The sequence below is a fragment of the Candidatus Rokuibacteriota bacterium genome (assembly GCA_016188005.1).
In the GTDB taxonomy this organism is placed as follows: Bacteria; Methylomirabilota; Methylomirabilia; order Rokubacteriales; family CSP1-6; genus UBA12499.
Map to the genome: position 1 here is coordinate 1 of JACPIQ010000112.1, position 47,332 is coordinate 47,332.

Here is a 47,332-nt window from a genome sequence, read left to right on the forward strand (position 1 = left end):
ATGACCACCTCCTGGCGAGGAAGTAACCACGGCCCAGCTTGGCCGCCGGGCCCCGGGTGGCGGAAAGGTTTTGAGAAACCCCTGGGGGAAAGGTTCTGAGAATCAGCCTGCTACGTGGGGGAATGCTTCTGGGAAATCACAGTATCCGCGGGCATCTGGATCAGTCGCGGCCAAGTTCGGTCCAGCCGTCACGCTTGAGCGCCTCGGCGCAGGCGGTAGCGGCGTCGTGCGAGCCGAACGGTGGGCGCTGACAGACCTGAACTTGGCCGGTCTTGGGGTTCTTCATCACGACCGTCGTGGTCACGCAGGCTGCGAGAGCAGCAACACACGCGAGCAGGAGGAACCCAGTTCGCGGTGACATAGCGGTCCTCCTCCTTCCCGCTTCCCGCCCGTGATGACGCTGGCCGCGATCGCCGCCCGCGAAGCACTGCAACTCCGGAAGCGACGAGGGGACTACGAGCGGGCCCGGGCTCGACTTCTCCGCGTTACAGGCGCTTCCACCCCGCGCCCTCGAGCTTGCGGGCGCAGTCCTCGTTGGCTGAATGCGCATTCAACGGCGGGTCCACCCACACCCCACACTGGAAGACGGAGCCGGTCTTCGGATCCTGCATCAGGATTACGGCTTTTGAGGCACAACCGACCAGGAGCGACAGCACGAAGAGTCCGAGCAGAACCGTTCGCATCATCGCCTCCGTCTGTCGTGGGAGAGGTGGGCCCCCAACGGCAGTCCAAGTCTAGTCCAAGTGCGGGGGCTCAGTCGAGGTCATTCGGGACTACTCTTGATGAGGAAGCCGCGAGTGCCAGAGACACGAACACCCGCGAGAATCGCGGGCATTCATGATCTTGGTCAATCAGGTGTGATCTAGCGTGACACGGGAAGGGGCGATTTCGAGTCGGACGCCTTCAACCGGGCTCGGCCACCCCTCCGGACCAACTCGATGTCGTCCGGCGTCATCTTCTTCGCGCTTGGAAGAACTCGCGCAGCAGTCCCCCGCATTCCTCGCTTCTCACGGCCCCCGTCACCGCCACTTCGTGATTCATCCGGCCGTCGTCCAGCAGCCGGTACAGGCTTCGCACGGCGCCCGCCTTGGGGTCGGGCGCGCCGTAGACCACGCGCCCGAGCCGCGCCAGGAGCGCCGCCCCGCAGCACATGGGGCATGGCTCCACCGTCGCATAGAGCGTCGCGCCGGGGAGCCGGTAATTCCCCAGCGCGCGGCCGGCCGCCCTGAGCGCCAGCAACTCGGCATGGGCCGTGGGGTCGCTCGTGGCGATGGGCCGGTTCCGTCCGCGGCCGATGACCCGACCGTCCAGCACCACCACGGCGCCCACCGGGACCTCCCTGGCGGCGCCGGCCTGCCGCGCCTCCTCCAGCGCCAGGCCCATGAAGCGCCCATCCTCCGCAGCGGGGCCGGGAGGCTCGGGCCCCGGGTGCCTCATCGACCACCTGCTGAGAGCGGGGGCGCCGCTGTCGCGACTCCCCCGCCCTCGACCTGGTGCGCCCAAGAGGAATCGAACCTCTGACCTTCGGATTCGTAGTCCGACGCTCTATCCATCTGAGCTATGGGCGCGTGGCGGAGAGGCCGGGATTCGAACCCGGGACAGAGGTTTTGCCCCTGTAACCGCTTAGCAGGCGGCTGCCTTCGGCCGACTCGGCCACCTCTCCAAACACTGAAGCCTACCGAGTATAAAGGATTTCAGCCGGCGCGACTACCGGGAGCCTGCCTGGGCCCCCTCCCAGTGGACCATGGGCAGGCCGGCGACGGGGGAACGGAAGCTGGGGATGCACCTCCCGCGCAGGCTGCCGAGATACACCGTCCGGAGATCGGGCCCCCCGAAAGTCACGCTGGCGAACCAGGGCGCCAGCGTGCCTCCGCAGGCCAGCATGTGCTCGGGCGTGACAGCGTCCCGCTGGAAGGCCTCCTCCAGCGCCCGGCTGGCCTCGGGCTTGCCGTCGTCCAGCAGGATGCGCAGGTCCCCCTCGGGCGTGAGGGCGAAGATCTGGTCGGCCATGACGAGCGTGCCCCAGAGATTGCCGTGGGCGTCGAAGGCGATGCCGTCGGGAAAGCCGGCGGTTCCGAGCTTGCTCGGGCCGAAGACCTCGCGGTGGCTGAGGCTGCCGTCGGGGTGCACGCGCATGCGCGAGATGCATGGCCCGCAGGTCTCGACGATGAACATCCACTCCTCGCGGGCGTCCAGGCGGATCTCGTTGGTGAAGCGGAAGCCGTCGGCCACGATGCGCAGGCCGCGATCGTCCACGAGGGCGATGTAGCCGTCGGCGATCTTCGGGCTCACCGCCTGCATCCAGTTCTTGATGCGTGTGGAGACGGTCAGCCAGATGCGGTCTCTGGAGTCCCGCAGCACGAAGTTCACCTTGCCGATGGGCTGGCCGTCGATCTCGTCGTAGAGGACCCGTGTGGCCCCGTCGCGTGTCATGACCTCCAGGCAGTCGGTGCCGAAATTCGAGATCAGGAGGTCGCCGTTGCGTGCGAAGGCCAGGCCGTTGGGAAGCGTGCCCTTCGTGAACCGGTCGGCCTCGCTCGTGGCCTGGGCGAAGCCCCGCGCATAGGACTGCGTGATGATGCGCTGGCTGCCGTCGGGGGCGATCCGCACCACGCCCCCGCGGGCATCGGCGGCCCAGAGCGTGCCGTCGCGCTCGGCGAGGATGCACTCCGGCCGCTGCAGATCCTGACCCACGGAGCGGATCTCGCTGCGGTCCACCGTGAAGCCGTCGAGCGGGTTGGCTGTCATGTCCTCTGGCTCCTCTGCGGGCGATGGGGAGTGGCGGAGGGGGAGGGATTCGAACCCCCGGCCCCTTGCGGGGCTCCGGTTTTCAAGACCGGCGCCTTCAACCGGACTCGGCCACCCCTCCGCGATCCGAGCCTACGCGCCGGCGGCGATCCTGTCGAGGCCTCCCATGTAGGGACGGAGCGCCTCGGGGATGGTCACGGAGCCATCCGCCTCCTGGTAGTTCTCGAAGACGGCGATGAGCGTGCGTCCCACGGCGAGCCCCGAGCCATTGAGGGTGTGACAGTACTCCACCTTGCCGCCGCCGGCCGGGCGGTACCTGAGCTCCAGCCGCCGGGCCTGGAAGGCCTCGCAGTTCGAGCAGGAGGAGATCTCCCGGTAGCGGGCCTGGCCGGGCAGCCACACCTCGAGGTCGTAGGTCTTCGCCGACTGGAACCCCATGTCCCCCGTGCAGAGCGCCACGACGCGGTAGGGCAGCTCGAGCCGCTGGAGCACCGTCTCGGCCGCGCGCACCAGGGACTCGAGCTCATCGTAGGACTGCGCGGGCGTGGTCACCTTGACCAGCTCCACCTTGTCGAACTGGTGGTGGCGGATCATCCCCCTGGTGTCCTGGCCGTAGGTGCCCGCCTCCCGCCGGTAGCAGGGCGTGAAGGCGCAGTAGCGCTTCGGCAGCGCGCTCTCGGCGAGGATCTCGCCGCCGTGCAGCGCCGTCACCGACACCTCCGCGGTGGGGATCAGGTAGAGGGGGCGACCGGCCTCCGGCTCGAGCGCCTTGAAGAGCTGCTCCTCGAACTTGGGCAGGAGCCCCACCCCCGTCATCGTCTCGGCGTTGACGAGATGCGGGACCCAGACCTCGGTGAAGCCGTGCTCGCGCGTGTGGAGATCCAGCATGAGCTGCGCCAGCGCCCGCGACAGCAGTGCCGCGGCGCCCCAGAGGACCACGAAGCGCGACTTGGCGATCTTGCTCGCGCGGTCGAAGTCCAGCAGGCCGAGGGCCTCGCCCAGCTCGAAGTGCTGCCGCGGCTCGAACGAGAAGTGCCGCGGCGTGCCCCAGCGGCGCACCTCCACGTTGTCCTCGGCCGTGGCGCCCACCGGCACGCTCGCGTGCGGGAGGTTCGGCAGCTCCAGCGCCAGGGCGTGGAGCCGCGCGTCGGCCTCCTTCACTCGCGCGTCCAGGGCGCGGATGCGCTCGCTCACCTCGCGCATCCGGGCCAGCTCCGCCTCGGGAGTCTCTCCGCGCCGCTTGGCCTGTCCGATGGCCTCGGAGGCGCGGTTGCGCTGGGCCTTGAGCTCCTCGGCCTCGTGGAGCAGGGCGCGCCGATCGGCGTCGGCGGCCAGGACCTCGCGCAGCGAGACGCCGCCGCCGCGAGCCGCGAGGGCGCGCTCCACCATCTCGGTCTGCTCGCGCACCAGCCTCACATCGAGCACCCGTCACCTCGAAAAAAAGAGGCCGCTCGCTCGCGGCCCCGCTGTGCCCCCCGCGGGGGGCGGCCCCACCCGTGGGGCGCGGGCTAGGGCGCCGGCGCCTGCTCGGCTTCCACGCGCGCCAGGCTCCCCACCTGGTCGTCCGGGTCGAGATCGATGATCCGCACCCCCATGGTGTTCCGCCCCTGGGAGGTGACATCCGCGGCGTGGATCCGGATCATCTTGCCCTTGGTCGTCACCAGGAGGAGGTCGTCGCCGTCGCGGACCTGAAGCATGCCCACCACGTGGCCGTTCCGCCCGGCCGTCTTGATGTCGATGATCCCCTTGCCGGCACGCCCCTGAAGGCGGTACTCGTCGAGCGGCGTCCGCTTGCCGTAGCCGCGCTCGGTGACGGTGAGGACGGTCATGCCCTCCTGGACCACCTCCGCGGCGATCACCTGGTCTCCGTCCTCCACGTCGATGCCCCGGACCCCGGCGGCGGTCCGTCCCATGGGCCGCACCTCCTCCTCGGAGAAGCGGATGATCACCCCGCTCTTCGTGGAGAGGAGCGCCTCTCGCTGGCCGTCGGTCCGCCGCGCGGCCATCACCTCGTCGCCATCCTCGAGCGTGATGGCCACGATGCCGCCGGCCCGCGGGTGCGAGAAGGCGGAGAGCTCCGTCTTCTTGACCTTGCCCTGCTTGGTCGCCAGCAGGACATAGCCGCCCGACTCGAAATCACGCACCGGCACGCACGTGGCGACGGTCTCGCCCTCGGCGAGGGCGAGCACGTTGCTCATGGCCCGGCCCTTGGCCTGGCGGCTCCCCTCGGGGATCTCGTGGACCTTCAGCCAGTGGACCTTGCCCTTGTTCGTGAAGAAGAGGAGGTAGGAGTGCGTCGAGGCCACGAACAGGTCCGCGACGATGTCCTCCTCCTTGGTCTCCATGCCGGTCACGCCCTTGCCGCCCCGCTTCTGGCTCCGGTAGGCCTCCACGTGGGTGCGCTTGATGTACCCGGAGCGCGTGATCGTGACGACCATGTCCTCGTCGGCCAGGAGGTCCTCGATGGTGAGGTCCGCGGTCTCGGCCAGGATCTCCGTGCGACGGGCATCCCCGAACTCCTCCTTGAGGGCCAGGAGCTCGGTCTTGATGATGTCCATCAGCCGCCGGTCAGAGGCGAGGATCCCCCGGAGGTCGGCGATGAGCGTCAGCGTCTGCTCGTGCTCCTCCACGATCTTGTGCCGCTCGAGCCGGGTCAGCCGCTGCAGCTGCATCTGCAGGATGTGGCGCGCCTGGATCTCCGAGAGGTCCAGCCGCCGCATCAGCGTGTCGCGGGCGGCGTCGGGGCTCTCGGCGGCGCGGATGATCGCGATGACGAGGTCGATGCCGTCGAGCGCCTTGCGCAGCCCCTCGAGGATATGCGCCCGCTCCTCCGCCCGCGCCAGGTCGTACCGGGTCCGCCGCGTCACCACCTCCCGGCGGAAGGCGACGAACTCCTGGAGCATCTGCTTGAGGGTCACGACCTGGGGCCGCCGCCCCACCAGCGCCAGCATGATGACGCCGAAGGTGGACTGCATCTGCGTGTGCTTGTAGAGCTGGTTGATCACGATCTGGGGGATCTCGCCCCGCCCGAGCTCGAGCACGATCCGGATGCCCTCGCGGTTCGATTCGTCCCGCCGCTCGGAGATGCCCTCGATCTTCTTGTCCCGGATGAGCTCGCCGATCTTCTCGATGAGCGAGGCCTTGTTGACCTGGTAGGGGAGCTCCGTGACGATGATCGCCTCGCGCCCGCCTCGCAGCTTCTCCGCGTGGGCCTTCGCCCGGAGGGTGATGATGCCGCGCCCCGTCGTGTAGGCCTCGAGGATGCCCGCGCGGCCGTAGATGTAGCCGGCCGTCGGGAAGTCGGGCCCGGGGATGGCCTGCATCAGCCGCTCGATCGGGACCTCCGGGTCGTCCACGAGCAGGACGAGGCCGTCCACGATCTCGGCGAGGTTGTGGGGCGGGATGTTGGTCGCCATTCCCACCGCGATGCCCGAGGAGCCGTTGACGAGCAGGTTCGGCACCTTCGTCGGCAGCACGGTCGGCTCCTGCAGGGACTCGTCGAAGTTCGGCGTGAAGTCCACCGTCTCCTTCTCGATGTCCGCCAGGAGTTCGTGCGCGATCCGGGCCAGGCGGGCCTCGGTGTAGCGCATGGCGGCCGGCGGGTCGCCGTCGATGGAGCCGAAGTTCCCCTGCCCGTCCACGAGCGGGTACCGGAGCGAGAACTCCTGCACCATCCGCACCAGGGCCTCGTAGACGGGCGCGTCGCCGTGCGGGTGGTACTTGCCGAGCACTTCCCCGACGACGCGCGCGGACTTCTTGTAGGCGCGGTTCCAGGTGAGCCCCAGCTCGGACATGGCGAAGAGCACGCGGCGGTGGACGGGCTTGAGCCCGTCGCGGATGTCGGGCAGCGCCCGCCCGACGATCACGGACATCGCGTAATCGAGGTACGACCGCCGCATCTCCTCTTCGATGGGGACCGGCGTCTGGCGCTCCGGGCTCATGGGGGGCGGGGGCCTAGATGTCGAGGTTGACCACGTACAGCGCGTTCTTCTCGATGAACTCCCGCCGGGGCTCCACGGCGTCCCCCATGAGCACCGTGAACATCTCGTCCGCGCCCACGGCGTCCTCCATGGTGACCTTGAGCAGCGTCCGTGTCTCCGGGTTCATGGTCGTCTCCCAGAGCTGCTCGGGGTTCATCTCGCCGAGCCCCTTGTAGCGCTGCAGCGTGGTGCCCTCCTTGGCGAGGTCCATCACGACGCGCACCAGTTCCTCCAGCGACCGGGTGGCCACCTCCCGCCCGCTCGCACCGTCCACCACCGAGCAGGGCCCCCGGTGCACCGGCGCGATCGTCTCGAAGCACTCGAAGAGCTGCGTGTAGTCGGGCGACTTGAGTAGCTCAGGACTGAAGGCCGTCGGCTGCGGGCCGGCCAGTTGGAGCACCGCGCCGTCGCCGTTCTCGCCGGACTCCACGCGCGCCTCCCAGCCCGGGAGCTCCTGCGCCACCCCCTGGACCGCCGCCGCGATCTCGGCATCCCCCACCCCGCGCTTGGTCGCCTTGAACTTCCTCCGCAAGAGCCCGTCCAGAATCGCCGCCGGGATCCCGCGCCGGCAGTACTTCCCGAAGAGCGCCCGGAACTCCAGCACCCGCCGGAGCGTCTCGAGGAGCGCCTCGTCCCGGAGCGGCGCCGCCTTCCCGGGCACCTTCACGCTGGACTTCTCCACCCAGTGCGCGAGCAGGAACTCCTCCATCTCGCGCTCGCTCATCAGGTACTTCTCCGCTCGCCCCTTCTTGACCTTGAAGAGCGGCGGCTGGGCGATGAAGAGATGCCCGGCCTCGATGACGGGCACCATGTGCCGGAAGAAGAACGTGAGGAGGAGCGTGCGGATGTGGGCCCCATCCACGTCGGCATCCGTCATCAGGATCACCTTGTGGTAGCGGAGCCGGGCCACGTCGAACTCCTCCGGGCCGATGCCGGTCCCCAGCGCCGAGATCAGCAGCCGGATCTCCTGGTGCGAAAGCACCTTGTCGTACCGCGCCTTCTCGGCGTTGATGATCTTGCCTCGCAGCGGCAGCACTGCTTGCGTCTTCCGGTCGCGCCCCTGCTTGGCCGACCCGCCCGCCGAGTCCCCCTCCACGAGGAACAATTCCCGGAACTGGGGCTCGCGCTCCGAGCAGTCCGCCAGCTTCGCCGACAGCCCCTCGTCGTCGCGCCCCCCGCGGCGCGTCAGCTCGCGCGCCTTCCGGGCCGCCTCCCGCGCCTGCGCCGCGCGCACGCACTTGTCGACGATCTTCCGCGCGATCGTCGGCTCTTCCTCGAAGGCCTCACCCAGCTTGTCGTTGACGATCTGCTGGACCAGGCCCTTGACGTCCGTGTTGCCGAGCTTCGCCTTGGTCTGCCCCTCGAACTGCGGCTCCGGGATCCGCACCGACACCACCGCGGTGAGGCCCTCCCGGACGTCGTCCCCTGTGACCGCGCCCTTGAAGCCCTTGAGATACCCGTTGGCCTGGGCATAGCTCGAGATGGTCCCGGTGAGCGCCGCCCGGAACCCCGTGAGGTGCGTGCCGCCCTCGCGCGTGTTGATGTTGTTGGCGAAGGAGAAGACGTTCTCCTGGTACCCGTCGTTGTACTGGACCGCGACCTCCACCTCGATGCCGTCCTTCTTGCCCTCGAAGAAGAGCACCTTCGGGTGGATGGGCGTCTTGTTCTGGTTCAGGTGCTTGATGAACTCGATGATGCCGCCCCGGTACAGGAACGTGTGGCTGCGCTCGTCACGCTCGTCCTCGATGACGATCTTGAGCCCCTTGTTCAGGAACGCGAGCTCCCGCAGGCGGTTGGACAGTGTGTCGAAGGAGAAGGCCGTCTCCTCGAAGATCTTCGCGTCCGGCTTGAAGCGGATGATCGTCCCGTGCTTCTGCGTCTTCTCCCCCGGGGCCAGCTCCCCCTGGGGCACACCGTACTCGTAGCGCTGTGTCCACACGCGCCCGGTGCGCCGGATCTCCATCTCGAGCCACTCGCTGAGCGCGTTGACCACGGAGACACCGACGCCGTGAAGGCCGCCGGAGACCTTGTAGGCCGAATGCTCGAACTTCCCGCCTGCGTGCAGCACGGTCAGCACGACCTCGGCGGCGGACTTCCCGCTCTCCTGGTGCAGGTCCACCGGGATGCCGCGCCCGTTGTCCCCCACCGAGCAGGATCCGTCTCCGTGCAGGATGACCTTGATGCTGTCGCAATAGCCCCCGAGCGCCTCGTCCACCGAGTTGTCCACGACCTCGTAGACGAGGTGGTGGAGCCCGTAGGCGCTCGTGTCGCCGATGTACATGGCCGGGCGCTTGCGAACGGCCTCGAGCCCCTCGAGGACCTTGATGTCTCTGGCCGTGTAGGTCTCGGGCGTCATGCCGCTCCCTGCTCCAGCTGCAGGCTCTGATCCTCGACGTGCCCGCCCCTGACGGCCCACCGGACACTCTGGCGCGCCGGCAGGCTTCGCTCGACGGTCGTCAGGAAGACCTGCCCTGCTTCCTCCACGTGCCGCAGCACGTTCCCCTGCACCGCGGGATCCAGCTCCGAGAGCGCGTCGTCCAGGAGCAGCACCGGACGGCTCCCCACGGCGCGCTCGACGGGCGCGGCCTCGGCCAGCCGCAGCGCCAGCGCCATGACCCGCTGCTGCCCGCGCGACCCGAAGCTCCGCACGTCGCGTCCGTCCATCTCGATGCCCAGGTCGTCGCGGTGGGGTCCGACGAGGGACTGCCCCCGGCGCACTTCATCCCGCCGCCGCGCCCGGAGCGCCTCCACGAAGCCTGCCGCGGAGATGCCGGCATCCAGCGAGCCCTGATACTCGAGTCGCACCGCCCCGCTCCCGGCCAGCGCGGGATAGAGCCGAGCCACCTCGACCGCCAGCTCCGCCCCCGCCCGCCGCCGGCGATCCATCAAGTCCACTCCCTCGCTGGCCAGCTGCTGATCCCAGGGCTCGATCCGCGCATCGATCTCCCCCGCCGCGAGCCCCGACTGCAGGAGGTGGTTCCGCCGTGCGAGAATCTTCCGGTACCGTGTGAGCCCAGGCAGATGTGCCGGGAAGATCTTCCCGGCGAACCCGTCGAGAAAATTCCGTCGCGCCTGAGGTCCCCCCCCGACGACACCCACGTCCTGCCAGCTGAAGGGAATCGCCCGGACCCACGCGCAGCCCTCCCCCAGGACTGCCCAGCCGCCGTCCTGGCGCCGGCCGACACTCCGCCGCAACTCCCGCGTGACGTCCCCGCGGCACACCTGCCCGGCCAGCGTGGCGCCTTCGCTGCCCCACCGCGGCAGATCCCCCGGCTTGCCCGCACGGAACGATCGACCAACGAGGAGGAGAGCGAGGGCTTCGAGGAGGTTCGTCTTACCCTGCGCGTTGGGTCCGGTCACTACGTTGAGGGCTGCTGCCGGCGAGTAGGAAAGGGTGCGGTAATTACGGAAATCTGACAGATGAATCCATTCGATGTGCACCCGCGGCCTACTCCTCCCTCGCTCCTAGATTCGCATAGGCATTATAACACAGAGCGCCCCCTCCTCCTCGAAGCTCTTGATCACGCCGGGGCTCAGCGCGTCGTTCAATTCCAGCACCACCTGCTCCGCCGCCTGGGCACCGAGGGCGTCCAGGACATAGCGCGAGTTGAAGCCGATGGTGACCTCCTCTCCCGCGTACTCAACCTCCAGACTCTCCTCGGCCTCGCCGAAGTCCGGGTGATACGCGGAGAGCTTGAGGGCCCCGGGGCCGAGGGCGAACTTCACCGGCCGCGTCCGCTCCTCGGAGATCACCGACACCCGACGGAGCGCCGCCGCCAGCGCCCCGCGGGAGATCGTGATCCGCTTCGGATGTGCCTTCGGCACGACCTGCTCGTAGTTGGGGAACGTCCCCTCGATGAGCCGCGCGATCAGGAGGAAGTTCGGCATCTGCAGCACGAACTGGTTCTGGCTGATGGCGAGCTGGACCTCCTCCCCCGACCCCACGATGCGGGCGATCTCCTGGACGGCCTTGCGCGGCACGATGCCAGACACGGGTGGGGGGCTGTCCACGAGGGGCCGCACGGCCAGCGCCAGCCGGTGCCCGTCGGTCGCCACCAGCCGGAGATCCTTGCCCTGGACGGTGAAGAGGATCCCGTTCAGCGCGTAGCGGCTCTCGTCGTGGGAGATCGCGAAGCTCGTCTGCGTGAGCATGTCACGGAGCACCTTTCCGTCCAGGCTGATCCTCGAGGCCACCTCCGCAGGAGCGACGGCCGGGAAGTCCTCGGGGGTCAAGCCCACGAGCCTGTAGGCGGCCCCGCCGCAGCGCAGTGCCACCCAGGCATTCTCCTGGACCCGGATACCGAGTGCCGCCGGGGGAAGCTCCTTGACGATCTCCACGAGCTTCCGCGCCGACATCGTGATCCCCCCGGGCTGCACAACCTTGGCCGGGACGGACACCCGCGCACCGACCTCCAGGTCGGTCGCCGTCAATCGCACTGTTTCGGCCTCGGCCTCGATCAGCACATTGGCCAGGATGGGAAGTGTCTGGCGGGGTTCCACAATATTGTGGACCATCTGCAGGCCCCGGAGGAACGCATCACGATCCACATGGACTTCCATAAGATCTCCCTGGATTTAGAGAGAAGAGAAAGAAAGTATCGTCGTCGTCGGAGTCGTCGGGGGTGTGAATGACGTGGATTGCGGGCAAGCGCACGGAAAAAGAGGGGTGATCGGGCGGCAGTGTCGGTGCACGGAGCCGTGGATAGCGCGGGGGACGGTGTGGATCACAGGGAGATCCCCTGTGTGAGGGTGTCGATGGTCTTCCTGAATTTCGGGTCATCCTGGAGCAATAGTTGGATCTTCTCGACGGCGTGCAGGACCGTGGTGTGGTCCTTGCCGCCGAAGGAGCGGCCGATCTCCGCAAGGGAGGCATGCGTGAGCTGGCGGGTGAGGTACATGGCGATCTGCCGGGGGAAGGCGATGTTGCGCGTGCGGTTCTGGGCGCGGAGGTCGGAGAGCTTGATGCCGAAGAAGTCCGCCACCTTGCGCTGGATGTGATCCACGGAGATGACGCGCTCGTCCTCACCCCAGAGATCGGCCAGAACCTCCTGTGCCAGGTCGATGGACATCTCGCGCCCGCTCAGGGCGCAGAAGGCGACCATGCGCGTGAGCGAGCCCTCGATCTCGCGGATGTTGGCCTTGATGCGGCTGGCGATGAGATAGGCGACGTCGTCGGGCAGACGAACCCGCTCGACCTCGGCCTTCTTCTTGAGGATCGCGACGCGGGTCTCGAAGTCCGGGGGCTGGATGTCGGCGATGAGGCCCCACTCGAAGCGCGAGCGGAGCCGCTCCTCGATCTCGGGGATCTCCTTGGGGGCGGCATCGGAGGAGAGCACGATCTGCTTGCGGGCCTCGTAGAGGTCGTTGAAGGTGTGGAAGAACTCCTCCTGCGTGCGTTCCTTGCCGGAGATGAACTGGACATCATCGATGAGCAGGAGGTCGATGTTCCGGTACTTGCCGCGGAACTCGGCGGTGCGATCGTAACGGATGGCATTGATGAGCTCGTTGGTGAAGCGCTCGGAGGAGAGGTAGAGCACCTGCATCTGGGGATAGGCGCGGGCGACCTGATGGCCGACGGCGTGCAGCAGATGGGTCTTGCCGAGCCCCACCCCGCCGTAGACGAAGAGTGGGTTGTAGGCCTTTGACGGCAGGTCGGCGACGGCCTGGCAGGCGGCCTGGGCGAACTGGTTAGAGTTGCCTACAACGAAGGACCCGAAGGTGTAGCGGGCGGAGAGGCCGGAGACGGGAGCGTCTGTGGCGGGGGCTGTCCCGGGCGCGGCCAATGACTCGGCGCGCGGGGGCTCGCGGTCGACCTCGAAGGCGACTCGCGGGGCGCCCCCGAGGACCTCGCGCGCGGCGGATTGCAAGGCGTCGGCATACCGCTGGGCGAGCCAGTCGCGGGCGAACTTGCTCGGGGCCGCGACCCGGAGCTGATCGCCGTGGACCGCGACGAGCCGGCACGGGCGCACCCACGTCTCGAGAGTGGTCGCGGGAATGCGGCTTTCCAGGGCCACGAGGAGCCGGCCCCACAGGGAGTCAAGCATGGGGAACCTCCGCGGGCGCGAGAGCCCGCCGACTTACACACAAGGTTATCCACCGGCGTGGATAACTCAAATGGCCTTGTCCGGCGAGGAGATGCTGAGCAGATGCACGGCCAACCCGGTCACGGCGTCCCATCGGTTCGATCGTTAGATAGCCGCCACCATCCCGGCGAGCTAACAGGCCCGCGGCCGTCCGCCACGCCGGCCGGACCCCGCGGGACGGGATGAGGCAGCGAAAGGTACCACAGGCAGAAAAGGGGCCGCAAGGGGGTACGGCGGCTTGACTTGCCGAGAGCCGGCGAGTAGGGTGTGGAGGTTGTACCACTGAAAGGAATTCGCATGAAGAGGACGTTTCAGCCGAATCGCCGCCGTCGGAAGAAGACGCACGGATTTCGGGCGCGCATGAAGACAAAGGGGGGCCGGAGGGTGTTGAAGGCCCGCCGCGCGAAGGGGCGGAAGCGCCTGACGGTGTAGCGGAGGCGAGATGACGGGAGCCAGACGGCCCCGCGCGCTTCCCGCCAGCGAGCGCCTTCGGCGAGCGACGGAGTTTCAGGCCGTTTTCAAGCAGGGAAAGCGAGTCGAGCGGGCGGGATTCGTCGCGCTCTGGCATGCCACGCCCGGGGCGCGCAGGGCTGGCTTCACCGTGACTCGCCGGGTGCGCGGGGCGGTGCACCGCAACCGGGTGCGCCGGCGGCTGCGCGAGGGGTACCGCCTTCAGGAAGGAGCCCTGCCGCAAGGACTGTCGGTGATCTTCGTGGGGCGCGAGGGCGCGGAGGCGGCCTCGTTCGCGGCGCTGGCGGCGGAGATGGGCGCCGTCATTGCGACCATCCGCCAGCGAGCGGGCGCAGGGGCGTGAATCCCGGCACCCGGCTGGCGGCCCTCGGCGTACGCGGCTATCAGCTCGTGCTTCGCCCGCTGCTGCCGCCGGCCTGTCGCTTTGTCCCGAGTTGTTCGGAGTACGCGATCGCCGCGCTTGCCGAGCACGGGCTGGCACGGGGGACGTGGCTGGCTCTCCGGCGTATCGCGCGCTGCCACCCGTTCCATCCCGGCGGGTACGATCCGCCTCCGCCCCGCCCAGGGGCAGCCGACGAGCAAGGAGCGTGATGGAGAAGCGAGCGATCCTGGCCGCCGTCCTCATGGCCGGCGTACTGCTCTTGTACCAGACCTTCTTCGTGGCCCAGCAGGAGCCGACGCGGCCGCAGACGGTCGAGAAGGCCGCAGCACCGCCGGCCGCGCCAGCGACACCAGCTCCGTCGGCGGCCACTGCCGCGCCGACCCCTCCCCTCCCCATCACGCCGCGGCCGGCGGCGGCGGCACCCCCGGAGAGGACGGCGGTGGTCCAGGGGCCTCTCTACCGGGGTGTCGTGAGCAGCTCGGGCGGGGCCCTGCAGGAATGGCAGCTCGACTACCGCGGCCAGAAACCGATGGTCGTCGGAAGGCTTCTCGGGCCCAGGGGGCTTCGGATCGAGCGCGCAGGAGCGGCGGCCGTGCCCATAGCCTTCGAGATCTCCGCCGAGGCGCTCAATCTCGGGGCGGGGAGCCCACAGGGGGAGCTGGTGCTCGTAGGCGACGACGGCTACGGGCTCAGGATCACGGAGGTGTTGCGGTTCAGGGCCGACACCTACGCGATCGAGCAGACGCTCCGGGTCGAGAACCGCCACAGCGTGGCCCAGAGCGCGGATGTGATGCTCCAGTGGACTGGGCCGGTGGAGTGGCCGAAGGAGGAGCCAGAGAAGTTCCAGGGGCAGCATCCGACGCGGCTAGTTGGAATGCTCGGGGGCGCCGTGCACCGGGAGGAGGTGGCGAAGCCCAGCGGGTTCGGGGGCGACGGGGCCTGGGTAGGCCTCGAGAGCGAGTGGTATCTGGCGGTGCTCGTCGCCAGGAGTCCTGGCTTCAAGGTGATCACGGAGAAGAATGGGACCTCCGTGTCGGTGGGGCTGCGGGCGACGCTGCCACGGCTCGAGCCTGGGCAGTCCTGGGAGGGGCAGGTTCTGACCTACGCCGGGCCGAAGGAGTACGATCGACTCAAGGCGCTGGGTTTTGGGCTAGAAAAGACCATATTTTTCGGCGGGTTCCCGATGCCTCAGTCGTACGGAGGTCTGCCCATGGAGTGGGTGGCCGTCCCCGTCCTGTGGCTGATGCATTGGTTCTATGGCTTCATCGGGAACTACGGAGTGGCGATCATCCTGCTCACGGTGGTCTTCAAGGCGCTCTTCTTCCCGCTCACGGTGAAGAGCTTGAAGTCCATGAAGGGGATGCAGGCGATACAGCCGCAAGTCAATGCCCTGAGGGCGAAGTACAAGAACGACGCGCAGCGGGTGCAGCAGGAGACGATGAAGCTCTACAGGGAGCACAAGGTGAACCCGCTGGGCGGATGTCTGCCCATGGTGATCCAGATCCCGATCTTCTACGCCCTCTACGTCGCGTTGTCCGTCTCGGTGGAGATCCAGAACGCGCCGTTCATCTGCTTCGGGCGCCTTCTCGGGATGGATCTGTGGATCTGCGACCTCGCCGCCCAGGACCCCACGTATGTGCTGCCCATCCTCATGGGCATATCGATGTTCGTCCAGCAGAAGATGACCCCCGTGATGGGAGACCCGCGGCAGGCGAAGATGATGCTCATGATGCCGGTCGTCTTCACCTTCATGTTCCTGAACTTGCCGTCCGGGCTCGTACTGTACTGGACGCTGTCGAACGTGCTGCAAATCGTCCAGCAGCACTACATGGACCGCAGCGGGAAGGTCGAGAAGGCTGCGGCCCGCGTCCCGAAGAAGGCGTGACCGGGGCTGCAAGCCTGCGGCATCCCCTGCCCGGCAGCTCCGGCAAGAGCGGGTCCGCTCCTCCAGGCAGCAGCTGATCGTGCCCGGCAAGGCGAGGGAGCCGGTGGAGGAATTGGCCTCTGCGTTCCCTGCCCTGACGGGCCATGCAGCCTCGGCGCAGCAGCGCCGACAGTTCTCGCGGTACCTCGAGCTCCTGATCGCCTGGAACAAGGCTCTTGACCTGACCGCTCTGGCCACCCCGGAGGCGATAGTCAGGCACCTCTTCCAGGACGCCCTTCTATTCCTCCCGCTCTTGCCACGCCGGCGGCCGATCAGGATCGCCGACATCGGCACAGGGGCCGGATTCCCGGGGCTACCGTTGAGGATAGCCGATGACGGAATCAGCCTCACCCTCGTCGAGGCCAGGCGCAAGCGCGTGTCCTTTCTATCGACTGTGAAGCGGGAACTGGGGCTTGGGGACGTCGAGATCCTCCATGGCAGGGCCGAGGCGATTCTGTCAGAGCAGCCGGCTCTTGCGGGGACATTCGACGTGGTGGTCTCGAGAGCCATGGCGCGGCCGACGGAGCTCATCGGCCTGGCGGCCCCTTACCTCGTGCCAGGAGGGCTCCTCATTGCCACTGGCCCGCCCCAGGGCATTCAGCGGAAGGCGCTGCCTCCGGGCCAGGACGCAGAGTGGCGAGAGATTCCCTACCCGGCGCTCGGGTTGAAACGGACGTTTCTCGTGTCTGTCAGGTCAGGTTGATTTCGCCAGGCAATATGGCGTAGTGTTCCACGTGGAACAGGGCAGCTGACGTTCCACGTGGAACGCACAAGGAGGGCAGTTGAGCAGGGCCATAGCCGTTGTCAACCAGAAAGGCGGCGTGGGCAAGACCACGACAGCCATCAACCTCGCCGCAGGCCTCGCTCTGGCGAACAAGGCTACCCTGCTGATCGACCTCGACCCGCAAGGAAATGCCACGACGGGGCTCGGTGTGGACAAGGCCCGGCTAGAGCATACAATCTACGACGTCATGCTCGACGGCTGGCCCATCGAGAAGGCGGTTCTTCCCAGTGAGCTGCCCTTCCTCTCCCTCGTTCCATCGGACATCGACCTCGTCGGCGCCGAGGTTGAGCTGGTAGGGAGGGCGGACAGAGAAAAGCGGCTCAAGGGGGCCGTCGATCGAATCAAGGCATCGTTCAGCTACGTGATGATCGACTGTCCGCCGTCGCTGGGGCTACTCACGCTCAATGCGCTCACGGCCGCGGACTCTGTGCTGATCCCGCTCCAGTGTGAGTACTACGCCATGGAAGGGCTAGCCCATCTGCTCCGGACCATCGGGATGATCCGCGAGCGGCTGAATCCAGGACTCAAGGTCGAGGGAATCGTCTTCACGATGTTCGATGGGAGGACGAGCCTGTCCGGGCAGGTGAGGGACGAGGTGAGGCAACACCTGGGGGGCGAGACGATGTCCACAGTGATTCCCCGGAACGTCCGCCTGACCGAAGCGCCAAGCCATGGGCGACCGGTATTCCTCCACGACATGAGGTCAGCCGGGTCTGTCGCCTACCTCGAGTTGACCAGGGAGGTGCTCTCACATGGCTAGCAAGCATGGGCTGGGCCGCGGCCTGGGTGCGCTCCTGGCTCCCTCTGACGCCAGCCCTGTATCGGCTACGGCTGGAGCCTCCATACAGGAGATCCCTATAGACGCCATAGCCACAAACCCCCAGCAACCGAGGAAAACCTTTGAAATAGCCACATTGAACGAGCTGGCGGCCTCGATGCGTCAATCGGGAGTCATACAGCCGATAGTCGTCCGCACCATGGGCCAGGGGTACCAATTGATCGTGGGAGAGCGGCGCTGGAGGGCGGCCAGGCTGGCGGGGCTCGAGAGGATCCCCGCGGTGGTGCGCGAGGCCACGGACTCCCAGAGCCTCGAGCTCGCCCTGATCGAGAATCTTCTGCGCGAGGACCTGAACCCGATGGAGGAGGCGGAGGCCTATCAGAGGCTCCTGGCACAGTTCGCCTGGACTCAGGAGGAGCTGGCCGAGCGGGTGGGCAAGGATCGGAGCAGCATCGCCAATTGCCTGAGACTCCTCAGGCTGCCGGAGTCCATCCAGGCCGATCTCCGCGCGGGGCGGCTGACCATGGGGCATGCCCGCGCGCTCCTCTCGCTCGAGTCGGCAGCGGATCAGCTCAGGCTGAGGGAAGAGATCCTGGCCCATTCCTGGTCCGTGAGGGCCACGGAGGAGGATGTCCATCGCAAGCGCGGCCGGCTGCCCCGGCGCCCGGTGCGGCGCTCGGCGGAGCTCGGCGCCCTCGAAGACGCGCTCCGGGAGGCCCTGGTGACGCGCGTGCGCCTCGTCGGCAACGAACGCCGCGGGCGCATCGAGATCGCCTACACGTCGCGAGAAGACCTCGATCGGCTGAGCGAGCGTCTCACGGCACGTCGGGGCTGAGGGCGCGCCGCGGATGGCCGAACGCATCGTCGTCGGGATGAGCGGAGGTGTCGACTCGTCCGTCGCCGCGGCCCTCCTCGTGGAGCAGGGGCACGAGGTCGTGGGCGTCACGCTCCGGGTCTGGCCGTCGCGCGAGCCTGCCGGGCCGGCACAGCGATTCGGCAGCTGCTGCTCTCCCGAGGCCGTCCACGATGCCCGCCAGGTGGCCCGCCGCCTCGGCATCGCGCATTACCTCCTCAACAGCGAGCGCGAGTTCGACGGGGCCGTCGTGGAGAGCTTCGCGCGGGAGTACGCGGCGGGACGGACGCCCGTGCCATGCGTGGTCTGCAACCAGAAGGTGAAGTTCGGCTCGCTCCTCCACCGTGCGCGCGCGTGGGAGGCGGCGGCCGTCGCCACCGGCCACTACGCGCGGATCAGCCGGGATGAGCGCACGGGCCGGATGCTCCTCTGGCGCGGGCGGGACCGGCGGAAGGATCAGTCGGACTTCCTCTGGCCGCTCACGCAGTCGCAGCTTCGGGCCGCGCGCTTTCCCGTGGGCGACATGACGAAGCCGGCCGTCCGCGACAGGGCCCGCACCCTCGGGCTCGTCACTGCGGAGACGCCGGAGAGCCAGGAGATCTGCTTTGTCCCGGACAACAACTACCGCAGCTTCCTGCGGCGGCGAGACCCGGCGGCCTTCCGCCCTGGGCCCATCCTCGACGGCCGGGGCACCGTGGTGGGCCGGCACGCCGGGCTGGCCGACTTCACCGTGGGGCAGCGCCGAGGGCTTGGCCTCTCCGGCCCCCGGCCTCTTTACGTGACGGCGCTCGATCCGGCCCGGAACGCGGTAGTGGTAGGCCCGGCCGAGGAGGTGGAGACGGACCGGCTGCGGGCCGAGCGGGTGAACCTCATCGCGATCGAGTCGCTGGGAGCGCCGCTGCCGGTGACCGCGAAGATCCGCCACACCCAGGAGCCGGTACCGGCCACGCTTCACCCCGCGCCCCCCGGGGAGGGGGGCGAGCGGGCAGTGGAGGTGCGCTTCGCCGCCCCGCAGCGCGCGGTGAGCCCGGGGCAGTCGGTGATCTTCTACCAGGGCGACCTCGTGGTCGGCGGCGGCGTCATCGGGCCGGTGTCTCCGGGTTCGCCTTGACAGTTTCGCCCCGGGCGTGTTACTACGCTAGCGTTTGTCCCAAAATTCACAACGCCTCAGCCGGAGAATTCACGATGCGCCGAGTCTTCGGGATTGCTGCGCTCCTCGTGGCCCTGCTGCCCCGCCTGGCCGCCGCCGCCGGCGGGGAAGGGGGGCTCATCAACCTGGACAGGTCCCTCATCATCCAGGCCATCAACTTCCTCCTCCTCCTCTTCATCCTGAGCAAGCTGCTCTACCGTCCGCTCCTCGCCAAGCTGGAGGAACGATCGCAGGCCATCAAGAAGTCGCTCGACGAGGCCCAGGCCGCGCGCGCCGAGGCGCAGAAGCAGCGGGAAGAGCACGCGGCGAAGCTCCAGGCCGCTCATGCCGAGGCGCAGGCCATCCGCGACACCGCCCTCAAGGAGGCCTCTGACGAGCAGCGCCGGCTGGTGGAGGCCGCGCGCGCCGAGGCCGCGCGGCTGGTGGAGGGCGCCCGGGCCGAGATGCAGCAGGACATCCGGCGGGCCCGCCAGGAACTGCGCCAGGAAGTCGGTGACCTGGCCGTCGCCGTTGCCGAGCGGCTGATCAGGAAGAGCCTGCGCGAGGAGGATCACCGGCGGGTGGTCCAGGAGGCGCTGGCCAGCATGGAGCGCGGGCGGTGAGGCGGGGCCGCCGATGAAGGCGCGGCAAGGCACGGCCAGGCGCTACGCCAAGGCCCTGTTCATGATTACTCGCGACGCGGGGACGGGCGAGACCGCGGCGCGCGAGCTCGAGCGGTTTCAGGAGGTCATCCGGCAGAGCCCGGAGCTCGGAACGGTGCTCGGGCGACCCTGGGTGAAGCCGGCGGAGCGGCACGCCGTGGCCCTCGCCGTGGCCGAGCGCGTCGGTTGCGGCAGGACCGTGCGCGATCTGGTGGCGCTGGTGGCCTCCCGGGGGCGCATGGACCACCTGCGCGAGATCGTGGAGGCCTATCGCGCCCTCGTGGACGAGGCGGCCGGCCGCGTCCGCGCCGTGGTGCGCACCGCCGTCCCTCTCATCGAGGATGAGCGGCGGCGGCTGGCCGGGCGGCTCGAGCGCGCGCTCGGCAAGCAGGTCATCCTCGAGGAAAGCGTGGACGCCTCGCTCCTGGGCGGCTTCGTGGCCCAGGTGGGCAGCCTCATTCTCGACGGCAGTCTCGACGGGCAGCTCCAGCGCATGCGCGAGCGCCTGGCAAGGGGATAGCTCATGATCAAGGCGGAAGAGATCAGCGAGATCATCAAGCGCCAGCTCCAGGGGTACGAGGCCGAGGTCGACCTCAAGGAAGCCGGGCGCGTGATCGAGGTGGGCGACGGAATCGCGCGGATCTACGGCCTCGAGAAGGCGCTCGCGGGCGAGCTCCTGGAATTCCCCGGCGGCGTCTACGGGTTGGTGCTGAACCTCGAATCCGACAATGTCGGCGCCGTCCTGCTGGGTTCGGACACGCTGATCAAGGAAGGCGATCCCGTGACCCGGACCAAGCGCATTGCGCAGGTGCCGGTCGGGGAGGCCCTGATCGGCCGTGTCGTCAACGCGCTGGGCCAGCCCGTGGACGGCAAGGGGCCCATCGACTCCAAGGAGTTCCGCTCCATCGAGCGCTACGCCCCCGGCGTGGTGGACCGGCGGTCGGTGAGGGAGCCGTTGCAGACCGGCCTCAAGGCCATCGACGCCATGATCCCCATCGGCCGCGGCCAGCGCGAGCTCATCATCGGCGACCGTCAGACCGGCAAGACGGCCATCGGCGTCGACACGATCATCAACCAGAAGGGGCAGGGGGTCTATTGCTTCTACGTGGCCATCGGGCAGAAGCGCTCCACGGTGGCCCAGGTGGTGAAGGTCCTCGAGGACACGGGCGCGATGGCCTATACCACCGTGATCATCGCCTCGGCCTCGGAGTCGGCGCCGCTGCAGTACCTGGCGCCCTATAGCGGCTGCGCCATGGGTGAGTACTTCCGCGACTCGGGGCGCCACGCGCTGTGCATCTACGACGACCTGTCGAAGCATGCCCAGGCGTATCGTCAGCTGTCGCTGCTCCTGCGCCGGCCGCCGGGGCGCGAGGCGTATCCGGGCGACGTCTTCTACCTGCATTCGCGGCTGCTCGAGCGCGCCGCCAAGCTCAACGACGAGCTGGGCGGGGGCTCGCTCACGGCGCTGCCCATCATCGAGACACAGCTGGGCGACGTGGCGGCCTATATTCCGACCAACGTCATCTCCATCACCGACGGCCAGATCTACCTCGAGTCGGACCTCTTCTTCTCGGGCATCCGGCCGGCGGTGAACGTGGGTCTGTCGGTGTCGCGCGTGGGTGGCTCGGCCCAGGTCAAGGCCATGCGGCAGATCGCCGGCAAGCTCAGGCTGGACCTGGCCCAGTACCGCGAGCTTGCGGCCTTCGCGCAATTCGGCTCGGACCTCGACAAGGCGACGCAGCTGCAGCTCGCGCGCGGGCAGCGGATGGTGGAGGTGCTCAAGCAGGGCCAGTACGTGCCGCTGCCCCTCGAGCGCCAGATCGCCAGCATCTTCGCGGGCACCCAGGGGATGCTCGATGATCTTCCCGTGGACCAGGTCCGCCCCTTCGAGGCCTCCCTCTACCCGCTCCTCGAGCGCAAGCACGCCCAGCTCCTGGCCGACCTCGCCAACAAGAAGGAGCTCACCGACGAGATCCGCGAGCGTCTGACCCGGGCCATCGACGAAGCCAAGGCGGAGTTCGTCGCCGCGCGGGGCATCAAGGCCGCCTGAGGCGCGGCGACCGCCATGGCGACGCTGCGGGACATCCAGCGCAGGATCCGGTCGGTCCAGTCCACCCAGAAGATCACCCGCGCCATGAAGCTGGTGGCGGCCTCCAAGCTCCGGCGTGCCCAGGAGCGGCTCATCGAGGCGCGCCCCTATGCCCACAAGATGCGCGAGCTGCTCGGCAGCCTCGTCGCGCGCGCCGGCGAGGAAGCGCATCCGCTGCTGGCCCGGCGGGCCACGGGGCGGCGGCGCCTCGTCATCGTCACCGCCGACAAGGGGCTGTGTGGCGCCTTCAACTCCAATGTTCTCCGGGCCTCGCTTCAGTTCCTGCGCGAGGCAGGGGAGGTCGACGTGACCCTGGTGGTGGTGGGCAAGAAGTCGCGCGACTTCTACCGCCGGCGGCGGTGGGCCGTGAAGTCGGAGATGTTGGGGTTCTTCGACCGGCTGGCGTTCTCCCATGCGCGCGAGCTGGCCGACGGGCTCATGCAGGGCTATCTCGCCGAGGAGGTGGACGAGGTCCACCTGATCTACAACGAGTTCCGGTCGGTGGCCGTCCAGCGCGTCAGGCGGGGGCAGCTCCTCCCCATCCAGGCCGACGGGGCGGGGGCGGGGGACGGGGCACCAGCCGATTACATCTACGAGCCGAGCGCCGAGGCCATCCTCGCCTCGCTCCTGCCGCGGCACGTGACCACCCAGGTCTACCGCGCGTTGATGGAGTCGGTGGCGGGCGAGCACGGGGCCAGGATGACTGCCATGGAGGCGGCCACCAAGAACGCCAAGGAGATGATCGGTGTGCTCACGATCCAGTACAACAAGGCGCGGCAGGAGCGGATCACCAAGGAACTCCTGGACATCGTCGGCGGGGCCGAAGCCCTCCGCCAGTCCGCCGAGGCGTAGGGCTCGGCAGGAGGGCGGGTAACGAGGGCCCCGGCCGGGCGTCCCGCCCGTCCCGACCACGGTCAACATGCCGCAGGCGTGGGTGGACAGGACGGGAGGTCGGGGGGCCGGCGGTGGCCCCGACCCTTTCGACCACGGTCAACATGCCGTAGGCATGTTGAGGATGAAGAGGACATAGGAGCCAGGAATGAACCAGGGCAAGATCGTTCAGGTGATCGGACCGGTGGTGGACGTGGAGTTCGAGCCCGGCCAGCTGCCGCCGATCTACAACGCGCTGGAGGTGCCGGGAGCCGGCAGCACCGACATCTTCGCCTACTCGTCGAAGCTGGTCCTCGAGGTGGCCCAGCATCTCGGCGAGAGCCAGGTGCGCGCCGTCGCCATGGCGTCCACCGAGGGCCTCTCCCGCGGCACGCCCGTCGTGGACACGGGCCAGCCCATCTCCATCCCCGTGGGCAAGGAGACGCTGGGGCGGATCCTGAACATCACCGGCGAGGCGGTGGACAAGGGGGGCCCCGTCAAGGCCAGCAAGTTCTACCCGATCCACCGCCCCGCGCCGGCCTTCGACCAGCAGTCCACCAAGGTGGAGATGTTCGAGACGGGGATCAAGGTCGTTGACCTCCTCGAGCCCTACACCAAGGGCGGCAAGACGGGGCTCTTCGGCGGCGCGGGCGTGGGCAAGACCGTGCTCATCATGGAGCTGATCAACAACATCGCCAAGCAGCACGGCGGCATCTCGGTCTTCGCCGGGGTGGGAGAGCGGACGCGCGAGGGCAACGACCTCTGGCACGAGATGAAGGAATCGGGCGTCATCGAGAAGACTGCCCTCATCTTCGGCCAGATGACCGAGCCGCCGGGCTCGCGGCTCCGCGTCGGCCTCACCGGCGTCACCTCGGCCGAGTACTTCCGGGACGAGGAGGGGCAGGACGTGCTCCTCTTCATCGACAACATCTTTCGCTTCACCCAGGCCGGGAGCGAGGTCTCGGCGCTGCTGGGCCGCATGCCCTCGGCGGTGGGCTACCAGCCGACGCTCGGCACGGAGATGGGCGCCCTCCAGGAGCGCATCACCTCCACCAAGCGCGGGTCCATCACCTCGGTGCAGGCCATCTACGTTCCCGCCGACGACATCACCGACCCGGCCCCGGCGACGGCCTTCGCCCATCTCGACGCGACGACCGTGCTCTCGCGCCAGATCGCCGAGCTGGGCATCTACCCCGCCGTGGACCCGCTGGCTTCCACCTCCCGCATCCTCGACCCCGTCATCCTCGGGGCGGAGCACTACGGGACGGCCCGGGCGGTCCAGTCCACGCTACAGCGCTACAAGGACCTCCAGGACATCATCGCCATCCTCGGCATGGAGGAGCTGTCCGACGAGGACAAGCTCATCGTGGCCCGGGCACGCAAGATCCAGCGCTTCCTCTCGCAGCCCTTCTTCGTGGCCGAGGCCTTCACCGGCCAGCAGGGCCGCTACGTCAAGCTGCCGGACACGATCCGCGGCTTCAAGGAGATCGTCGAGGGCAAGCACGACGACCTGCCGGAGCAGGCCTTCTACATGGTGGGCGGCATCGACGAGGCGGCCGAGAAGGCCCGCCGGATGCGGGAGGTCAAGTAGTGCGGCTCGAGCTGGCAACGCCCACGCAGCAGCTCGTGTCCGCCGACGTGGACGAGGTCGTCGCCCCCGGCAGCGAGGGATACTTCGGCGTGCTCCCGGGGCATGCGCCCTTCCTCACCACGCTCGGCGCGGGCGAGGTGAGCTACCGCCACGGGCGCGAGGAGACCTATATCGCCGTCATCGGCGGCTTCGCCGAGGTCCAGGGCGACCGCGTGATGATCCTCGCCGAGGTCGCGGAGCGGCCCGAGGACATCGACCGCGAACGCGCCGAGCGGGCGCGCCAGCGGGCCGAGCAGCGGCTCGCGGGGAGACACCCGGCCCCGCCATCGCCGGCCGGTGAGAGGGAGATCGACTACACGCGCGCCGTCGCGGCGCTGGCGCGCGCGCTGGCGCGGCTGCAAGTCGCCGGGCGCGCCGGCCGCAGGTAGCGGGCCGCTCGGAACCGAGCCGAGACCTCGGGGTCTGGCGCTGCCCAGCCAGCAGTGCAGCCCTCGTGCCGCACTGCACAGCCCACTGGGCAGTTAGCGGCGGCCCCCCGCGCTAATCCCCTGATTTCCCTGCGTCACGGGACTGGCATGTTCCTCGCTCTCCTGGCTCAGCATGACCACCATCCTCGTGGCGGACGATGAGCCCCCGATCCTCGAGTTGATCCGCTTCACCCTGGAGGACGAGCAGGTGCGCGTGGTCGAAGCCAGGGGCGGCCTCGAAGCCCTCCGCGTGGCCCAGGCCGTGAGGCCTGAGCTCTGTTTCCTGGACGTGCGGATGCCGGACCTCGACGGCCTCGCCCTCTGCCGGCTCCTGCGGCAGGATCCGGCGCTGGCCGGCAGCCGGATCGTCATGCTCACCGCGGCCAGCCAGGAGGCCGATCGTGTCCGGGGCCTCGCGGCGGGGGCGGACGGCTACCTGACCAAGCCTTTCTCCCCGCTGGCGCTTTACTCATTGGTCCGATCGCTCCTGCCCGAGGCGGTGGCATGGCCGGACACGTAGCGCTGGCCCAGGCGCTGTCCTATGCTCGGGACCTCAAGGTTCTCCACCAGGCCTCGCGGGCCCGGGAGCGCGAGCTGGCCCAGGCCAATCAGCGACTGCGGGCGGCGCACCGCCAGACGCTCAGGTACGCCGAGGACCTCAAGCGGACGCATGGGCGGGTCGAGCGTGTCTTCCTCCACAGCCTCCAGGCCCTGGCCCATGCCCTGGAGGCGAGAGACCAGTACACGCGGGGCCATTCCGAGCGCGTGGCGGCGCTCGGCCGCTCGCTGGCGCTCGCGGCGGGGCTGGCCGCGCCGGTGGCGGAGCTGCTGGCCCAGGCCGCGCGGCTCCACGATCTGGGGAAGATCGGCATTCCTGAAGTGGTGCTGAGAAAACCGGGGCCCCTCACCGCGGCGGAGTGGGAGACCATGCGCGAGCACCCGCTGACCGGCGCGCGCATCCTCGCCCCGCTCGAGTTCTTCGTCGAAGGGGCGAGCATCGTCCGCCACCATCATGAGCGGCAGGACGGCTCGGGGTACCCCGACGGACTCTTGGGAGCCGGCATCCCCCTGGGCGCCCGGATCGTTGCTGTGGTGGATGTGTACGACGCCCTCACCTCGGACCGGCCGTACCGGCCCGGCCTCTCTCACGAGGCCGCGCTGCGGCGGCTCCAGCGTGAATCCGGCCGCACGCTGGACGGCGATCTCGTCACGCTGTTCGTGGGTCTCGTGGGCGATGCGCCTCCTGCACGCGCCCTTTGAGGCAGAGGCCCGCGCTGCGCGCCGGCCGCTCTTGCGGCCCCTTCTGGCGGTCGCGGGGGCGATGCTCCTGCTGGTGGCCCTGGGCCGCCGGCTCGAGCTCGGGAGCGAGGCACTGGGGGCCCTGGGGCGCCCCCTGCAGGGCGCGGCCCTCCACGGCGGGCTCATCGCGGTGGGCTGGCTCATCGCGCTGGGTGGCCAGCCGGGATGGCAGGGCCCCGCGCTGCGTCTGGCGGCTGCGCTGCTCGCGGCCTTCACGCTCAGCGGGCTTGGCGCCTGGGGGAGCGCCGGGCATGCCCTGCTGCCCTTCATGCTGGTCTGGGAGGGCCGTCGTCATCCGGCGCTGGGGCGGATCGGGCTCCTGGCCCCAGAGCCTCGCCGCAGCCTCCTCCTGGGACTGGCCTCCGGGACCTTTCTCGGCGGCCACCTCCTCGTCTCCACCTCGCAGACCCTCGGGTATGCGGTGCGCATGCCGCGCGGCGGCGCCTATCTCGCGGCCGTGGCCTATGACGTGGGAGCCAATGCGCTGTCGGCCGAGTGGCTCTTCCGGGGAGCCCTCTTCTCCCACTGGTGGCATCGCTGGGGATTCTGGGGGGCGGCCGTGGCCTCGACGTCCCTGGGGCTCGTGCGCTACCTGCTGGATCCCTGGCTGCCGCGCACGGTGGAGGTCGGCGCGGGCGCCGTGTTCTATCTGGCAGCGCTGGGTCTCTGCGCCTCGGCGCTACGCGCATGGAGCGGGAGCCTCCTGCCCGGCTACCTGGCCAGCATCGCCTTCTTCGCCGCCTACCGGACGCTCGTGGTGGGGTGACGGCGCAGCTCTCGCTGCTCCTCGCGCTCACTGGCGTCATCGTCTGGGCGGGGGACGGAGCCATGGTTACGCTGCGCCATCTCTATCTCCTTCCCACGCTCTGGGCGGCTTTCGCCTCGGGGACGCCCGGGGGTTGTCTCACTGGGCTTCTGGCAGGATTCCTCCAGGCCCCACTCGTGCTGCCGGGAATCGAGCGCACCGGGCTCACCGCAGGCGCCGTCGACGGGCTGGTCGCGCTGGCCACGCCCCTGGCCTCGGGCTGGGTCGTGGGGCGTCTGCGCGATCAGTCGCGCGCCCGGGCGCAGAGACTGGGGGCACTCCTCGAGATCCAGCAGGGGCTGGCGCGCGATGGGCCCCTCGACGCGCGACTGGAGGAGGTGGCCGAGCGCATGCGGGTGGCCCTGGGGGCCGAGCGCGCAGGGCTCGCAGTCGGCACCGGAGACAGCCCGGCCGTGGTGAGCGCGCCTCCGGGCGCCCGCCTCGATCCGCGCTCGGCCATGGCATGGACCCTGCGCGGCGGCGGGCCCGTCACGACTCGCGACCTTGCCGGGGATGAGCGCTTCGGCCAGGCGCCGTCGCCGGGGCCCGCGCCACGGCGTGGCCTGGTTCTCCCGCTCGACTCGGGAGCGGGGCGGGTGGGGGCGCTGGCGCTCGAGTGGAGGGGCGAGCTGACCCCGGGCATGCGCGTGGCCGCCCATGAGATGGCGATGCACCTGGCGCTCGGCATCGAGAATGCGCGGCTGATGCTGCTCCAGCGCCGCTTCGCGCTCGAGCTCGAGGACAAGATCCTGGCCGCGACCGAGCGGCTACGCGAGCTGGACCGGGCGAAATCGGACTTCCTGTCGGTGGTGTCTCACGAGCTCCGTACCCCGCTCACAGCGCTCCAGGGCTTCAGCGAGCTACTCCTGTCCCGGAGCGTGCCGCCGGCGCAGGCCCGCCGCTTCATCGGCCACCTCCACAGTGAGGCCGAGCGGCTCGGACGGATCGTGAGCGAGCTCCTGGACCTCTCGCGGATCGAGGCGGGGCGCCCCGAGGCGCTGCGCCGCGAGCCCGTGGCTCTCGGTGAGCTGGTGGAGCGAAACCTGGAGCTCTTCGCCGAGAGCCACCCGCGTCACCGCTTCCGCTGGGGGCCGGCCAGCGGCCTGGTCCCGGTCGCGGGGGACCGCGACGCGCTGGATCGGGTGCTGAAGAATCTCCTCTCCAACGCGGTCAAGTACTCCCCCGGAGGGGGCGCGGTCACGGTCAGCGCCGGGCCCGCCCCGGGACTGGACGGGGTGATGGAGCTGGCGGTAGAGGACGAGGGGGTGGGGATTCCGCCAGAGGCCCTGCCGCGGATCTTCGACAAGTATGTCCGCGTCCCGCATCCGGGCACGGCCAGCGCCAGGGGGCTCGGTCTTGGCCTGGCCCTCGTGAAGGCCATGGCCGAGGCCCATGGGGGCAGTGTGGGAGTGGCGAGCTGCCCGGGGCAAGGCTCACGGTTCCGGGTCCTCCTGCCTGCCTGGCCACGGGAGTTTTAGCCGATTTTCCGCAGAGTTCGGCTTGACACCCTTTGCCGCGGACGTGTAGTCTTGACCTCGGCATGGGGCGCAAGGACGAGCTGGCGGGACGGATGGCGGAGGCGGTGCTCAAGCGCCTCGTGGGGCGAAGGCTCATCGAGACGAGGGACGAGGCCCGAGCCCGTGACGCCGTCCGCCGGATCCTGTCCGAGAACCTCCTGGCCGAGGAGAAGCTCGACGCCGACGCGCGGGCCCTGATGCAGGACCACGCCAAGGAAATCCGGGACTCGGCCTACGACTACAATCGGCTCTTCACCCTGGTCAAGGGCAAGCTGGCCCGGGAGCGGGGGTTCACGCTGTGACGCGCATGAGCCGGGAACGCCTCTTCACCCTGGCCGACCGCATCGTGGCCGAGCTCGGGACCACGGAGGGCGTGGTCATCAAGGCTCTGGCCGACGAGCGGACGCGCGGCCATCTCCGCACCGAGGTTTTCCGCGTGCTGGAGGACGAGGCGAAGCTCGAGGACTCCATCGACCAGGAGGTCCGCCGCACCCTGTCCAGCTATGCCCGCCCATCCCCCGAGGGGAGCGCCGAATGGGAGGTGCTCTACCACAAGACGCGCGACGAGGTGTTCCGGCGCCGGTTCAGGCTATGAGACGCATCGTCGTCGGGCTCAGCGGAGCCTCCGGTGCCATCTACGGCATCCGCCTCCTCGACCTGCTCCGGGGCATGGCCGGGGTCGAGACCCACCTCGTCATCTCCGAGGCCGCCAAGCGCACCATCGCCGAGGAGACGGACCGGAGCCTGCGGGACGTCGAGGCGCTGGCCACGCGGCGCTACAGCGACAGGGACATCGGTGCGGCCATCGCCTCTGGCTCCTTCACCACCGACGGCATGGTCATCGTCCCCTGCAGCATCAAGTCGGCCTCCGCGGTGGCGCACTGCGCGGCGAGCACCCTCCTGGCGCGGGCGGCGGACGTCACCCTCAAGGAAGGCCGGCCGCTGATCCTCGTGGTGCGCGAGACGCCGCTGCATCTCGGGCATCTCCGCGTGCTCACGGCCTGCTGCGAGATGGGGGCGGTGATCCTGCCGCCCATGCCCGCCTTCTACAACCGGCCGAAGCACATCGACGACCTCATCGATCACACCCTGGCCCGGGTGCTCGACCGCCTGCGCCTGCCGCACCGGCTGGTGCCGGAGTGGCAGGGTACCGCTCCCTCGGCTGAGCCTCCGGGCGCCTCGCCCGCGCGCGGGTGAGCGCGCCGGCGCCCCCCGGGATCCGCCCATGACGAGCGCGCCCGAGCTGTCCATCGTCGTGCCCGTGTACAACGAGGAGGACAACCTCCCGCTCCTGTGGCCCGAGCTCCGCGAGGTCATGGCCGGTACCGACCTGCGCTACGAGGTCGTGTTCGTGGACGACGGCAGCCAGGACCGGAGCGCCGAGATCGTCCGCGACTTCCGCGAGCAGGACCCGCGCGTGCGGCTCGTCAGGCTCAAGGCCAATGCAGGGGAGACGGCCGCCACGGACGCGGGCCTCAGGACCGCGCGCGGCCGCTGGGTGGTCGTGATGGACGCCGATCTCCAGAATGACCCGCACGACATCCCGGCGATGCTCGGCCATCTCGAGCACTGGGATGCCGTGACGGGCTGGCGCGTGAATCGCGGGGCCGGCGACTCCCTCGTGCGGCGCCTCTCCTCGCGCATCGCCAACCGGGTGCGCAACGCGCTCAGCGACGAGACGATCCAGGACAGCGGTTGCACCTTCCGCGCCTTCCGGCGCGAGTGCCTCGCCGACCTCGTGCTCTACAAGGGCTTCCACCGCTTCATCCCCACGCTCCTCAAGATGCGGGGCTTCCGCGTGCTCGAGATCCCGGTCAACCACCGTCCGCGCCGCTTCGGCCAGTCCAAGTACGGCATCGGCAATCGCGCTTTCCGCGCCTTCTACGACCTCCTGGTGGTGCGCTGGATGAAGGACCGGCTCCTGCGCTACGAGGTCGCCGAGGATCTCGCGGGCGATGACAGCGCGCCCCGATGAGCCCCGCAGGGGCGAAGAGGCCTAACCGCCACGCGGTGTCCTCCACGTTCAGGCGAGCTGAGATGAGCCCCGCAGGGGCGAAGAGGCCCGGCCGCAACCCGACGTCCTCCACGTTACAGCGAGATCAAGAACGATGAAGCTGCTCCTGGTCGGGCTGGGGCGCTGGGGCGAGAAGCACCTGCGCGTGCTCCAGGAGTTGGGCGTCGAGCTGTGGGTGGCGGACCTGTCCCCGGAGCGGCGGGCCTTCGCCGTCAGGGCCGGCGTGGACCCCGCGCGGGCGGTGGAGGACATCAGACGGGCGCTGCCCCACGTGGAGGCCGTGGACCTGGTCACGCCCGCCGACAGCCACGTCGCGTTGGCCCGGGCGTGTCTCGAGGCCGGGCGCCACTGCTTCGTCGAGAAGCCACTCACCCTGACCGTCGCCGAGGGGCGGGAGCTGGCGCGGGTCGTGCGCGCCACGGGGCGCGTCCTCCAGGTGGGACACATCTTCCGCTTCCACCCTGTCACCGCGGTGTTGCAGGCGGAACTCGCCGGCGGCGCCGTCGGTCCCGTGCGCTACGCGACCGGGCGCTTCGCCGGCTTCAAGCGGCCGCGCACGGATGTCGGCGTCACGCAGACCGATGCCATCCACTACTTCGACCTCTTCGCCCATCTGCTGGGGCGGCGGCCCACCGCGGTGACGGCCACGCTCTCCGACCACCTCGGGCGGGGGCTGGACGACTGCTCCTTCGCCACGGTCGAGTACGCCGGCGTCCCGGCGTTCGTCGAGGCGGGCTACTTCGCCCCAGGGACATTTCGCGACTGCGTCATCGTCGGCGCGCGGGCAACGCTCAGCGCGGATTTCGGCTCGTCGGAGGTCACCGTCCACGAGAACCGCCACATCCAGGGCCCCGGCGGCTGGCAGGCGCCCGAGGGCCCGCGCCGGGCCGTCAAGGCCGCAGGGCCCGAGCCGCTGCGCCGCGAGCTCGAGCTCTTCCTGGACGCCGTGGCGCGCGGCGGGCCGCCGGCGGTGGACGTCGAGGCCGGGCTTGCGGCGCTCGAGACAGTGGAAGCGGCCCGCCTTTCCTCACGCCTTGGCCGCCGCGTGGCGCTCGCCGAGCTCGGCTAGGCGCGGGACGGCGCCGCGCAGGTGGAGTTCCTCGCGGGGATCCTCGACGGGAGCATGTCCCTGGCCGATCTCATCCGCTGGGGCGGCTACACCGTGCTCGTCGCCATCGTCTTCTGCGAGACGGGGCTGCTCGTGGGCTTCTTCCTGCCGGGCGACTCGCTCCTGATCACCTCCGGGCTCGTCGCCGCGGCCGGCACGCTCGACATCTGGTGGCTCAACCTCCTGCTCATGGCGGCCGCCATCGCCGGGGACAGCGTCGGCTATGCCATCGGCAGGAGGACCGGGCCCCGGGTCTTCACCCGGGAGGACTCCCTCCTGTTCAACCGCCGCCACCTGGTCCGCACCCGCGAGTTCTACGAGCGCTACGGCGGCAAGACGATCGTCATCGCCCGGTTCGTGCCCATCATCCGCACCTTCGCGCCCGTGGTGGCGGGGGTGGGGCAGATGCGGTACCGGCGGTTCGTCTTCTACAACGTCTTCGGCGGGGTCGGCTGGGTGGCCAGCATGACCTGGGCGGGGTACCTGCTGGGCAGCGTGATCCCGAACATCTCGAACTACATCCACCTCGTGGTGGGCATCGTCATCGTGCTCTCCGTGATCCCCATCGCCGTCGAGATCCTCAGGGCCAGGCGCTAGTGCTAGTGGGGGTCAGGTCTTGCATTCCGACATCGGCAAGGGGCTACGTGGCGGTTTTCAAGACCTGACCCCCTCTGCGCAGGGCATGGGCCTCCGGCAGGCGGTGAAGGGCCACGGCCGAGGCGGCGGCCAGCACCCCTGCGGCCCCCAGCGTGACGAAGGCCCAGCCCCAGCCAGCAGCGCCGCCGCCCCCGCCGCCGTGCAGATCGAGCACCCAGCCGAAGACGAGCGGCGCCGCCGCCCCCGCCCCATAGCCGGTGAGCGAGCGCAGCGCCAGCGCGGCGCCGCGGTAGGCGGGCGCCACGACCTCGGTGATGGCCGTCGAGTAGATCGGTGAGTCCCCGAGTGCGGCGAAGCCATAGACGAGCCCCACTGCCACGACGATCCAGACCGGACCTCCGATCAGCCAGCCGAAGACGAGCGAACAGAGCGCGCTCAGCGCCGCCATGACGAAGATGACCTGCGTCCGGCCGAAGCGGTCGGCGAGCACACCGGCGGCGAGCGAGGCCACCATCCCGGTGATGTGGAAGAGCCCGCTCACCGATGAGCCGAGGCCCGCGGCCTGAGCCGAGGCGACGCCGGAGGCGGCCAGGCAGGCAGCCAGGAAGGCCGGGGTCCACGCCCACATGCCGAGCAGCTCCCAGGCGTGCCACGTGTAGCCCGTGATCACGAGCATCGCCCGGCGGTTGCGCAGCACCGCACCCGTGATCTTCTGGTCGGCGCTCCGCTTCGCCACGCGGTTGGGCGTCTGTCGCGTCACCGCCCAGACCATGAGGCCGCCCAGCACGGGGCCGAGGCAGGTGAGGACGAAGGCCAGCTGGTAGCCCCCGCGCGGGATGGCCACGCCGGTGAGCACCAAAGCCAGCGCGAGAGCCAGGGAGTGGCCGCCCAGCAGATACCCCATGGCCCGCCCGCGCCGCGCGACGGGGACGTGCTCGGCCACGAGCAGGATGCCTGTCGTGTAGGTCCCCCCGAGGGCCAGCGCCAGCAGCGTGTAGGACAGGAGCCCCGACCAGTAGCCCCGTGCGACGAGGGCGAAGAGCATGGCGGTCGCTGCCGAGGCCCAGGAGGCGGCGACGAAGACGCGGCGCGCCCCGATGCGGTCGGCCAGCTCGGAGCAGCCGAGGAGCGAGAGCGCATAGACGATCTGGAAGCTCGAGGCGATGCTGCCCGCAGCAGTGGCCGACATCTGCCACTCCCGCTGGAGCACGGGGAGGGCCGCCGCATAGCTGATGTAGACCATGAAGCCGCCGACCCGGGACAGGCAGAGCCCGAACAGCCAGGGATCGCTTCCGGGGGCGAAGCGCCCCGGCATCAGTCGATGCCCGCCGCGAGGGGAGACCTCACCACACCGAGTACCCGCCGTCCACGAACATGATCTGGCCGGTCACGAAGTCCGCGGCGTCGGAGGCGAGGTAGACCACGGCCGTGGCCGTGTCGTTCACCTGCCCGAGCCGGCCCAGGGGGTAGGACTTGGCCAGCAGCCGCTTCCCCGCCTCGCGGTCCCCCGGCGCGCCGGCCTGCTGGGCCATGTAGTCGTAGAGGACGTCGTTCAGCGGCGTGACGACGTTGCCCGGGGCCACGGCATTGACGTTGATGCGGTGGGGCGCCAGCTCGATGGCCAGCGCCCGCGTGAGCCCGTGAATGGCCATCTTGGTGACGCAGTAGGCGACGGCGCTGGGGACGCCGTAGGCCCCGAAGATCGAGCCCGTGTGGATGAGCTTGCCCTTACCGCGCTTCTTCATCTCGGGCACCACCCGGCGGGCGCAGAGAAAGGCGCCCGTCACGTTGGTGGCCAGATGCCGGTTCCACATCTCGTCGCTGGTCTCCTCCAGCGGGGCCATCTGCATGAGCCCGGCATTGTTGAAGGCGATGTCCACCCCGCCGAGCTCATCCACCGCGGCCCGGACCAGCCTGTCCACGTCCTCGGGGCTGGTCACATCGGCGCGCACCGGAACGGCCCGGCGTCCGAGCCGGATGATCCGGTCGGCCAGCGCCTCGAGCTCGGCCATGTGGGTATGCCCCTGGATGACCAGGTCGGCGCCGGCCTCGGCCAGCGCCAGGGCGGCGGCCTGGCCGATGCCGGACGAGGCCCCCGTGACCAGCGCCACGCGATCGTCGAGTCGAATGTCCATGCTCACGTCTCCTCGGTCAGCATGCGCGTCAGGGGGACGACCTCGATCCCCTCGGCCGCGAGGCGCGCCCGGACAGCCCGGGCCACCTCCAGCGCGTTCGGGGCATCCCCATGGACGCAGATCGTCGGCACCTCCACGCTCAGCACGGAGCCGTCCACAGCCGGCAGCCTGCGCTCCCGCGTGATGCGCACGGCGCGGTCCGCCACCTCGGCGGGATCCCAGGACTGCTTGGCCCGCTCGAGCACCGGGAAACCATTGGGCTGATACGCGAGGTCCACGTACCCTTCCGGCACGGCCCGCATCCCGGTGGCCGCCACGGCGGCCGCCACCGCCGGCCCACCGAGGATGGCGACGAGCGCCGGATCGAGGGCGCGCATGGCGCCCAGCAGCGCCAGCGCGTACTCCTCGCTCTCCCCGCACATGGCGAAGAGCGCCCCGTGGGGCTTGACATGGCCGAGGCGAAGCCCGGCCGCCTCCACGAAGGCGCGGAGGGCTCCGACCTGGTAGAGGACGCAATCGCGGAGCTCATCGGCCGTGATCGCCATCCGCCTCCTGCCGAAGCCGAGCACGTCCGGCAGGGCGACATGCGCCCCGATCTCCACGCCCGCCCCGGCCGCCAGCTCGACGGTGCGCCGCATCACGTGGGGGTCGCCAGCATGAAAACCGCAGGCGATGTTGATGGTCGGGACGAGTTCCATCAGGGGGCCGTCGTGACCCAGTGTCCAGCGCCCGTAGCTTTCGCCCATGTCGCAGTTGAGGTTGACTTGCCTCCGCATCCTGTCTCCCGCGCCGGCTCGCGCCTCAGGGGGTGATGATGCTCGTCTCGGCGATGGAGCCCTCCAGCGCCCGGAGGGCAAGGACGGCCTCGTCGGTGGACACCGCCTCGAAGCGGGTGATCTGGCCGGGGCGCGTCTGGCCCACCTGGCGGAGATCGGCGCTGATCACCGTCGCGATCTTCGCATAGCCGCCGAGGCTCGGGCCATCCACGTGCAGCACGATGGGCTCGACCCCGCCGGGCACCTGTATGCCCCCGACCGGGATCGTGTCGTCCACGATGTTCGAGGGATCGGCCCCCGCCTGCTCCACGAGATAGGCCGGGCGGGACCTGAATGCAAGGGGCGGCCCGATGTAGCGGCAGCCCATCCGGTCTGAGGTGGGCGACAGGCGCCAGTCATGGGCGAGGAAGGTCTCGATGCTCTCGGGGAGGAAGAGGTCGTCCTGCGGGCCCAGGACCACCCGCACCCGCCAGCGGTCGCCAAGGGCCGGGAGGAGATCTGACCGCAGCCGCCGCCCCTCGAGCTCGCTCGCCGGACGGCTCGCTGGAAAGCTCCTGAGCAGGTCGCCCGCCTTGAGCGGCCGTCCCTCCACGCCGCCGACGAAGGCGCGGACATTGGTGGCGCGGCTGCCGGCGAAGAGCGGGACGTCGATGCCACCGGCCACAGCCAGATAGGCCCGCGCCCCGCTCCGCGCCCGGGCGAAGGCCAGCTCGTCGCCCGGCTGCACCCTCAGACACTGCCACATGGGCAGTGGACGGCCGTTGAGCGTCGCCGACAGGTCGGCGCCCGTGCCGGCGATCGCCGTCTCGGCGAGCACCCTGAGCTTGAGCCCCGAGAGGAGGACCTCGATACCGGCCGCACCCGGCCGCCGGCCCACGAGGTAGGGGCCGCCGGGATCGTTGCCGACGAGGAGATTGGCGATGCCGAGGGAGAAGCGATCAGCCGGTCCCGACGGGGGCATGCCCGTCGCCAGATACCCGGGGCGGCCGACGTCCTGGATCGTGGACTGGAGCCCGCCGGCCAGCACCTCAAGCATGGCCCCTCCTCGCGAGGTACTCCCGCAGGTTGAACGTCTCCTCGCGGATCTGGTACCGGTAGACCCCGGCCTCCACCTCGCGCCTGATCTCCCAGTACGTGGCCTCGTCGATGGGCACATAGCTGTGGCGATCGCCCACACGCGGGAGCACAGGGCCCTCGGCGAAGGCCGGGTTGCGCTGCCGGGGGTCGTAGAGCTCGACCGGCGTGCGGCCCAGCAGCTGATAGCCTCCGGGGCTGGCGATGGGATAGAAGGAGGTGAGCTGGCCGGCGATGCAGAGGATCCGCTCCGGCGTCCAGCGGCGCGGCCGCTGGTACTTCGGGGCGGTGAGGGCTTTCGAGGGATCGAGCGGCATCGCCTGGTAACAGGCCGGGGTGAAGCCCACGGCCGAGACCCAGTGGTCAGTCCCCGAATGAGTGCGGATCACCTCTGCCGCCGTCATGGAGTTGATCTCGGCCAGGAACTCGACATTGTTCGGAGCCCCATGGGCCGCGGCGCAGTCCCGCGACCAGGGGTCGTCGTACCAGATGGGGATGGTGACATGCCGGGAGGGCAGTGCCTCGATCTCCTGCACCTCCCGCTCGAGATCCTCGAGGCGGGCGACCAGCTCCTGCCGGCTCACGGTGAAGGGATCGTAGACGATGCCCAGCGAGCGGTTGGTCGGGATAGCCTCGGTCACCCCGGCAAGCCCATGGGCCTTCAAGGCGCTGTCGAGGGCAATCACCCGGAAGTTGAGCGGGAGGCTCAGCTCGTCCCCGAACTCCACGGTCAGGTACAGATCCCCAAGGGGCCGGTACCGCGCCTGGGTATAGATCATCCGGTGCGCCCCCTCTTCTCCATCACCGTGCCATTGCAATCATGAAATGGACCGTGTTAGAAGTGAAACGCCAGCTCATGGGCCCAAGCGCCCCAGCCCGGAGGTGAGCTGGAGGAGGGAACACCATGGCACGCGAGGTGATACGCGAGATCCGTCACCAGGGGGCCGAGCAGAATCCCCGCCTGCCCGTCACCTCCACCGGGATCAACCCCTGCGAGCACTTCGACGCTCTGCTCAATGCCTCCTTCGACGGCTTCGTGGTGGTGGATGCCCACGGCACGGTGCTCAAGGTCAACAAGGCCTATGTCCGCATCGCCGGGCTCCGCGAGGAGGACATCGTCAACCAGAACATGGCGGCCGTGGTCAAGAAGGGTGTCCTCAAGCACTCGGTGAGCCAGGAGGTCATCAAGCGGCGCATCCCCATCACGATGATGCACACCTACCCGACGGGGAGTACGGCCCTGGTCACGGGAACGCCGGTGTTCGACGAGGACGGCCAGCTGGTGCTCGTCATCGTCAATGTCCGGGACATCACCCAGCTGAACAAGCTGCGCGAGCGCCTGGGGCAGCAGGCGGTGGCCGGCGAGCCCAACGAGTCCATCTTCCTCAGCCCCGAGTACGCCGACCTGCCCACCTTCAACCTGGTGATCCACAGCGACAAGATGAAGCGCTGCCTCTGGTCGGCCCTGAAGGTCGCCAAGTACGACTCTCCCGTCCTCATCCTCGGGGAATCCGGGGTGGGCAAGGGGCGCTTCGCCAGACTCATCCACGACGGCAGTCTGCAGCGGGGCGGCCCATTCGTCCACCTCAACTGCGGGGCCATCCCAGAGCCGCTGGTGGAGTCGGAGCTCTTCGGCTACGAGCGGGGGGCCTTCACGGGGGCGCTCAGCACCGGCAAGCCGGGGCAGTTCGAGCTGGCCCAGAACGGGACCATCTTTCTGGACGAGATCGGCGAGCTGAGCCTCAGCCTGCAGGTCAAGCTGCTCAACGTCATCGAGGAGAAGCGGGTCCAGCGCGTCGGCGGGCGCCACTCCATCGCCATCAACGCGCGCCTCGTGGCGGCCACCAACCGTGACCTCAAGGCGATGGTGACCGAGGGGCGGTTCCGGGAGGACCTCTATTTCCGCCTCAACGTGGTCCCCCTGAGGATCCCTGCCCTGCGGGAGCGCCCCGAGGACATCCCGGTCATGCTCACGACCTTCCTCGAGTCGCTCTCCCGGAAGTACGGAGTGCGGAAACGGCTGGCCCCGGAGGTGCTCCAGGCGTTGAGCGACTACCACTACCCGGGCAATGTCCGGGAGCTCGAGAACATCCTGGAGCGGCTGGCCATCCTCTCGGACGGCGAGGAGATCCACGCCTCGCACCTGAGCCTCTGCGCCTTCGAGGCGGCGGGCCGGGACGTGGCCGTGGACACGACGCTCGTGTCCGGGCTCGGCGACATGGCCGATCTCTTCGAGGCGCGTGTCCTGCGCCAGGCTCTCGATCAGTGCCGGACGCTGCGGGAGGCTGCCGGGAGGCTCGGGATCAGCGTGCCGACGCTCTGGCGGAAGCTGCGCAAGCACAAGCTCCAGGTGGCCCGCGCCGTCAAGGGATAGAGGCCGGGTGGGGCCGTGAAGGCGTACGGCGGCACCGGGCGGGCGGCTCGAGAAGGTCCAGATGCGAGGCGGCGCCCGACGGCCGCACGCGAGGCGTACTCTCTGTACGTTGAGCGTGCGGCCGAGGGCGCCAACGACGCAGATGGGCCTTCTCGAGCCGCCCGCGCTAGACCAGCGGGACCTCGAGGATCTCGCCGACGGGGAACTTCGTCATCACCTCCACGCCGGTCTTGGTGACCCGGATCATCTCCTCGATGCGCACGCCGTGCTTTCCCGGCCGGCCGTGCTGAGTCTCGATGGCGAAGGTCATGTTCTCTTCCAGCGGGATGTCTGGCGGGTTCAGCGACACCTCGCGCCAGATGATGGGAGGCTCGTAGAGGGTGAGCCCGATGCCATGGGCCCAGTTGCTGCCCGCCGTCTGGTCCTCGCTGACGATGTGGATGTCCTTCCAGACCTCGGGGCCCGACGGCCACTTCTCGGCGACCTCGCGCGTGGTGACGCCGGGCTTGATGATGTTGATGGCGTCGTAGAGCCAGTCCAGCGCCAGCTGGTAGTCGTCCTTCGCCTCCTGGGGGGCCTTGCCGCAGCTGTACGTCCGGTAGACGCAGGTCTTGTAGCCCATGTAGGAGGTGTTGTAGGTGTCCATGTAGACGACATCCCCGGCCCGGATGATGCGGTCGCTCTCGTCCCGCGGGTTCGGCCAGCCGAAGGGGCCCGAGGTCACGAAGATGCCGGAGTAGACGCGGGCGCCGAGATCATAGGCGGTCTTGTGCGCGATGCCGCAGAGCTCGCTCTCCTTGACGCCCGGGCGGATGGCCCGCGCGACGGCGCCGAACATGGCATCCGAGATGGTGGCCGCCATGCGCTGGCACTCGATCTCGTCCCGATTCTTGATCCGGCGCGCCTCGAGCATCGCGGCGGCCCCGTCCGGGCTCACCTTGATGCCCAGCCGCTGGAACTCGGCGACGATGCCCGGGTCCCAGACGTCCATGGCCAGCGTCTCCTTCTCGACGCCGGCCTGCTTGAGGTCGTCCACGATCTGCTGGCAGAACTTCTTCTGCTGCTGCTCGTGGCCGGCCGGTCCCATCACGCGCCCGATCCAGCCGGCGCCGGTCATGGCCACCTTGACCTTGTGGAGCCACGGGGCCATCTGGCGGGCGTGGTAGCCGATCTCGCCCTGCTCGTAGAGGATCGGGCTGTCCTTGGTGGCCGGGAAGAGGGAGTAGCGGAGCCCCGAGGCCGGCGTCGTCCAGTACGCGTTCCAGGTGGAGGTCATGTAGCGCATGTTCCACTCGTTGATGGAGAGGATGGCGCCGAGCTTCATCCCCTCCATCTGCTGCTTGACCCGCCCCATGCGGTAGCGCCGCATCCGGTCCATGTTGATCCGCTCTTCCCAGTCCACCGACTGGGTGCCGAACGGAACCCGGCCCTCGTAGTCGTCGAGAACAGGCCACTCGAACTTGAGGCTCGGATCGTCCATTGCCGCCTTGCTCACAGGTGTCATGCCCTTCCCTCCATCGGTGTGGTGTTGTCCTCCGCCGCCGCTGCACAAGCTGGCGGCGTCATTCGCCGCCATCCCCGGGGCAGCAATCGACATGCCACGCCCCGGCGGAGACCGGCTACGCGGCACTCTGACAGCAGTCCGCGGCCTTTGCGTGAATCCCGGCCGGGCTGCCACCGGCTGCGGAGAAGAGGCAGGGTTTCAGAAGTGAAAAGGATCGAATGGTCACGCAAAGGGAACGGGGCCCGATTTCGGCGTGTTCGGCCCGGAATGGAAATGGAACGGTTCGTGCTGCAGTCTGGAACTTCGGGGACCCATGCTCGTCATCCCATCGAAGCGCCCAGAGCGGCCCGTGATCGCCGTGAGCACGCTGGACACGAAGGGACCCGAGACCGCGTACCTGGCGGAGCGGATCCGCGAGGGCGGCCTCGAGGTCCTGGTGGTGGACTCGGGCATACTCGGCGAGCCCCGGGGGATCACCCCCGACATCTCGCACGCCCAGGTCGCCGAGGCCGCGGGCAGCACGCTCGGGGCGGTGAGGAGTACTGGTGCGCGCGGCGCCGCCGTGGAGATCATGGCCCGGGGGCTCTCCCGCATCCTGGCCGAGCTCCATGCTGGCGGCCGCTGCGGCGGAGTGGTCGCGCTGGGCGGCGCCGAGGGTGGCGTCATGGCCGCCCGGGCCATGCAGGCCCTGCCGCTGGGGGTGCCCAAGCTCATCGTCACCCCGGTGGCGGCCGGTCGGCGGACCTTCGGCCCCTTCGTCGGCCTCAGGGACGTGATGCTCATGCACTCTGTGGTGGACATTCTTGGGCTCAACTCGGTGAGCCGCGCCATCTTCGACAATGCCGCTGGCGCCATCAGCGGGATGGTCAGGGCGCGCGCCGCGCGACCCGCAGAGGGGGGCGACGAGCGCCTGGTCGGGATCACCATGCTGGGGAACACCACCCCTGCGGTGATGCGGATCGCCGCGGGCCTCGAGGCGGCGGGCCTGACGCCACTGATCTTCCACTCCAACGGGGTCGGGGGGTCGTGCATGGAGGAAATGATTGCCGCGGGACGGCTCGCCGGGGTCATCGACTTCACCACCAACGAGCTCACTGACGAGCTGGTGGGCGGGATCTACGCGGCGGGCCCGGATCGGCTCGAGGCCGCCTCGCGCCACGGCGTCCCCCAGGTCGTCGTCCCGGGCTGCGTGGACTTCTTCGTGGCAGGCCCTCGGGAGTCCGTCCCGCCCCAGTGGCGCGCGCGGCCCCAGTACCACCACAACCCCGTCTTCACGCTGATCCGGGCCAGCCGCGAGGAGATGGCCGAGGTGGGACGGATCATGGCCGCCAAGCTCGGCGCCTCGCGGGGCCCCGTTGCCGTGGCCGTGCCGCTGGGGGGGCTGTCCATCCCGAATGCGCCGGGCGGCGTCTTCCACGCCCCGGAGGTCGACGCCGCCTTCCTCGCCGCGCTCAAGCGCGACCTCCGCCCGGACATCCCCGTGGTCGAGGTGCCCGCGCACATCAACGCCCCCCGCTTCGCCGAGACCGTCCTCGACCTGTTCCTCCGGGTCATGCGCGCGCCTGCGGCCGGAGGCCGGGTCGTGGAAGAGCCCCGCGATGCCTAGCGTGGAGGCGCGCGGAGGCCGGGCACCGCTGCGGGCCCTCTTCGTCCTGACGCCTCCCGAATCGAAGCGGCTCATCGCCAAGGCCGTCGCCCGGCTGCCCGAGGTCGAGCGCGCCAGGCGGGAGGGGGAGATCGTCATCGGCCACGGGGCCACCAACGTCTACGTGGTCGAGGAGATCTTCGGGGAATGCCCCGACCGGGACCGGTACCTGTCGGGTCTGATCGTCAACCGCATCCTCTGCGTGACGCAGGCGGAGGAGAAGCCCTCGATGCTCGTGTGGCGGCAGGGGGTGCGGGTGGCGCCCGCGGCGACCATGGACGAGACGCTCCGGGGCTTCGGCGCGGGGTCGGTGTTCGTCAAGGGCGCCAATGCCGTGGACCGGGAGGGCAATGTCGGCATCCTGATGGCCAATCCTGGCGGCGGGACCATCGGCTGGAGCTACGGTATCCTGAGCGCGCGGGGCTGCCGGCTCATCGTGCCCGTGGGGCTCGAGAAGCTGGTCCCCTCGGTGCGGGAGGCGGCGCGTCTGTGCGGACAGGACACGTACTACTATTGCCAGGGGATCAGGGTCGGGATGATTCCCATCATGAACGCGACGGTGGTCACGGAGATCGAGGCCCTGCGGATCCTCTTCGACCTGCGGGCCACGCATGTCGGCGGCGGCGGCCTCGGCGATTCCCAGGGCGCCGTTGTCCTGGTGGCGGAGGGGGAGCAGGGGCCCCTCGACCGCGCCATCGCGCTCATCGAGTCGATCAAGGGGGAGCCGTCGCTGGCGCCGAGGAAATCGGCCTGCAGCAACTGCCTGCCCACTATCCTGGTTCACACAGATGAGGGGGTTCGGCGCGAGGTCAAGCACTGCATGTTCCAGGGACTCGGGGAGGAGGAGTTGCCTGCCTTCATCCGAGGGACGGAGTGAGGGCGAAACGCTGGGCCCTTGCGCGCGGGGGCCGATTCGGTGTATACGCTTCGCCGTCTCCGGGGATGGGGCACCCGGCGGCGGAATCGCCCAGGCCATGACGGCCGGGTGTGGGCCTCGGAAGCGTGCGCGGCGCCTAAGGGCATCGACTCAAAGGGGAGGAAAACCGATGGCTTGGCACGGACAGAGCGGAACGCGGAGACGCTGGATCGTGGGGGTACTGATCGGGGTGATGGCGCTCGGAGCGGCCTGGGCGCCGGCGGCGCAGGCCGCCGACCCCATCAAGATCGGCTTCGGCATGGCGCTCACGGGGGCGCTGGCCGGCAACGGGAAGGCCGCCCTCATGTCCATGCAGATGTGGGCCGAGGACGTGAACAAGAAGGGCGGCCTCCTGGGCCGGCCTGTGGAGCTGGTGTACTACGACGACCAGACGAAGCCGGCGGCCGTCCCCGGCATCTACACGAAGCTCCTGGACGTGGACAAGGTGAACTTCGTCGTTTCCGGTTACGGGACCAACGTGATCGCCCCGCTCATGCCCATCGCCGTCGAGCGCAATCTCCTGCTCATGGGCCTCTTCGGGATGGCGAACAACGAGAAGACCAAGTACAAGAACTACTTCCAGATCATGCCGTCGGGACCGGAGCCTGCGCTGGGCTGGTCCCAGGGCTTCTTCGAGGTGGCGGCCAAGCAGCAGCCCAAGCCGCAGACCATCGCGCTGGTGGGCGCCGACGCCGAGTACCCGCACAACGCGCTGGCCGGGGCCCGGGAGCATGTCAAGCACTACGGCTTCAAGGTAGTCTACGATGGCAAGTACCCGCCTTCCACGGTGGACTACACGCCCATCGTCCGCGCCATCAAGGCCACCAACCCCGACCTCGTCTACGTGGCCTCCTACCCGCCTGACACCGCCGGCATCATCCAGGCGGTGCACGAGGTGGGGCTGCCGGTGAAGATGTTCGGCGGCGGGATGGTGGGGCTGCAGTTCGCCGCGCTCCAGACCAAGCTCGGCCCGAAGCTGAACGGCGTGATGAACTACGAGTTCTACGTGCCCGAGCCCACGCTGAGCTTCCCGGGCATCAACGAGTTCCTGGCCCGCTACCAGGCCCAGGCCGAGAAGGCCGGCGTTGACCCGCTGGGGCATTACATTCCGCCCTTCGCCTACGCCTACGTCCAGGTCCTGGGCCAGGCCGTGGAGGCCACCAAGAGTGTGGACCAGAAGAAGGTCGCCGACTACATCCGGGCGAACGAGTTCAACACCATCGTCGGCAAGGTGCGGTTCGCACCCAACGGTGAGTGGGCCAAGTCGCGCGTGCTCATGGTGCAGTTCCAGAACGTCAAGGGCAGCGACGTCGCCCAGTTCAAGAAGGCCGGCACGCGCGTGGTGCTCTACCCCGAGGAGTCGAAGTCCGGCACCCTGATCTATCCCTTCTCGAAGGTCCTGAAGTAGGAAGGGATCGCCCTCCGTCTCCGGGGGCCGCGCGCTGAGGCGCGGCCCCCGGCGCGTGGCGAGCGCCTCATGTTCTCCCTCGACCTGCTCCTGAACGCCATCGTGGCCGGCATCCTGATCGGCGGCTTCTACGCCGCCGTGAGCCTGGGCATCTCGGTCTCGTTCGGCCTCTTGGATGTCGTCAACATCGCGCACCCGTCCTTCGTCATCCTGGGCTCCTACACCGCCTACGCGATGAACCGCTTCTTCGGCTTCGACCCCCTCCTCACGGGATTGCTCTTCACCCCGATCTTCTATGCCCTCGGCGTGGTGGTGTACCGCCTCTATTACCTGGGTTTCGAGCGCAAGGGGGAGGAGTCGCTGCGCGGGCTGGTCTTCTTCTTCGGGGTGCTCTTCATCGTCGAGGTGGCGCTGCTCCTGGCCTACGGGGTGGACTACCGCATGATCGAGGCCGGCTACGTGGGCCAGTCCTTCCACATCGGCGTGGTGGGGATCGCCTTCCGCCTGCTCCTGCCCTGCCTCGTCGGGCTCATGATCACCGTGGCCCTGCATCTCTTCCTCTCGAAGACCTTCTACGGCCGGGCCATCAAGGCGGTGTCGCAGGACAGCCAGGCGCTCCGCCTCATGGGCGTCAACCCGGTGAAGATCAAGCGGATCGCCTTCGCCCTGTCCATCGCCACCGCGAGCCTGGCCGGCGCGCTCCTGATCCTCATCGGGCCGGTGGAGCCCTCCATCGGCCGGGAGTACATCGGGCGGGTCTTCGCCATCGTCGTGCTCGGCGGCATGGGCAGCATCAGCGGGACACTGGCGGCCTCCGTGATCCTCGGCGTGGTGGAGAGCCTCACCGCCACCTTCTCCGGGCCCAGCTGGGCCCCGGCCGTGTCCTTCGGGATCCTGCTCGTCGTCCTGGCGGTCAGGCCGGCCGGCCTCTTCGGGAGATAGGGCGTGAGGAAGACCGTTCCGCTCTGGGTCGTCCTGGGTGTGGTCGTGGCGGCGTTCCTGTTCACCCGCATGGGCGGGAACCGCTACATCTACTTCGCCGGCTACGTCGTCCTCCAGTACATCGTGCTCGCCACCGCGTGGAACGTGCTCGGGGGCTACACCGGCTACGTCAACTTCGGCACGGCGGCCTTCTTCGCCACGGGCGCCTACTCCGCGCTGGTCCTCATCCTCGCCTTCAACGCGACGCTGCCCTTTCAGATCCTGGCGGGGGCGCTCGCCGCCGGGCTGCTGGGGCTCGGCATCGGGTACCTCACGCTCCGCCTCCGCGGGGTCTTCTTCTCCATCGCCACGCTCGCGCTGTCCGTGGTGCTCCAGACCGTGGTCTCGAACTGGGAGTACGTCGGGGGAGGCAAGGGCCTCAGCATCATCAGGCCCAAGCCCCCGGCGCTGTTCCCCAGCCACGCCGAGTACCTCTTCGTGGTGATGGTGCTCCTCGCCGCGGCGTCGGTGGCGCTGGCCTGGTGGATCGAGCATTCCTGGGTGGGCCGGGGGCTGGCCGCCATCCGCGACAACGAGGAGGCGGCCGAGTGCATGGGCGTCCCCACGCTCAGGCTCAAGCTCTTCGCCACCACGCTGAGCGGCTGCCTGATGGGGGTGGCCGGGACGCCCTTTCCCTACTACGTGACTCTCGTGGAGCCGGGCTCGGTCTTCAGCCTCGACTACGCGGTGAACAGCCTGGCCATGCCGATGATCGGCGGGACGACGACGTGGGTCGGCCCCATCATCGGGGCCGTCCTGCTCGGCACCGCCCAGCAGGTGGCCACGGTCACGATCTCCTCGGAGCTGAACCTCCTCATCGTGGGCATCGTCCTCGTGGCCTTCGTCATGCTGGCGCCGCAAGGGATCGTCGGCCTGGTCCAGCGGCTCTTCCGGCGGAGGGGCGCCTGATGGCGACCCTCCTGGAGGCTCGCGGCGTGACGAAGCGCTTCGGCGGCTTCACGGCGCTCAACGAGGTCACCCTGGAGGTGCGGGAGGGGGAGCGCCTGGGCCTGATCGGTCCGAACGGCTCCGGGAAGACCACGCTCATCAACTGCATCTCCGGCGCCCTCCGGAACGAGGGCGGGGCGATCCTCTTTCGCGGGAAGGACATCACGGCCCTGCCCGCCCATCGTCGCACGCGGCTGGGCATCTGCCGGAGCTTCCAGATCCCGCGGCCCTTCACCAGCATGACCGTGCTCGAGAACCTCGGCATCCCCCTGGAGTACGCGGCCTACGAGCAGGTCTCGCGCGCCGACGCGCCCGGCGAGGCCCTGGAGATCCTGCGGCTCATGGGACTCGAGGCGAAGGCCCACGCGCGGACCGGCGACCTCACCCAGATCGACATGCGGAGGCTGGAGCTGGCCCGGGCCATGGCCGCCAAGCCGAGGCTCTTGATCTCGGACGAGGCCATGGCGGGGCTCTCCAGCGCCGAGGTGGACGCCCTCCTGCCCATCCTGTTCGCGCTCAACGAGCGGGGGATCACGATCATCATGATCGAGCACATCATGCGAGCGGTGATGCGCTTCTCGCAGCGCATCGCCGTCCTCGACGCCGGTGAGAAGATCGCCGAGGGCACCCCCGAGGAGATCGTGAACAACAAGCGCGTGGAGAAGGCGTACCTTGGCGAATAGGCTCGTCGTCACGGACGTCCACGCCGGCTATGGCGCGGTGCGGGTGCTCCACGGGGTCTCGGTCGAGGCCAACGGCGGGGAGACGGTGGTGCTCCTCGGCACCAACGGCAACGGCAAGAGCACCCTGATCAAGTGCATCATGGGCCTGGTCCAGCCCTCGAGCGGCGAGATCTTCCTGGAAGTGGACGGGCGACGCATCGACCTCGTGGGCCGGTCCCCCGAGGACATCGTGAGCCTCGGCGTCACGCTCGTCCCCGAGGGGCGCCGCCTCTTCCCGAAGCTCACGGTGGAGGAGAACCTGCTGCTCGGGGCCTACCGGAGCGCGGCGCGCCGGGACATCGGCCGCAATCTGACATCCGCGTTCGAAGCGTTCCCGATCCTCCGGGAGCGGAGGCGGCAGCTCGCGGGCAGCATGAGCGGCGGGGAGCAGCAGATGCTGGCCGTGGCCCGCGCGCTGATGTCCTCGCCGAAGATCCTGCTGGTGGACGAGCCGTCCGTGGGGCTGGCCCCCATCCTCGTCAGCCGGGTCATCGCGACCATCAAGCAGCTGAAGGAGCGGCACGACCTCACGGTGCTCATGGCCGAGCAGAACTTCAACCAGGCCACCAAGATCGCCGACCGCGGGTACATCATCGTCCACGGCAAGATCGAGTTCGAGGGCCGGAGCACCCGCGAGCTCGCCGAGAACGAGCTCGTGAAGAAGTACTACCTGGGCGTCTGATCACATGGGGGGCCTC

General features: G+C 69.3%; 47 protein-coding genes and 3 tRNA genes. 32 read left to right on the forward strand and 18 right to left on the reverse strand.

Annotated features, from left to right (window positions below; all coding sequences use genetic code 11):
- Positions 1-160 precede the first annotated feature (160 nt).
- From HYV93_21655 to dnaA, 12 genes are all read right to left on the reverse strand, one after another.
- On the reverse strand, positions 161-304 hold the full coding sequence (locus HYV93_21655; GenBank protein MBI2528576.1) for a hypothetical protein: 144 nt from the start codon (positions 302-304) through the stop codon (positions 161-163).
- A gap of 647 nt (positions 305-951) precedes the next feature.
- Positions 952-1,383 carry a nucleoside deaminase gene (locus tag HYV93_21660; GenBank protein MBI2528577.1) on the reverse strand — a complete coding sequence of 144 codons (432 nt, stop codon included), beginning with the start codon at positions 1,381-1,383 and terminating at the stop codon, positions 952-954.
- A 108-nt stretch (positions 1,384-1,491) separates the two neighbouring features.
- Positions 1,492-1,568 (reverse strand) — tRNA-Arg (locus tag HYV93_21665).
- Position 1,569: 1 nt separating this feature from the next.
- A tRNA-Ser gene (locus tag HYV93_21670) sits at positions 1,570-1,663 on the reverse strand.
- Positions 1,664-1,707: 44 nt separating this feature from the next.
- Entirely contained in the window at positions 1,708-2,748 is a 1,041-nt protein-coding gene (locus HYV93_21675) for an SMP-30/gluconolactonase/LRE family protein (GenBank protein ID MBI2528578.1), read from the reverse strand.
- Between the two features lie 31 nt (positions 2,749-2,779).
- Positions 2,780-2,869, reverse strand: a tRNA-Ser gene (locus HYV93_21680).
- 11 nt (positions 2,870-2,880) lie between these two features.
- Positions 2,881-4,173: a serine--tRNA ligase gene (serS, locus tag HYV93_21685; GenBank protein ID MBI2528579.1), complete on the reverse strand. Its 1,293-nt coding sequence runs from the start codon at positions 4,171-4,173 to the stop codon at positions 2,881-2,883.
- Between the two features lie 83 nt (positions 4,174-4,256).
- A complete protein-coding gene (gyrA, locus tag HYV93_21690; protein ID MBI2528580.1) occupies positions 4,257-6,689 on the reverse strand; it encodes a DNA gyrase subunit A in 2,433 nt (810 codons plus the stop codon).
- 13 nt (positions 6,690-6,702) lie between these two features.
- Positions 6,703-9,084 carry a DNA topoisomerase (ATP-hydrolyzing) subunit B gene (gene gyrB, locus HYV93_21695; GenBank protein MBI2528581.1) on the reverse strand — a complete coding sequence of 794 codons (2,382 nt, stop codon included), beginning with the start codon at positions 9,082-9,084 and terminating at the stop codon, positions 6,703-6,705.
- On the reverse strand, positions 9,081-10,169 hold the full coding sequence (locus tag HYV93_21700) for a DNA replication/repair protein RecF (GenBank protein ID MBI2528582.1): 1,089 nt from the start codon (positions 10,167-10,169) through the stop codon (positions 9,081-9,083). Before HYV93_21700 ends, gyrB begins: the two co-directional genes overlap by 4 nt.
- A gap of 24 nt (positions 10,170-10,193) precedes the next feature.
- Positions 10,194-11,288: a DNA polymerase III subunit beta gene (gene dnaN, locus HYV93_21705; protein MBI2528583.1), complete on the reverse strand. Its 1,095-nt coding sequence runs from the start codon at positions 11,286-11,288 to the stop codon at positions 10,194-10,196.
- Positions 11,289-11,452: 164 nt separating this feature from the next.
- Positions 11,453-12,772: a chromosomal replication initiator protein DnaA gene (gene dnaA / locus HYV93_21710; GenBank protein MBI2528584.1), complete on the reverse strand. Its 1,320-nt coding sequence runs from the start codon at positions 12,770-12,772 to the stop codon at positions 11,453-11,455.
- Positions 12,773-13,108: 336 nt separating this feature from the next.
- Between dnaA and rpmH the strand changes: the two genes are divergently transcribed.
- From rpmH to HYV93_21830, 24 genes are all read left to right on the forward strand, one after another.
- A complete protein-coding gene (rpmH, locus tag HYV93_21715; GenBank protein ID MBI2528585.1) occupies positions 13,109-13,243 on the forward strand; it encodes a 50S ribosomal protein L34 in 135 nt (44 codons plus the stop codon).
- A gap of 10 nt (positions 13,244-13,253) precedes the next feature.
- Complete coding sequence (rnpA, locus tag HYV93_21720) at positions 13,254-13,625, forward strand: ribonuclease P protein component (GenBank protein MBI2528586.1); 372 nt, start codon at positions 13,254-13,256, stop codon at positions 13,623-13,625.
- Positions 13,622-13,873 (forward strand): membrane protein insertion efficiency factor YidD, encoded by a 252-nt coding sequence (yidD, locus tag HYV93_21725; protein MBI2528587.1) that lies wholly within the window; start codon positions 13,622-13,624, stop codon positions 13,871-13,873. Before rnpA ends, yidD begins: the two co-directional genes overlap by 4 nt.
- Positions 13,873-15,549, forward strand: a complete 1,677-nt coding sequence (gene yidC, locus HYV93_21730) for a membrane protein insertase YidC (GenBank protein MBI2528588.1) — start codon at positions 13,873-13,875, stop codon at positions 15,547-15,549. Before yidD ends, yidC begins: the two co-directional genes overlap by 1 nt.
- 79 nt (positions 15,550-15,628) lie before the next feature.
- Positions 15,629-16,291, forward strand: coding sequence for a 16S rRNA (guanine(527)-N(7))-methyltransferase RsmG (gene rsmG / locus HYV93_21735; GenBank protein ID MBI2528589.1), 663 nt, complete (start codon positions 15,629-15,631; stop codon positions 16,289-16,291).
- A 79-nt stretch (positions 16,292-16,370) separates the two neighbouring features.
- Positions 16,371-17,132 carry a ParA family protein gene (locus HYV93_21740; protein MBI2528590.1) on the forward strand — a complete coding sequence of 254 codons (762 nt, stop codon included), beginning with the start codon at positions 16,371-16,373 and terminating at the stop codon, positions 17,130-17,132.
- Positions 17,125-17,985: a ParB/RepB/Spo0J family partition protein gene (locus HYV93_21745; GenBank protein ID MBI2528591.1), complete on the forward strand. Its 861-nt coding sequence runs from the start codon at positions 17,125-17,127 to the stop codon at positions 17,983-17,985. Before HYV93_21740 ends, HYV93_21745 begins: the two co-directional genes overlap by 8 nt.
- 13 nt (positions 17,986-17,998) lie before the next feature.
- Entirely contained in the window at positions 17,999-19,114 is a 1,116-nt protein-coding gene (gene mnmA, locus HYV93_21750; protein MBI2528592.1) for a tRNA 2-thiouridine(34) synthase MnmA, read from the forward strand.
- A gap of 74 nt (positions 19,115-19,188) precedes the next feature.
- Positions 19,189-19,755 carry a F0F1 ATP synthase subunit B gene (gene atpF, locus HYV93_21755; protein ID MBI2528593.1) on the forward strand — a complete coding sequence of 189 codons (567 nt, stop codon included), beginning with the start codon at positions 19,189-19,191 and terminating at the stop codon, positions 19,753-19,755.
- A gap of 13 nt (positions 19,756-19,768) precedes the next feature.
- On the forward strand, positions 19,769-20,314 hold the full coding sequence (gene atpH, locus HYV93_21760; protein MBI2528594.1) for an ATP synthase F1 subunit delta: 546 nt from the start codon (positions 19,769-19,771) through the stop codon (positions 20,312-20,314).
- 3 nt (positions 20,315-20,317) lie between these two features.
- Positions 20,318-21,844, forward strand: coding sequence for a F0F1 ATP synthase subunit alpha (locus HYV93_21765; protein ID MBI2528595.1), 1,527 nt, complete (start codon positions 20,318-20,320; stop codon positions 21,842-21,844).
- Between the two features lie 15 nt (positions 21,845-21,859).
- Positions 21,860-22,735 carry an ATP synthase F1 subunit gamma gene (atpG, locus tag HYV93_21770; protein MBI2528596.1) on the forward strand — a complete coding sequence of 292 codons (876 nt, stop codon included), beginning with the start codon at positions 21,860-21,862 and terminating at the stop codon, positions 22,733-22,735.
- Between the two features lie 187 nt (positions 22,736-22,922).
- Positions 22,923-24,344 carry a F0F1 ATP synthase subunit beta gene (gene atpD, locus HYV93_21775; protein ID MBI2528597.1) on the forward strand — a complete coding sequence of 474 codons (1,422 nt, stop codon included), beginning with the start codon at positions 22,923-22,925 and terminating at the stop codon, positions 24,342-24,344.
- Positions 24,344-24,772 (forward strand): F0F1 ATP synthase subunit epsilon, encoded by a 429-nt coding sequence (locus HYV93_21780; protein ID MBI2528598.1) that lies wholly within the window; start codon positions 24,344-24,346, stop codon positions 24,770-24,772. Before atpD ends, HYV93_21780 begins: the two co-directional genes overlap by 1 nt.
- Positions 24,773-24,944: 172 nt before the next feature.
- Complete coding sequence (locus HYV93_21785; GenBank protein ID MBI2528599.1) at positions 24,945-25,331, forward strand: response regulator; 387 nt, start codon at positions 24,945-24,947, stop codon at positions 25,329-25,331.
- Entirely contained in the window at positions 25,316-26,071 is a 756-nt protein-coding gene (locus HYV93_21790) for an HD-GYP domain-containing protein (GenBank protein MBI2528600.1), read from the forward strand. Before HYV93_21785 ends, HYV93_21790 begins: the two co-directional genes overlap by 16 nt.
- A gap of 61 nt (positions 26,072-26,132) precedes the next feature.
- Positions 26,133-26,876, forward strand: coding sequence for a hypothetical protein (locus HYV93_21795; GenBank protein MBI2528601.1), 744 nt, complete (start codon positions 26,133-26,135; stop codon positions 26,874-26,876).
- Positions 26,873-28,393: a hypothetical protein gene (locus HYV93_21800; protein ID MBI2528602.1), complete on the forward strand. Its 1,521-nt coding sequence runs from the start codon at positions 26,873-26,875 to the stop codon at positions 28,391-28,393. The genes HYV93_21795 and HYV93_21800 overlap by 4 nt, the downstream gene beginning before the upstream one ends.
- A gap of 62 nt (positions 28,394-28,455) precedes the next feature.
- Positions 28,456-28,734, forward strand: a complete 279-nt coding sequence (locus HYV93_21805) for a DUF507 family protein (protein ID MBI2528603.1) — start codon at positions 28,456-28,458, stop codon at positions 28,732-28,734.
- Positions 28,735-28,739: 5 nt separating this feature from the next.
- Positions 28,740-29,027 carry a DUF507 family protein gene (locus HYV93_21810; GenBank protein MBI2528604.1) on the forward strand — a complete coding sequence of 96 codons (288 nt, stop codon included), beginning with the start codon at positions 28,740-28,742 and terminating at the stop codon, positions 29,025-29,027.
- Positions 29,024-29,629, forward strand: a complete 606-nt coding sequence (locus HYV93_21815; protein MBI2528605.1) for a UbiX family flavin prenyltransferase — start codon at positions 29,024-29,026, stop codon at positions 29,627-29,629. Before HYV93_21810 ends, HYV93_21815 begins: the two co-directional genes overlap by 4 nt.
- A gap of 28 nt (positions 29,630-29,657) precedes the next feature.
- The gene (locus HYV93_21820; protein MBI2528606.1) at positions 29,658-30,407 is read left to right on the forward strand and encodes a glycosyltransferase family 2 protein; all 750 of its coding nucleotides are present in this window, start codon (positions 29,658-29,660) and stop codon (positions 30,405-30,407) included.
- A gap of 133 nt (positions 30,408-30,540) precedes the next feature.
- Positions 30,541-31,515: a Gfo/Idh/MocA family oxidoreductase gene (locus HYV93_21825; protein ID MBI2528607.1), complete on the forward strand. Its 975-nt coding sequence runs from the start codon at positions 30,541-30,543 to the stop codon at positions 31,513-31,515.
- A gap of 54 nt (positions 31,516-31,569) precedes the next feature.
- Positions 31,570-32,151, forward strand: a complete 582-nt coding sequence (locus HYV93_21830; protein MBI2528608.1) for a VTT domain-containing protein — start codon at positions 31,570-31,572, stop codon at positions 32,149-32,151.
- Between the two features lie 43 nt (positions 32,152-32,194).
- Here the strand turns inward: HYV93_21830 and HYV93_21835 are convergent, their stop codons facing one another.
- Genes HYV93_21835 through HYV93_21855 form a run of 5 tightly spaced genes read right to left on the reverse strand, consistent with a single transcriptional unit; the run spans position 32,195 to position 36,915 of the window.
- Positions 32,195-33,466, reverse strand: a complete 1,272-nt coding sequence (locus HYV93_21835) for an MFS transporter (protein MBI2528609.1) — start codon at positions 33,464-33,466, stop codon at positions 32,195-32,197.
- Positions 33,467-33,494: 28 nt separating this feature from the next.
- Positions 33,495-34,286 (reverse strand): glucose 1-dehydrogenase, encoded by a 792-nt coding sequence (locus HYV93_21840; protein MBI2528610.1) that lies wholly within the window; start codon positions 34,284-34,286, stop codon positions 33,495-33,497.
- Between the two features lie 2 nt (positions 34,287-34,288).
- Complete coding sequence (locus tag HYV93_21845) at positions 34,289-35,062, reverse strand: 5-oxoprolinase subunit PxpA (GenBank protein ID MBI2528611.1); 774 nt, start codon at positions 35,060-35,062, stop codon at positions 34,289-34,291.
- Between the two features lie 25 nt (positions 35,063-35,087).
- The gene (locus HYV93_21850; protein MBI2528612.1) at positions 35,088-36,098 is read right to left on the reverse strand and encodes a biotin-dependent carboxyltransferase; all 1,011 of its coding nucleotides are present in this window, start codon (positions 36,096-36,098) and stop codon (positions 35,088-35,090) included.
- Positions 36,091-36,915: an allophanate hydrolase subunit 1 gene (locus HYV93_21855; protein MBI2528613.1), complete on the reverse strand. Its 825-nt coding sequence runs from the start codon at positions 36,913-36,915 to the stop codon at positions 36,091-36,093. The genes HYV93_21850 and HYV93_21855 overlap by 8 nt, the downstream gene beginning before the upstream one ends.
- A gap of 125 nt (positions 36,916-37,040) precedes the next feature.
- Between HYV93_21855 and HYV93_21860 the strand changes: the two genes are divergently transcribed.
- On the forward strand, positions 37,041-38,510 hold the full coding sequence (locus HYV93_21860; GenBank protein ID MBI2528614.1) for a sigma 54-interacting transcriptional regulator: 1,470 nt from the start codon (positions 37,041-37,043) through the stop codon (positions 38,508-38,510).
- Positions 38,511-38,676: 166 nt separating this feature from the next.
- On the opposite strand, the gene HYV93_21865 is transcribed toward HYV93_21860, so the two are convergent.
- Positions 38,677-40,014, reverse strand: coding sequence for an aminopeptidase P family protein (locus HYV93_21865; protein ID MBI2528615.1), 1,338 nt, complete (start codon positions 40,012-40,014; stop codon positions 38,677-38,679).
- Between the two features lie 313 nt (positions 40,015-40,327).
- Here HYV93_21865 and HYV93_21870 point away from each other — a divergent pair, with 313 nt between their 5' ends.
- The 7 genes from HYV93_21870 to HYV93_21900 all read left to right on the forward strand — a co-directional run bounded on the left by HYV93_21870 (position 40,328) and on the right by HYV93_21900 (position 47,316).
- A complete protein-coding gene (locus tag HYV93_21870) occupies positions 40,328-41,620 on the forward strand; it encodes a Tm-1-like ATP-binding domain-containing protein (GenBank protein MBI2528616.1) in 1,293 nt (430 codons plus the stop codon).
- On the forward strand, positions 41,613-42,536 hold the full coding sequence (locus HYV93_21875; protein ID MBI2528617.1) for a hypothetical protein: 924 nt from the start codon (positions 41,613-41,615) through the stop codon (positions 42,534-42,536). The genes HYV93_21870 and HYV93_21875 overlap by 8 nt, the downstream gene beginning before the upstream one ends.
- Positions 42,537-42,768: 232 nt before the next feature.
- On the forward strand, positions 42,769-43,983 hold the full coding sequence (locus HYV93_21880; GenBank protein ID MBI2528618.1) for an amino acid ABC transporter substrate-binding protein: 1,215 nt from the start codon (positions 42,769-42,771) through the stop codon (positions 43,981-43,983).
- Positions 43,984-44,052: 69 nt separating this feature from the next.
- Positions 44,053-44,925 (forward strand): branched-chain amino acid ABC transporter permease, encoded by an 873-nt coding sequence (locus HYV93_21885; GenBank protein ID MBI2528619.1) that lies wholly within the window; start codon positions 44,053-44,055, stop codon positions 44,923-44,925.
- Between the two features lie 69 nt (positions 44,926-44,994).
- Positions 44,995-45,873 carry a branched-chain amino acid ABC transporter permease gene (locus HYV93_21890; protein MBI2528620.1) on the forward strand — a complete coding sequence of 293 codons (879 nt, stop codon included), beginning with the start codon at positions 44,995-44,997 and terminating at the stop codon, positions 45,871-45,873.
- Positions 45,873-46,595: an ABC transporter ATP-binding protein gene (locus HYV93_21895; GenBank protein MBI2528621.1), complete on the forward strand. Its 723-nt coding sequence runs from the start codon at positions 45,873-45,875 to the stop codon at positions 46,593-46,595. Before HYV93_21890 ends, HYV93_21895 begins: the two co-directional genes overlap by 1 nt.
- Positions 46,585-47,316 carry an ABC transporter ATP-binding protein gene (locus HYV93_21900; protein MBI2528622.1) on the forward strand — a complete coding sequence of 244 codons (732 nt, stop codon included), beginning with the start codon at positions 46,585-46,587 and terminating at the stop codon, positions 47,314-47,316. Before HYV93_21895 ends, HYV93_21900 begins: the two co-directional genes overlap by 11 nt.
- The last annotated feature ends 16 nt before the right edge of the window (positions 47,317-47,332 follow it).

Excerpts from the sequence above, each read along its gene's own strand:
- HYV93_21820 (MBI2528606.1), top strand. The coding sequence starts at position 29,658 with ATGACGAGCGCGCCCGAGCTGTCCATCGTCGTGCCCGTGTACAACGAG.
- HYV93_21875 (MBI2528617.1), top strand. The coding sequence starts at position 41,613 with ATGCCTAGCGTGGAGGCGCGCGGAGGCCGGGCACCGCTGCGGGCCCTC.
- dnaN (MBI2528583.1), bottom strand. The coding sequence starts at position 11,288 with ATGGAAGTCCATGTGGATCGTGATGCGTTCCTCCGGGGCCTGCAGATG.
- HYV93_21810 (MBI2528604.1), top strand. The coding sequence starts at position 28,740 with ATGAGCCGGGAACGCCTCTTCACCCTGGCCGACCGCATCGTGGCCGAG.
- HYV93_21790 (MBI2528600.1), top strand. The coding sequence starts at position 25,316 with ATGGCCGGACACGTAGCGCTGGCCCAGGCGCTGTCCTATGCTCGGGAC.
- gyrB (MBI2528581.1), bottom strand. The coding sequence starts at position 9,084 with ATGACGCCCGAGACCTACACGGCCAGAGACATCAAGGTCCTCGAGGGG.
- yidC (MBI2528588.1), top strand. The coding sequence starts at position 13,873 with ATGGAGAAGCGAGCGATCCTGGCCGCCGTCCTCATGGCCGGCGTACTG.
- rnpA (MBI2528586.1), top strand. The coding sequence starts at position 13,254 with ATGACGGGAGCCAGACGGCCCCGCGCGCTTCCCGCCAGCGAGCGCCTT.
- HYV93_21785 (MBI2528599.1), top strand. The coding sequence starts at position 24,945 with ATGACCACCATCCTCGTGGCGGACGATGAGCCCCCGATCCTCGAGTTG.
- HYV93_21895 (MBI2528621.1), top strand. The coding sequence starts at position 45,873 with ATGGCGACCCTCCTGGAGGCTCGCGGCGTGACGAAGCGCTTCGGCGGC.
- HYV93_21870 (MBI2528616.1), top strand. The coding sequence starts at position 40,328 with ATGCTCGTCATCCCATCGAAGCGCCCAGAGCGGCCCGTGATCGCCGTG.
- atpG (MBI2528596.1), top strand. The coding sequence starts at position 21,860 with ATGGCGACGCTGCGGGACATCCAGCGCAGGATCCGGTCGGTCCAGTCC.
- atpD (MBI2528597.1), top strand. The coding sequence starts at position 22,923 with ATGAACCAGGGCAAGATCGTTCAGGTGATCGGACCGGTGGTGGACGTG.
- HYV93_21850 (MBI2528612.1), bottom strand. The coding sequence starts at position 36,098 with ATGCTTGAGGTGCTGGCCGGCGGGCTCCAGTCCACGATCCAGGACGTC.
- HYV93_21795 (MBI2528601.1), top strand. The coding sequence starts at position 26,133 with ATGCTCCTGCTGGTGGCCCTGGGCCGCCGGCTCGAGCTCGGGAGCGAG.
- HYV93_21825 (MBI2528607.1), top strand. The coding sequence starts at position 30,541 with ATGAAGCTGCTCCTGGTCGGGCTGGGGCGCTGGGGCGAGAAGCACCTG.
- HYV93_21855 (MBI2528613.1), bottom strand. The coding sequence starts at position 36,915 with ATGATCTATACCCAGGCGCGGTACCGGCCCCTTGGGGATCTGTACCTG.
- mnmA (MBI2528592.1), top strand. The coding sequence starts at position 17,999 with ATGGCCGAACGCATCGTCGTCGGGATGAGCGGAGGTGTCGACTCGTCC.
- HYV93_21845 (MBI2528611.1), bottom strand. The coding sequence starts at position 35,062 with ATGCGGAGGCAAGTCAACCTCAACTGCGACATGGGCGAAAGCTACGGG.
- HYV93_21860 (MBI2528614.1), top strand. The coding sequence starts at position 37,041 with ATGGCACGCGAGGTGATACGCGAGATCCGTCACCAGGGGGCCGAGCAG.
- HYV93_21765 (MBI2528595.1), top strand. The coding sequence starts at position 20,318 with ATGATCAAGGCGGAAGAGATCAGCGAGATCATCAAGCGCCAGCTCCAG.
- HYV93_21885 (MBI2528619.1), top strand. The coding sequence starts at position 44,053 with ATGTTCTCCCTCGACCTGCTCCTGAACGCCATCGTGGCCGGCATCCTG.
- HYV93_21805 (MBI2528603.1), top strand. The coding sequence starts at position 28,456 with ATGGGGCGCAAGGACGAGCTGGCGGGACGGATGGCGGAGGCGGTGCTC.
- HYV93_21815 (MBI2528605.1), top strand. The coding sequence starts at position 29,024 with ATGAGACGCATCGTCGTCGGGCTCAGCGGAGCCTCCGGTGCCATCTAC.
- HYV93_21890 (MBI2528620.1), top strand. The coding sequence starts at position 44,995 with ATGGGCGGGAACCGCTACATCTACTTCGCCGGCTACGTCGTCCTCCAG.
- HYV93_21880 (MBI2528618.1), top strand. The coding sequence starts at position 42,769 with ATGGCGCTCGGAGCGGCCTGGGCGCCGGCGGCGCAGGCCGCCGACCCC.
- HYV93_21745 (MBI2528591.1), top strand. The coding sequence starts at position 17,125 with ATGGCTAGCAAGCATGGGCTGGGCCGCGGCCTGGGTGCGCTCCTGGCT.
- atpF (MBI2528593.1), top strand. The coding sequence starts at position 19,189 with ATGCGCCGAGTCTTCGGGATTGCTGCGCTCCTCGTGGCCCTGCTGCCC.
- HYV93_21840 (MBI2528610.1), bottom strand. The coding sequence starts at position 34,286 with ATGGACATTCGACTCGACGATCGCGTGGCGCTGGTCACGGGGGCCTCG.
- HYV93_21675 (MBI2528578.1), bottom strand. The coding sequence starts at position 2,748 with ATGACAGCCAACCCGCTCGACGGCTTCACGGTGGACCGCAGCGAGATC.
- rpmH (MBI2528585.1), top strand. The coding sequence starts at position 13,109 with ATGAAGAGGACGTTTCAGCCGAATCGCCGCCGTCGGAAGAAGACGCAC.
- atpH (MBI2528594.1), top strand. The coding sequence starts at position 19,769 with ATGAAGGCGCGGCAAGGCACGGCCAGGCGCTACGCCAAGGCCCTGTTC.
- HYV93_21865 (MBI2528615.1), bottom strand. The coding sequence starts at position 40,014 with ATGACACCTGTGAGCAAGGCGGCAATGGACGATCCGAGCCTCAAGTTC.
- HYV93_21830 (MBI2528608.1), top strand. The coding sequence starts at position 31,570 with ATGTCCCTGGCCGATCTCATCCGCTGGGGCGGCTACACCGTGCTCGTC.
- dnaA (MBI2528584.1), bottom strand. The coding sequence starts at position 12,772 with ATGCTTGACTCCCTGTGGGGCCGGCTCCTCGTGGCCCTGGAAAGCCGC.
- HYV93_21835 (MBI2528609.1), bottom strand. The coding sequence starts at position 33,466 with ATGCCGGGGCGCTTCGCCCCCGGAAGCGATCCCTGGCTGTTCGGGCTC.
- HYV93_21660 (MBI2528577.1), bottom strand. The coding sequence starts at position 1,383 with ATGGGCCTGGCGCTGGAGGAGGCGCGGCAGGCCGGCGCCGCCAGGGAG.
- gyrA (MBI2528580.1), bottom strand. The coding sequence starts at position 6,689 with ATGAGCCCGGAGCGCCAGACGCCGGTCCCCATCGAAGAGGAGATGCGG.